We start from the raw sequence: 50115 nt of genomic DNA, 5'->3' as shown, positions 1-50115 counted from the left end.
GCCCTTAGAGGAACAGGGGCTGTGTTATCAGGCGTGGTTGGTGGCACGGCGATGGCAGGAGCCAGTGTTGTAGCAGGCTTGGGATTAGCTGGGACAGAATTGGCGGCCTTTGGTGGTGATGTACTCCTTAGAGGAGGGCAAAGTGGAGGAGCAATACTGGGAACACTTCCTCTTGCTGGCACTTATCTTACCGCTAAAGGTATGACAGGACTTACAGAAGTATTGGGGCATGGAGTTTTGGGGTTAGGGCACGCTGGTAGAGCTCTTACTTATCCTGTTGGTTTAGCTGTTGGAAGTTCATACTCACATATCAAAGGCCAAATGAACTTTACCAATATGTTTTTATTGGCTGATGAAATGGCACAAGCAGGTAATGAACGGGCTGTGATTGAATCAAATCGAAATGTTCATCAACAATCTAGTTTTGATCTGAGTAGCAGTGATTTCGCAACAGCATAACGGAGCAAAAGGAGCAGCATGATTTGAGTGATCAAGTTAAAGCTGCTCATTATCTGTTACATGAAAAAGAACCTTAATTATCATTTTTAGAGAATTATTATGAATCGAGATGAGATAAAAAAACTGGAAGCTCAAAAAGAGGTTTCTCTTCGTAAGTTGATTGAAGTGTTATTGTCTTGTACCAATGATATTCAATTGTCCGATACTGAAAAAGCGCAGCACGCGTTTGATGTATTACAAAGGCTAAATGCTGCTTGCATTGCTGAAGTTGCCGTGAGTTTGGATAATACCTCGCAAATATCAGATGAAGTTGCGCAAAAAATGAAAAGCTTAGCGTTAATGATTTTTGATGAGAAGAAAAAGTTAGCGGACAGCACAAATAAGAATAGTGCTGATACTTCAAGTAACAGTACTGCAAGTTTATCTAGGCCTAAAAGTTCGCAACAGTTGTCTTCAGTGATGAATAATTCAAGGCGATCTAGTTTTAGTCGCACATAAGTATATTTCTTAGTAGTTATAACTGATTTATATTAAAAGGTTTTATTGGAGTGAATTAATGAGTAACGTTGAAAAAAATTCTCAGGATACTGAGCTAAAAGATAAGGATAATGAGCTAATTGAAACTATTATGCAGTTGCTTATTTCTGCGGAAAAAAAAGAAGATGCTCCTTTAATTGATCGTATTCGTAAAAGTTTTCAAGTTTTAGAGATGGTTTCCGCTATTTGTATTGCTGAGGCTGCAGAGGATACAGAAAATTTAGCTGAAATAAGCACCCAATTACATGAAGGGGTGACCAGATTGGCAGTAATGATTTTTGAGGAAAATCAAAGAGCCAATCGTGAATTGAATGTCAGTAATGTACCTGATAAAGTCGAACATAAAAATGTCATTAGAGCATAATTTAATGTCAGCGAGTGGTATGCGGTAAGTGTTTGTTATTTTGTGTCATTCCTGTTTTTAACTATTGTACGGAAATGGCACAGAATTACGAACACTACCTACCTGCCACAACATTACTTACAGGCTCTTATATTGTTGTCTTCCATAAGCTAATTGTAATATTTGCCGACTATCTCGCTTTTGAGTGATTTCTTTAAACCAACCAAAATAATTTGATAAATACTTAATCGCAACATCTTTCATCTTTCCATTTATTTTTCATTTATCCAAGCCTTGAAATTTGCTATTTCATCATTAACGGTTTGAATAGGGAAGATGCTATCTATGACTCTCTGTTTATTACTGAGCAGCCGCTGATGCTCCTGTCTTTTTAGCTGTCTTGTTACTTGTTTTTTGTCTCGTTATTTTTGTATTATCTACCATAAAGGTTATTTTATGACGGAATTTTTACCGATCATGCTGTTTAATTGTCTTTAATGTGTATTAATACGTGTTTTTTATGTCAAAAAAAGGTAATTTGTCACCACATTAAATCAGCGGTATCTAATACAGTCACAGGTTAAGTTTTTTAAGTGGTTCATTTTGGTACTTCAAGATAATAACAATAGAGAATAATGGTGACATAACATTTCACTTCCGGCTTATTTTACCTAAAACACGCATATCCATGCATCAATGCTTTTTTAAAAAATAGAAGGTATTTAAGTGAGTAGGTTAAAAGAGGAAGACGGTTATCACCAAAGGCAGGAGTCGTTTATGAAAAATCGTTGGGCAGTGGCTATCTCAGCAGGATTGTTAGCGGTTGTTTGGGCCGGGGTGGCTGATATGTTCAACTGGGTAACTTGGCTTGGCTTCATGGGATGCAGTACCTTCTTTGCTCAGCCTTTATCTGGTCTTAAAGGTATGTTTATGGCTTGGGCGACCAATGTATCCGGTGTGCTCTGGGGCTGGCTGATTATTAGTGTCAGTGGTTTTTTTATCTCTCCTATTATTGGCTATGCAATGACGGGGCTAGTAACCGCGGCAATGTGTCTGCAAGCCAGTTACAGTCGTTTGGCGTTTATTCCGGGAACATTTATTGGTTGCTGTGTGTGTTTTGCTTTAGCAGGTGAATTAGCAGTGATTATTCCTCCTTTAATGATTGGAGGCGCTTTAGGGCTGTGTATGAGTATCTTGACGGGGCAATTGGTGAGTTTAAGTTCTAAAAGGTTAAATACGCAAATCACAGATTGATTGGATGTCAGTTTGAGTGATGTATAAATAACAATGCACTTTTGCGTTGATGACGTGAAAGTGCATTTTTTTGAATAAGACCTTAGTTAAAACTGCTCCAGATAGGCGCATGATCAGAGGGCTTTTCAATGCCCCTGAGGTTATAGTCCACATCACTTTCAGTCAATTTATCTGCAAGTGAGGTGGTGGCCAGTACCACGTCGATACGCAGCCCTCTATTATCAACAAAGCCTTTACTGCGATAATCGAACCATGAGTACCGCTCTGTTCTATTTGGGTGAAGCTGACGGAAAGTATCGATTAAGCCCCAGTCTAGTAAATTGGCTAACCATTCACGTTCTTCCGGTTGAAAACTGCATTTCCCTGTTTTTAACCAACGTTTAGCGTTAACGTCTCCAATTCCGATATCAAGATCGGTTGGTGAAATATTAATATCACCAATAATAGCAATGTCTTCTTCCGGATTATGGTACTCATTTAAATAGTGCATTAAATCTTGATAAAACCGGCGCTTAGCGGGATATTTTGTCTCATGATTAATGTTATCTCCCTGAGGGAAATAGCCATTCAATACCGTTAAAGGCCTGCCATCGTCTTGCATGAAGGTACCCATTATCATGCGCCTTTGAGCATCATCAAGATCGGTTGGAAAGCCTTTTTGGATTTTTTCTGGTGCTTGTTTAGAGAGCATTGCCACGCCGTAATGGGCTTTTCCTCCATGGAAGTGCACATGGTAGCCCATGGCTTCTACATCTGCTAACGGGAAGGCTTCATCATGAACTTTGGTTTCTTGCAGCCCAATGATATCGGGTTGATGGGTATCGATTAATGCTTGAAGTTGGTGCAATCTTGCTCTTAATCCATTGATATTAAATGAAACAATTTTCAAAACATGATTCCTTTGAATTAGGGGAGTACGCGTTTAAAAGGTTTAACGATAACACTGTGATAGACACCCGCGGCAAAATAAGGGTCTTGATTTGCCCACTCTTTGGCTTGTTCAAGGGAATCAAAGTCGGCCACCACTAATGAGCCGGTAAAACCCGCATCACCTGGTGTGTCGCTATCAATAGCCGGATGAGGTCCTGCGAGGAGTAGTCGACCTTCATTTGTTAGGTGCTGCAATCTTGCAAGGTGTGCTTCGCGAGCGGACTTTCTTTTTTCTAAACTATTGTCATTATCTTGAGATGAAATCATGTACCACATTATTTTAATTCCTTACGCTGCTCTTCAGACATGTTTTTATAAAGGTAAACAATGGTAACAACCGTATTGATTAGGGTCAGGGCGGTTAAGCCAAAGACTTTAAAATTAACCCAAGTCTCTTGAGGTAGGCTAAAAGCGACATAAATATTGAGTAGACCGCAGGCGATGAAAAAGAGCACCCAATACCAAGTAACATGGGTCCATATTTTGTCGGCCACTATCAGTTCTTTTCCAAGCATACTCTTAAGGACGGGCTTATTAATCAATTGACTGATGATTAACCCTATTGCGAATAACGCGTAAACAATGGTGACTTTCCATTTAATGAAGGCATCATCATGAAAAAACAACGTCATTGAGCCGAATACCGCGACCATAGCGAATGTGATGACATGCATTTTTTCAAGCTTTTTATACAGCATATAAGTGACGATTAATTGCAGGGCTGTGGCAACAATCAGTGCACCACTGGCCACATAAATATCGTAAATCTTGTAAAAAGCAAAGAAAATAACTAAGGGTAAAAAATCGAGCAACTGTTTCATAAAGTGATATCAATCAAAATAAGTAAAAGTAACCACGAGTGTAGCATGATGGCGAATGAGGAAAAAGCATAGGGAGTACAAGAGACGGCTAAGGACTGAGTTGAAGTATGCTTGTGCTGAGTTTATTCTGTGGATTATCTTGTGTGATTGATAGGTAAGTGTCTTGGCTAGTATTGGTCGAGATAGGTAGAGTATACTGACTATTTTCATGGTAAACATAGTTTGTGAAAGTGACGTTTCGAAGGTTTTTTTGTATGCTGTTTTTAAATGCGTATGAAGCAATCAACCTATCTGTTTCAATAGTATAACCTACACCTTTATATTCATAAGAGGTGGTTTGATTAGGCTCAAGAATACGCACTTGGCAATGTCTGTATGGATTTTCTGACATGGGATGGCTGTACCATGAATGGGCTGGGTGTCGTGGATGATTGTGTGATATTGAGCTGTTTTTCGTTATTGCAATTGTGATATCGGTGCAACCATCGGCTAAAAAGCTGATTAACATATCTTGTTCTGTATTATTTAATATGGTGACTTTGACATTTTGACTAAAGTCGGTTTCAAACTTTGCACCGACTTTAAAGGGAATAATCAATAAGGCAAAATAAAGCAATATACTAAAAACTATTAACCGACACATTTTGCCTCCTGAAATTTTACTACCTTTCTCATTAACCCTAGAAGTGCTTAGGTTTAAACGCAAAAACATTATTGTTACATAATATATGTTAATGGGTTATTTTTGTTTATTTATTTGCTTTAATGTTAGTCGCAACCGCAATCTGTTTCACTACGCCAGCAGCCACCTGGGCAAAAACAGTCTTTACTTCCGTCTCTGGATGAACAGCTGACTCCAACGGAACTGATGCCGATTTCTGTCATGCTATTAGTAATATTTTGCCGCGCTGATATTTCTGAAATCCATTCTCCTTGTAAAATGAGATCGGTAAAAACATGTTGTAATTCGTTCCAGTTTACTTCTGATCCTTGCTGTGTTGTTACAGTCTCTTGATTGGGGTTTGAATAGGCAAAACTGGCGACTAAGAGTAAGATAATCGTGAGGCTTCGAATGAGTATAGACATATTTATTCCTTATTTAAGTAAACAAAATAAATGACTTAATTGTTGATTGATCCGTTAATCACCAATGTTTCACTGGCGACAAGTATTGATTGTAGAAGGTGTTGAACATAGTGCTGCAATAATTATCCGATCGATTGAAATGTCGCTATTAAGGGTAGTTATTAAGATGTATGTTGGTAAACTCAGTGAAGTATCACAAGTATCGAATGATAAAAGGTAAGTGAAACGATGATAAAGTCGGTGAGTATTGTGGGATGTGGGTGGTTTGGTCTGCCTTTAGCCAAGGCGCTTGTGAAGGCAGGTTTTGACGTCAGGGGTTCGAAACGGACAGAAGAACAAGCATTGCTACTGCAACAAGAGGGGATCTCGGGTTTTTGTGTCGATTTAGATGATAGTGAGACACTTAGTGCTGGTTTGCCTCAGCTAGACAGCGATTGTTTAGTGGTTAATGTGCCTCCAGGGTTTAGGCGAGATCCTGATGCTTATTTAAGGCGGTTAATACGATTAAAGCAAAGGGTAGTGGACTGTCAATATCAACGTATTATTTTTATTAGCAGTACAGGGGTTTATCCTTCACAGAATCAAATAGCAACTGAAGCAGATGCAGAAATACACTCAATAGCAAGTCAATATTTACTCGAAGCTGAGCAAGTGTTTTCAGATATGGCGCCAACTTGTGTTCTTCGCTTTGCTGGACTGGTGGGGCCTAAACGTCATCCGGGACGCTTTTTATCTGGAAAGCAAAATATTTCCGGTGGAAGGACGCCGGTGAATTTAGTGCATTTGACAGATTGTGTGCAAGCGGTTCTGAAAGTTATTTCTGCTAAAAAAGTGCAGCCTGTTTATAATCTTTGTGCCTTAGAGCATCCGAGTCGTGCCAGTTTTTATCAAGCGGCATCGACTCATTTGAATGTGGCTATGCCGGTATTTAATAATGAGGATGTGGCGGGAAAAACAGTCGATGGTCGTTTAATTACTCAAGATCTCGGTTTTGAATACCAGTTTAATGCCCCCATTAATATGCTAGATTATTGTTAATTTTTATCAAGTTAATATGGTGTTATATATGAGAAAAACAGTGAAGATAAGAGCATTATTGTTTATTTTTTTGATGTGTTTCATGAGTGCAATGAGCTATGCAAATCAGACTCGTTATATTGAAGGGAAAGATTATACTCGTATTGCTGGGATCCCAGAAAAGCAACAGCCTGTAGTGCGAGAGTTTTTTTCTTATAACTGCCCACATTGTTATCGCCAAGATGCGACATTTGATGAAATGGCACGTTTATTAGGAAAAAATATCACTTTTGTCAGAACCCCTGTTGGGGCCGGTAGAGAACCTTGGATTTTGAGCCAAAAAGCGTATTTTTTGGCTCAAAAGTTTAAGGTCGTTCGTCAAGTACATAGCGCTATTTTTAAACGTATTCATATGCAGGAAGGTGACTTTAAAAATGAGCAAGATGTAGTCAATTTTTTTGTTAAACAAGGATTACAAGTCAATGAGGTTAAGGCTGCGTTAGCATCGGCTGATGCTAGTTTAGCCCTTTCAAATTATGATCTTCAAACTCAACTATCTGGTATTCGTGGCGTGCCTTCGTTATTAGTTAATGGTCAGTATCTTGTGAACTCGACTTCACAAACACCAGAGCAACTCAGTCAATTGATCCAGTATCTCAGTCAGTTGCCGCTTAAAAAGGACAAATAATAGGTGAGCCCATTGTCAGAATATATCGATTGTGGCAATGGGCGCTTATTAGGAATTATTTCCTGCTGCTGACATTGTGAGAAATGTATTCCTGTGGGGTTAAAATATACAAATCATCGGAGACAAATTCATGGCTCTTTGCTTGACTCCACCAATGATGCCATGGACCTAGATCATGAGTATCTTGAAGTAGCGCTTTAGAGGTTAAATGAGTCACTAAACTGCCGAGGGAAATCGCGAGTCCTGTTGGCGTGCGTTTTTTAATCATCTGAGGCATGAGCTTACTTGGATCGTCCAGCCCCATTGCTCCCACTAACTCATAGAAACTGTGTAAGGTGTTATTGTGAAAATGCATAACACGTTCACTTTTTAAATTGATATCGATTGCTTTACTGCGAACAGGATCTTGTGTAGCCACACCTGTTGGACATCGATTGGTGTTACAGTGTCTTGATTGGACACAACCGATGGCAAGCATCATGGTTCTTGCGGCATTGACTGTGTCTGCTCCTAAGGCTATTTTTGTCAGTAAATCGAAGCTGGAAGCGGTTTTCCCTGAGCCAATAATGCGAATTTTGTTGCGAAGGTCGACTCCTATGAGCGCATTATGAACAAAGTAAATACCTTCAAGACACGTCATGCCTAAATGATTACTAAATTCTAAAGGAGCGGCGCCTGTCCCACCTTCTGCGCCATCAACAGTGATAAAATCGGGCAGAATATTGGTTTCTAACATGGCTTTACAGATACATAAAAATTCTGCAGGATTCCCAACACAAAGCTTAAAACCAATGGGCTTGCCGCCACTTAATTGACGTAATTTTTGAATGAAGGTTAATAACGCGAGCGGGGTAGTACATTCAGGGTTAACAGCAGGAGAAACACAGTCTTGTCCTTTTACAATATGCCTTATTGAGGCGATTTCATCAGTGATTTTGGCGGCGGGTAAAACACCACCATGTCCCGGTTTTGCGCCTTGGGAAAGTTTTATTTCAATCATTTTTATTTGAGGTTTACAAGCCATAGCTTTAAACATCTCTTCATCGAATTGACCTTCTTCGTCTCGACAACCAAATAAACCTGAACCGACTTGCCACACCAGATCGCCATCATGCTTTAAGTGATAAGGACTCACGCCTCCTTCTCCGGTATTGTGAAAACAATGTGCTTTTTTTGCCCCTAAATTAAGGGCTTCAATGGCGTTGCGGCTTAGTGCTCCAAAGCTCATTGCTGAAATATTGAGGTAAGAGGCTCGATATGGTTGTGTGCAATCATCGCCGCCAAAGGAGATATGTTTGGCTTCAGATTTAACTGTTTTAGGACTGAGAGAGTGCCATGCACTCAAATAATTCTCTTCGATTAAATTTCGCTGAGTACCAAAAGCGATGGTATCTCTGACATTCTTGGCTCTTTGATACACTAAAGAGCGTTGCTCTCTATTGAAGGGCTTTTCTTCTTCATCATTGGCGATAAAGTACTGTTGTATTTCAACACGAAATGATTCTAAAAAGTAACGAATATAGGCCACACTAGGATAAAGCCTATTTAAATTATGTTTACTGAATTTTAAATCATAAAATCCCACTATCGTATAGAGTAATGTAAAGCAAAAGATGAGTGCGGAAGAAAGATCATTGATATGTAGCCAGAGAGTCAAAGCCAGTATATTCCCAAGGCTAGCAATAAACCAAAAAACTTTTTGCATAGGTGTCATCGGAGGATCCTTTATCAACATGCAAAGAATGTGATTGTTGTAACTATAGCAAGAGTGGCGTCAGTCTCATTGTCTTTTTTATTAAACCAGCTGAGTTTAGCGAATTAAATGATATCGCCTATAGTTAAAGGGTAGAAAGTTTGGGAGTATAGCATGGTTGTTACAGAGACAGATCGGTTGTATCTTCGCCGATTTACCCCTGATGATGCTAAAGCGGTTTTTTTACTTAATAGCATGCCTAAAATTTTAAGTCATTTGCCCGGCTCACCATTAAAGTCGGTCGAAGAGGCGAGGCAGGTTATTATCAATGTCGCTTTACCCACTTATGCTGAGTTTGATTATGGTCGTTGGGCCGTTATACACAAGCAAGATGAGCGTATTATTGGTTTTTGTGGTCCTAAATACCTTCGTTGTTATAATGAGGTTGAACTGGCTTTTCGTTATTTACCTGAGTATTGGGGGCAAGGTTTTGCGACAGAAGCGGCTAATGCTGCCATGGATGTCTGTAAAGACTACCATTTAGCTGGATTGATGGCTTTGGTATTGCCGGGTAATAAAGAGTATGAACAAGTGCTTAAAAAAATTAAGATGCATGAAACTAAACGTGATTATTATTTAGGTTATCATGTCAAAATTTTCCATCGCCTTTTTAACCATTAATTTATTATTCAAAATAGGGGATGATCTTTCTATAAAAAAACCAGCAATTAGCTGGTTTTCATTTTTTGATTATTTTGCTTCGTGGTTACACTGACCATCGGCACAAACACCGTATAAATATAAACTGTGGTTAGTCAGTTTTATGTTGTATTTTGCAGCAATTTCATCTTGGCGTTGTTCGATGATGTCATCGGCAAATTCGATCACTTTACCACAAGATAAGCAAACAAGGTGATCATGATGATGTTGGGTCGCAAGTTCAAATACGGCTTTACCGCTTTCAAAATGATGACGCGTAACAATGCCCGCATCGTCAAATTGGTTTAATACGCGATATACTGTAGCAAGGCCAATTTCTTCACCTAAATCCAATAGTCTTTTATAAAGATCTTCAGCACTGATGTGTTGGTTTTCGGGCTCTTGCATGAGCTCTAAGATCTTTATTCGAGGAAGGGTTACTTTTAACCCTGCTTTTTTTAGCGCTTGATTTCCATCAGTCATGATGCATCTCTTATTTGAAGAACGATTAGCATAAATGTTAATGGTTCATTTGTGGCCGTTGAAACCATTATATGTGTACCAGTAAAAAACTGAAACCTTTGATTTATCTATATCCCCTCAATTGAATAATAATTATAGGATATTTTTTTTTATATGAGATAAAACAATCAATTTAAGCTTACATTCCGTAATGTTATTGTGTTTATTGAGGAAATAATTGAAAGTGCGGAAAGTCATAGAGGCAATAAAAAACCCCATAAAGTAATTTATGGGGTTGATACAAATTAAAGAATGGCGCTAAATATTACTTCTTAGCGTTTCTTTCTTTAACTTCAGCAATCACTTTTTCTGCAACGCTGTTAGGACATGGTGCGTAGTGAGCAAATTCCATAGAGAATTGACCACGGCCAGATGTCATTGTACGTAGTGAACCGATGTAACCAAACATTTCTGATAATGGCACGTCAGCTTTGATACGAACGCCTGTTACGCCAGCCATTTGATCTTTGATCATGCCGCGACGACGGTTAAGATCGCCAATGACATCACCGACGTTGTCTTCTGGGCTGAATACATCAACGTTCATGATAGGCTCAAGAAGTTGTGCGCCAGCTTTAGGCATAGATTGACGGAAAGCACCTTTAGCGGCGATTTCGAATGCGATAGCCGATGAATCGACTGCGTGGAACGCACCATCAGTAAGCTCTAGTTCAACGTCAAGTACTGGGAAGCCAGCAACGGTACCGGTTTCCATCATTGAAGCGAAACCTTTTTCAACCGCAGGCCAGAATTCTTTTGGTACGTTACCACCAACAACTGAAGAGCTGAATGTGAAGCCTGAATTTTGCTCACCAGGACGGATAACATAATCAATTTTACCAAATTGACCTGAACCACCTGATTGCTTCTTATGGGTGTAGCTATCTTCAATGGTTTTTGTAATGGTTTCGCGGTAGGCCACTTGTGGCTCACCAACAATCAGGTCTACACCGTAAGTACGCTTAAGGATGTCGACTTTAATGTCTAAGTGAAGCTCACCCATACCTTTAAGGATGGTTTCACCTGAATCTTCATCAGTTTCAACGCGGAATGAAGGATCTTCTGCAATCATTTTACCGATAGCGATACCCATTTTCTCACTGCCACCTTTATCTTTTGGTGCAACAGCGATTGAAATAACAGGATCAGGGAAGACCATGGCTTCTAGTGTACAAGGATGTTTAACATCACATAAAGTGTGACCTGTTTGAACATTCTTCATACCTACGATAGCGATAATGTCACCCGCTTGCGCTGAGTCTAGTTCGTTACGCTCATCGGCTTGCATTTCAACCATACGGCCAACACGTTCAGTTTTACCCGTGAACGAGTTAAGAATGGTGTCACCTTTATTGATTTTACCTGAGTAAATACGAACGAAGGTCAGTGCACCAAAACGGTCATCCATGATTTTGAATGCCAATGCTTTAAGAGGCTCATCAATAGAGACTAATGCATGCTCGCCAGTTTCGTTACCTTCTTCATCGGTAAGTGGCTGAGGATCAACTTCAGTTGGTGATGGTAAGTAATCAACAACCGCGTCAAGAAGTAGTTGCATACCTTTGTTTTTGAAAGCACTACCACAGTACGTTGGGAAAAAGTCCATGGTACGTGTACCTTTACGGATACAACGCTTAATGTCTTCCATAGAGGGCTCTTCGCCTTCCATGTAAGCTTCCATTAGATCATCGTCTTGCTCAACGGCAGTTTCGATTAGCATTTCACGGTATTCTTCAACAAGATCAACCATGTCAGCTGGGACATCTTCAATTTTGTAGTTTTCAGCTTGTCCAGTTTCGTCCCATACCCATGCTTTACGAGTTAATAGGTCTACCACACCTTTAAATTCATCTTCGATACCGATAGGCAGTACCATAACTAATGGGTTAGCAGCTAGTACGTCTTTAGTTTGCTTAACAACGCGTAGGAAGTCAGCACCCATACGGTCTAACTTGTTTACGAAGATGATACGAGCAACTTCTGATTCGTTCGCATAACGCCAGTTAGTTTCTGATTGTGGCTCTACACCGCCGCTACCACAGAATACACCGACACCACCATCTAAGACTTTAAGAGAACGATAAACTTCAACAGTGAAGTCAACGTGACCAGGGGTGTCAATAACGTTAAAACGGTGATCGTTCCAAAAACAACTTACAGCAGCAGACTGAATGGTAATACCACGCTCAGCTTCCTGTTCCATGAAGTCAGTTGTAGATTCACCGTCATGAACTTCACCGATTTTATGGATTTTACCGGTTAGCTTAAGGATACGCTCGGTTGTAGTGGTCTTACCCGCGTCAACGTGAGCGAAGATACCAATGTTTCTGTACTTTGATAAATCAGTCATTTTTTTACTCTATTGGAGTTACGTTCTAAAATTCCGCGCAAGTATAGCAATACTTTTCGAATTTTTTTATCGATTTTTATCAATTTGCGTTAAATAACCCCAATAAAAATTAAAAAAGCCCTTAAAACCGTAGGATTATGGGCTGAATTATTTATGTAAAACTTGATAGTCTGCAGGGTTAAAGCAGCTTAATTGGCTTTTGCTGATTTAGCAAGAGGTTAGATATTTATTAATCATGTCGAATAGTTTGGCTTTTTGAATGGGTTTTGAGAGGTAATCATTCATGCCGACTTCAGCGCACATTTTAATATCTTGATCTAAAATACTGGCAGTCAGGGCCACAATAGGAATGGGTGGTATATGGTTTTCTTGTTCGTATTGACGGATTTCTTTAGTGGCAGTAAACCCATCCATTTCTGGCATCATGCAATCCATGAGGATTAAATTAAAAGGAAGGCCTTGTTTGACTTTTTCCAGGGCTTCCAACCCATTATTGGCTATCTCATAGCGGTAATTTTCTTTGGACAAAAATAGAGACACCACTTTTTGATTGACTAAGTTATCTTCCACAATGAGCACGTAATCTTGTTTATTTTCTGCGGATAAAGGATGTGTATTCGTTTCAGTGGCAGTGTCTATTGACGTATTTTCTGTTTTATTTTCACGCAAGTGACAATATTTGATGCCGCTGGCTAAGGTGTTGATGAGTCGAGTTCCCAGTAATGGGTATTTGATAATGCCATCGATTTGATCTTTAAAGTCAATACTGGGTGTAAGAATGTGCTGACAGACAATAAAAGGTATTGATGGATGTTTATCTTGAAAGGTATTTAATTCTAAGAAAAAATCATTGCTACTTTCGCCTTGGTAATGGTAGATGACTATATTATTTTGTGGGTAGGTGTGGGGATCACGAATATTGGCTAAACATTGATTGATTGTCACGCCATAGTAGCGAAGCTTATTGCTTAATGCTTGATTAATTTCATTGTCATCGCTAATAATAGTGATAGAGGCGTCGTTGAGAACTTGAGCAATAAGAGGTGGCTGCTCATCGATAAGCTCGGCATCAATGGTGAAAAAGAAAGTGCTGCCTTGGCCTTTTTTTGAATCAACCTCCAATTTCCCCCCCATTAACTCCACTAACTGTGAGCTAATACTGAGTCCTAATCCTGTACCGCCAAATTGACGGGTGATAGAGTTATCCTCTTGAGTAAAAGGAGAAAATATACAGTCTTGTTTGTCTTTTTCAATACCTGTTCCTGTATCGGTCACGGCAAAATAGAGTCGTAATTGATTTTGCTGCTTGTCGCTCAAACTAGTATGAATGGTAATTGTACCAGAATGGGTAAATTTGATCGCATTAGACATCAGGTTCATCAATATTTGACGTAATCGATGTTCATCAAGTCGAACATTAAAGGCGACATTATCATCAATGTTGACCTCTAAATTAATGGATTTTTCGATAGCTTTTGAGACGATGATGGCGAGTGTATCATAGGCGACTTCACGGACATTGGTTTCACTGCTGGTGATTTCTAAATTACCGGATTCAATCTTTGATAAATCCAAAACATCGTTAATCAGCATTAACAGCGTTTGTGAAGAGGTCTCTATGGTGTTGAGATATTCTTGCTGGGTAGGAGTGAGTCTGGTTTCTGCTAAAATGCCAGACATGCCGATGATACCATTTAAAGGAGTTCGAATTTCATGAGACATATTGGCTAGGAAAGCGCTTTTTGCTTTATTGGATGTTTGCGCTCGTATATTTAGTTGTCGTAAATCGTTTTCAACTTTAGTCAATGAACGGGTTAAATAAAATAAAACGGAGATCAGTGAAATAAAGAGTAAGAGGATGAGTAAACGGTTAAGGTTTTCTAAGTTGTCGAGCTTATCTGTGAGGGCCAATGGAATTTCTATGTTGAGAATATTGAGCTCATTTTCGACGGCATGAATGCTATGCCTAAGTGATCCTTTTAAGCCTGAATGTTCATCAATACCTGCAACATGTTTAAGTTCTGCTAATTGCAATAGAAGGGTGGTGAAGGTTTGAAGCTTATTGGTTAATACTTTACGATTGGGATGGGTGGAGAATAGCGATGTTAATTGAGCGATGTCACGAGTAAAGTTTTGTTGATATTGGGCTTCATGTAAAATAAAAAAATGATAAATATCGTCTTGTACCCGCCAAAAAGTGAGTTGAATATGACTATCTTGTGTGTCGATAATGTCTTTTTCCAGTGCCATAAGGGCGAGTTGAAATTGATGTTTTAATCCATCATTGTTGAGTCCGTTGATATTGAATAAGACAACAGCTAATTCATTAACTGCATTGAGATAAGCATCGATACTGGTAATGATATTGCCACTGTTATAATTAAGTACGATATTATTGGCCTTGAGTAAATTATCGATCTGTTTGACACCTTGTTTTAACTGTGCTCCCTGTTGTTGTAATAATAGCGTATATTGCTCATCCATCCTTGCCATAAAATCTTTTTCATGTCGCCTCATCATTAATAAACGATTTGAAGAATCGGATACATTCACTTCCAGAGACAATAAGTTGTTTTCAGTTTCGATAATTTGATGGTTAAAGTAAGTGTAAATGATCAGTAATATGATAATAGCGCTGGTGGCGAGTTGGAGTTGGAGTTTAATTGAATGGGTTATTTTATTGGGCATGATTAAATCGCTTTTATGTACATAGATTAAGTGAGAGCAACTTCCATGCTGTTGAGTATAGTTAAGTTCTTTTATTTTTGATGTGTTCTTTAATGCGTAATGAAAAATTGGGGTACATTTCTTTTAGGAGCAGAGAGTGCCCATTGATAAGTTTAGGGATAACACTCTAAGATGTCGGAATAGATGTGAGGCAAAGTGATGTCTCTTTTTATTTTTAGTCTGCGGGGGGAATGTTGGCGTTTTGGCGGAATAAATTCATTGGGTCGTATTTTTTCTTTATTTTTCTAAGCTTATTGTAGTTTTTTCCAAATACAGAAGGTAGCTGACCAATATGATCTTCTTCAACGCCGGAATGATTGATATAAATACGATGTTCATTTGAATAAGCGGCGAGTCTATCCCACAGTGCTCGTCCCCAGGCAATGTTAGCGTCATCAAAGTGTGCATCAATCCAAGCTAAATTGGACTCTAACATAAAGTGGGGCTCTCTAGAGCCAAATGCGGTGTCTTCTTCTGGCACGTCTCTAAAGGCACCTCTTAGGCATTGAATGACAAATGATACATTTCCTTTACAGGTGGAAAGCGGCCTTAATCGAAAGCCATTGATAAATTCTTTTAAAATTGGTTTATCTAATTGATTTGTATATATTGATTTGAAGTAAAAGCGTTGTGGCTGGACGTCATCATTATTCCAATTTTCAAACCATTGCTGCACTTGTTCAAAAGGCATGACTGAGGTGGCATCATGAAGTAGACCGTCAAAAGAGCAAAGATTTTGTATGTGTTTTTTTGCTTCTTTTTGTTTTCCTATATGGACGCCTGCGAGCATGACGACATCTTGATTATGTAAGTGTTCAGGAAAATGAGTACTGACGGGGACACGATAAATAAAGGCGACGGAGGTTAAATCTTGACTTGCTTTTGTCATAAAATCTCGCCATTGCACTAATACTGTTTCAGCTTTCTCAAGCGCATACAAAGGACTGCAAAAGAGTACATCAGGGCCGACAGGATGGGCTTGAAATAAAAAGGAAGTGATAATGCCAAAATTACCACTTCCCCCTCTGATAGCCCAAAATAAATCGACATGATTGTTTTTTGAAATGTCGCGTATTTCACCATCGCTGGTGATGAGTTGTGCTGAGATGAGGTTATCAATGGCTAAACCATATTTACCCGTTAGCCAGCCAAAGCCGCCTCCCAAAGTTAAACCCGCGACACCTGTTACTGATACTACACCGACAGGTACAGCTAACCCAACAGATTGAGTTTCATGATCTAATTTGTGTAGTAAGGCTCCGGCTTCTACTCGAACCTGTTGAGTGTTGGTATCGACATGAATACTTTGCATTAAGGATAAATCAATAAGAATACCGCCTTCACAGCTGGCATGACCCGCGACATTATGCCCCCCACTTTTTATGGCGATGAGTAATTGATGTTTTGCGGCAAATTTGACTGTGGTTTGAATATCTGCGGCCCCAGAAGGTTTGATTATGAAGGCAGGTTTACGATTGAAAATATGGTTGAAAATTTGTCTGGACTGTTCATATTCTGCACATCCTTCAAATAATAATCTTGAATCGAGCTTGGATGTAAAGTGTTGAAACTCAGCAGGTGAGATGTCGACATTGTCACCTTGTAAATTTTTAATGCTTATCATATTGCTGTGGCACCGTTTAACTGGTCATTTTCTATTTCAATATATTAGTTGATGATTGCAGCTTTTTACATTTTCATTATTTTTTTGAACTGAAGCTGAATGGTAATGAGCCGTTTTTCAATAAATAGGGCGGAGTTGTGAAGAGCTCACTTCATTAAAAGGGGTCAGAAAAGGGGAGTTGCAATCTCCTTAACTAACTTTATCTCAAAAAGAGATAAGAACGAAGAAGTCGATCCTTGAGCCTCTGTCATTTAAAATGAAAGCTTTTGTTATAAAAGAAAATGTGTTGGAGTCGAGATGTATCGCTGACTCCACTACTGGCTTGTAAGGATTATCGAAGAAGATTAATCCTTACTCATGGAAATGGACTTAATCGATCGACTGATATAAATAGGCAGCAGCGCCAATGAGTCCTGGTTGGGGCTCAGTGATGAGATATAAAGGTGCCTGACTGACATAGTCTCTAAATCGACCTTTATGAGCATAACATTGATTAAATTTTTCAACATTCACGTGTTTGATAATACGAGGCATGATGCCTCCTGCAATATATACTCCGCCAAATGCGCCATTCATCAGCACAAGATCACCTAGAAATTGTGCGAGAATATCTAAGAAAAGTTCAGTGCTTTCAATACATAAAGGATCGCTTTTTTGTATAAATCCTTCAGTGATGTCTTTTGCATTGTAATTTTGAGCCGGTTGTTTTGCTTGAGCTGCTAGGGCCTGATAAATATTGACGATTCCCTGACCGGATAATAATCTTTCGATTGATACGCGCTCATGTTGGCTGAATAGATAGTTAAGGACTTGTATTTGCCGCTCAGTGGTAGGAGCGAAAGCAATATGGCCTCCTTCTCCGCTGATACAATGATAGTGATCTTTGATCGGAACAAGCTGAGCAATACCTAATCCCGTGCCTGGGCCGCAAACCATTTTAGGGGCATTATCTTGGCCTTTTGCCCCACTCATTTTGATGAGCTGCGAAGGCGTTAAATAGGGTAAAGACATGGCGATGGCATGATAATCATTAATGAGGTGGACGGTATTGATGTTGCAATGCTGTTCAATAGAGTGAGCTGAAAAACGCCAGTCCAAATTGGTCATTTTGACGTCTTCATTATCGTTTACAGCCCCTGCAATACAGATGCAAGCTTTATCGATAATCAGCTTATTCTCTTTAATATAATGATTAATGGCCGCTTCTAAAGAGGGAAACTCGGCACATTCAAAGGTTTGAATGTGCTTAATCTCACTTTGGTTAGCAAGAGCGATACGAATATTGGTGCCCCCAACATCGGCGACTAAATGATTTCGTTGCATAATTCTCTCTTTATTTCACATTTCAGCATTTAGGGTATTGGATTTAAGGTCTCGGATTTCATGAAGGATGGTGAATATGTTCATAGTCTGGTCACTATCTTCTGTCTGGAAACTTTTGTCATAACATATAGGTTATAAATTTAATAAAAATAACGTAAATTAATGATCATAGAATTGCTTAATAAAATCGCTTTTTTTAATAATCTAATTGATTTTTATTATAAAAAAATACTATCTAGCAATGAAATCTAATAACCTAATTGTTGTTTTTTTATCATGCCTATCTCGCTAATGCAATATTGAGTATTGTATTCAGATTGAACATTAATACTCTAGGTGCGTGGTTGACATTGAGTTTATGGGGGATGGAAAAATCCAGTGAGCGATGAATTTTGAGGTGTCTAGACTTAACCTCTTTAGCACTTGAGGTTATACTGACGGCGAATTATTATCTGTTGCGGTTACCCATAAATGACACAAGACGTTCAAAAAGAAGCATCATCAACGATATTAGCACTTGATACTTGTACTGAGTCTTGCTCTGTGGCGCTCATGACTGATGGTAGAGTCTACCAACAGCAAGTGGATGCACCTCGAGAGCACAGCCAGCGATTATTGCCTATGGTTGAGAGTGTATTAAATCAAGCTCAACTGAAAGTCAATAATATCGATTATATTGCCTATGGCCGAGGACCGGGGAGTTTTACGGGGATTCGTATTTGCACTAGCATGACTCAAGGTTTAGCGTTAGGCCTTGATGTGCCTGTTATTGGTATTTCAACCCTTGCCGCAATGGCACAAATAGCCATTGAAAAGGAAGCGGCTAAGCAAGTGTTTTGTGCTATTGATGCTCGAATGGGAGAAGTCTATTGGGGGCAGTTTATTGACGTTAATGGCATTGCGACTTTAGTGGGGGCAGAGCGAGTGAGTCGCCCTGAAGAAGTGGAGATACAATTGGATATCTCGGCCAGTATTGACTGCGCTGGAACGGGTTTTGATGCCTATCCTGAGTTGTTAAGGTTAAGTGATAACATGACGCTATGCGAGCAAGCTAAATTTCCTCAGGCGAGTGCCATGCTAGCGTTAGCAGAGTTTGGAATGAGAAAGGGCGATGCGACAAGTGTTGATGAATTAGCACCTGTTTATTTACGCGACACTGTGACATGGAAGAAACTACCAGGAAGAGAATAAGCATTTAATCCGACCTTAATTGACTTTGGAACACTTGACTTTAAAGCGCTCATGGGGGTTTTAAAGTCCAATGAATATTCATCCTAAACGTTATGCTTTTTATTGCTGCATAATCAAGGGCTCGATATCATTGATAAAATAAAGAGTCATTCTCATTAAATAGGAAATATAATGCGTCAATCTAAAATTCCAACAAAGGGGCGTTTTTTTATCGAGTTGTTTGTTGCCGTTATCGTGACACGTTTACCCTTTATCCAAATTCCGTTTAAATGGCTCGAGAGTTATTTTCATGAATTATCCCATGGTCTAGCAACGTTAATGACCGGCGGCTCCGTGAGCCATATTCAACTGTTTCCTAATGGCGCCGGTTTATGTTTTAGTCAAGGTGGTTGGCCGGTGATCATTGGTTTTAGTGGTTATTTTGGTGCCGCTCTTTGGGGATTTTTATTATTTATTTTAGCCACTTCTTCACGAGGGATCAGGGCCAGTTATGCGCTGTTAGGAGCGGGGGTATTACTCACTATCGCATTGTGGGGACGGGACCTTCTCACCATTATTATTTTGTTAGTGCTTGCGGCCTTGTTTTTATTGCCATTGAAATTAAATGGTAAAGCTTATTTTAATACTGGGCTTAGGATCATGGCCTTGATGATAATGCTCAACGCCCTTGCAAGTCCAACTTATTTATTAGGAATTGGTGGGCGTGGTGATGCGGCGATGTTAGCGTCACAAACCTGGATCCCTGCCTGGATTTGGGTGGCGATTTGGTTGCTATTTAGTGGTTGGATGCTGTTTTTAAGTTGGTGTCGAGTCCGTGATGTTAAGCGACTTTAATAGATAAGTGTGAAAGACTTGGCTTTTTATTGAGTGACTGTTATTTTGATGGTTTATTGAACGTCATGGAAGAAAGCATATGTTTTTAAATACCGTTTTGAATACCCAAGTGTTTCATTTGACACTGACCAATATGAAGAGGGCATTGAAGGTTCAGCGCTTGTCGCAGGCTTCGCTGTTAAGTGCGGGCTTACTCGTTGCTGGCATGAGCTTTTCTGCTATGAGTAGCAGCGAGTCAGACAATGTCAATGATCAACTATTAGCTGCAGTGAAGAGTGACTTTAGAACGCCCAGTAATATGGCTCGCGATGTTTATCGGCACCCTTTTGAAACTTTGATGTTTTTTGGCGTGAAACCCACAGATACTGTTATTGAACTGTGGCCGGGTGGTGGCTGGTATGCAGAAATATTGGCGCCATATTTAAATAAAAAAGGGCAATATGTTGGGGCTATTTTTGACAGTAACCCAAGCGATGAAACAAAGAAAAACGGTTATCGTGCGACATCGGCAAAAAAATTCAAAATATGGCTAGAAGACAGTAAAACTCAGACTTCTCAAGCTGAAGTGGTCACCTTTGATCCGCCAACGCATTATTCACTTGGATCAGACGATAGTGTAGATGTCGTACTCACTTTTAGAAATTTACATAATTGGGCCATGAAAGATTATTTATTACCTGTGTTTCAATCGGCTTTTAACGTATTAAAACCCGGGGGGACTTTTGGGGTCGTTGAGCACAGAGGTAAAGAGGGCATGTTAGCCAGTAGTGGTTATATGGAGCAAGATGAAGTGGTCGCCTTAGCGAAGAAAGTGGGCTTTACCTTAGTGGCCAGCTCTGAGGTGAATGCCAACTTAGCTGATATGAAAGATTACCCTCATGGTGTTTGGAGTCTGCCGCCGACATTAAAAGGGGGGGATACGAATAAACAACAATATTTGGATATTGGTGAGAGTGATAGAATGACGTTAAAGTTCATCAAGCCGAATCGTTAGGTTAATATTATTTTACTGGTCGTTAATGGGGATACGTTTTAGTCTTGCTTTAATCATGTTTTAATGCCGAAAATGTGTAGACATTAAAGATTGAATAAAGAGTATGATTTATACCCGTGATACTTGAAGATGCAGGATTCAGCTGGAATTAAAAGCCTTTTAGACAAGGCTTTGAACGGCGTACCTAGTGATTCTAAGCTGGTGTTCAGTAACGCAGAATAAAAGGCTTTGCTCTTACATATAAAGAGGCCAGCCCCTTGGGAGTCTGTAAAATCACCTACTTCTGCGTTGCATCACCTTAAAAGGCAATAAGCATTCCTGTAATAATACGCCTTGAATTAGGCACTTTTACAGGCTCTGAAAACATGCGCCTTCAAGTATCACGGGTATCGCCATGGTTTATGGCGATGTTGTGCTCTTTGTTTTTGTCTAAAACTAAAGATTAAGTAAGGGGTGATATGAGTGTTGATTTGAACGTTGAGCATGAGGAGGTTCAAATTAAATTGCCTCATTTGTGCTTGTCTGGAAGGTTATGGGGGCGAGCAGATAAACCTTTGCTGTTGGCTTTGCATGGTTGGTTAGATAATGCGAATAGTTTTGAGCCTCTTGCGACTCATTTGAACGATTTTCAAGTGTTAGCTATCGATTGGCCAGGCCATGGATATTCCGATCATCATCCTGGGTATTACCCTTTGCATTGGGTTGACTATATTTTTGATTTACAGGTACTGCTTTCATATCTTGAACACAGAACAATACCTGTCGCTATTGTGGGGCATTCATTAGGAGGAATAGTCGCTTCCGCTTTTACTGCTGCTTTTCCAGATAAAGTCAATAAGCTTATTTTAATCGAAGCCTTGGCGCCTATTTTTGAATCGGCGAAGAAAAATAAAGCCAGATTAAACAAAAGCTTTAAAGCTTATCAAACTTACCTTGCCAACAAAGAGAAAGCAGCCAGTGTTTATGATAATGTAGAGATAGCAGTGGATGCGAGACATAAATTAACGGGGTTAGATAGGTCTTGGTGTGCCTTATTGACTCAACGCAATATGGTTCAAAATGACAATGGAGTGAGTTGGCGTAGCGATCCACGGTTGAGGTTAGATTCTCCCACTCGTTTGAGTTTTGAACAAGTTGATGCCTTGATGCAAAATCACAGCAGCCAAACGTTATTGATCACTGGGCAGGACGGGTATTCAGCATTACAAACCGCGTTGCCTCAGGCTAAGAAATGGTTTAATCAGTTATCGACAGTACATTTGAGGGGGGATCACCATCTTCATATGGGAAATGCGGCTGAAGTAGCTAAAGCTATTACGGATTTCATTAACAAAAGATAGAAAACGATATCTCTTGCACTGTGCAGATTTTATGAATGGATATTTTTCTTTAATGTCTTTCGTATGTAAATTTTGACTAGGTTTTTTGTTTCATTTATGTGATGATGTTCAAAAAATTAAACGCTTGTATGATTTTTATCACTGGCAATATAAATGCAATCATTAAGCCTGTTTATAAACGTGTGTAATACGTTTGATGACTAGGCTTTTGTTGTACTGCTTTCATCATATTGAAGGCATGAGGAGAAAGTTTTGGATCAGCCTTGGATTAATAATTTACCTGATGATGTACCTGCCGAAATAAACGTTAATGATTACGCGTCACTGGTTGACTTATTTGAAAGCTCAGCGACTAAATATGCGGACCAAGCAGCTTTTGTCAATATGGGGGCAAGTTTAACCTATCGTAAATTAGAAGAACGTAGCCGTGCGTTTGCTGCCTATTTGCAAAACGAATTAACATTAAGCAAAGGTGACAGAGTGGCGATTATGATGCCAAATTTATTGCAATATCCCATTGCTTTATTTGGTATTTTAAGGGCTGGAATGGTTGTCGTGAATGTCAATCCTTTGTATACGCCGCGAGAATTACAGCATCAGTTAAATGATTCAGGTGCGAAAGCCATTGTTGTTGTGTCTAATTTTGCACACACTTTAGATAAGGTCGTGAAAAAGACCCAAGTAGAAAGTGTTGTATTAACGGGTTTAGGGGATTTACTGAGTGCGCCAAAGCGGACATTAGTGAACTTTGTGGTTAAATACGTGAAAAAAATGGTGCCTAAATACCATTTACCCCATGCTATTTCGATGCGCCAATCTTTATCGAAAGGCCGCAGAATGCAGTATGTGAAACCGCATATTGATGCGTCCGATCTTGCTTTTTTACAATATACGGGTGGCACGACTGGGGTGTCTAAAGGAGCCATGCTGACTCATGGCAATGTTGTTAGTAATGTTTTACAAGCCGATGCGGCTTACTCTCCTTTATTGAATAACGGTGAAGAGTTTGTGGTGACGGCCTTACCGCTCTATCATATTTTTGCTCTGACAGTAAATTGTTTGTTATTTATACATAAAGGGGCGAATAATTTATTGATCACGAATCCGAGGGATCTGCCGGCTTTTATTAGTGAATTGAAAAAATACCCGATCACAGCGCTAACAGGCGTAAACACCTTATTTAATGCGCTAGTGAACTCAAAGGATTTTTCTGACTTAGACTTTTCGACCTTAAAGCTCTCTATAGGGGGCGGGATGGCGGTACAGCGTGCTGTGGCCGAGAAGTGGCAGAATATCACTCATACACGTCTGCTTGAAGGTTATGGATTAACGGAAGCGTCGCCGTTAGTGACTTGTTGTCCTTATAATTTAGAGGGTTACAATAGTTCTATTGGTTTTCCTGTGGCCATGACTGATGTGCAGGTTCGCAGCGATGAAGGCAGTATATTGTCTCAAGGCGAAGTGGGTGAAATATTTGCCAAAGGGCCGCAAGTGATGAAAGGCTATTGGCAACGTCCAGAAGAGACTCAAAAGGTGATAGATGAAACGGGTTATTTAGCCACTGGCGATATTGGTTACATGGATGAAAAAGGCTTTTTCTATATTGTTGATCGTAAAAAAGACATGATTTTAGTCTCTGGTTTTAATGTTTTCCCCAATGAAATTGAAGATGTCGTGGCCATGCATGCCAGTGTGATTGAAGTCGCTGCAGTCGGCGTTCCCCATGAGGTTTCTGGTGAAGCGGTCAAAGTGTTTGTGGTGAAAAATGATGAAGCCCTAACATCTGAAGATGTTATTGAGCATTGCCGAAGTCATTTAACGGGCTATAAAGTGCCTAAATGGGTGGAGTTTAGAAAGGAGCTGCCTAAGTCTAATGTGGGCAAAATATTGCGCCGAGAGTTAAGAGACGAGCAAAAAAACTGAATCTGTTCTTTCTTGTGTTAAGATAACACAAGCATGAAATAAGCTGGCATAGGTCGGCTTTTTTATTTGAAGCAGATTTTGGAGAAGATATTGTTAGCGTTTGAGTATATAGATAATAATGTGAGCCTTGAAGCGTTGGTCAAGCAGTATGAGCAAGCAGATTTATTGGTATTGGACACAGAATTTGTGCGTACTCGCACTTATTATGCAAAATTAGGGCTTATTCAAGCTTATGATGGTAAAACATTAGCGCTTATCGATCCTTTGGCTGTGACGAATTTATCTGTTTTCTGGGCGTTACTCACTCAGTCTAATTTGATTAAAGTGCTGCACTCTTGCAGTGAAGACTTGGATGTGTTTGCGCACTATGCTCAATGTCAGCCCGCTCCCCTTTTTGACAGCCAAATTGGTGCCAGTTTGGCGGGGTTTGGGCATAGTTTAGGCTATGCCAAATTAGTCGAGCAACTCTTATCGGTGAGTTTAGATAAAGGGGAGTCACGCACCGATTGGTTGAAGCGACCTCTGTCGCAAGCTCAATTAGACTATGCTGCGAACGATGTGTATTACTTATATGAGCTTTATCCTCAGTTAATTGAAAAACTGCGAAGCATGTCTCGTTTAGATTGGGTTATGGCTGAAAGTGAGCGAATAACGCAAAATCGATTAACGCCTGTTGAGCCTGCTGAAGCCTATTTAAAAGTGAAGAATGCTTTTCAGTTGTTGCCTAAACAATTAGCCTGTTTACGGGATTTGGCTAAATGGCGTTTGGATCTGGCATTAAAGAGAGATATGGCTGTAGGGTTTGTGATAAAAGATCATGCGTTGATCACGCTATCTAAAAAGCAACCTCAAAATATGGCTCAACTCGCTAAATTGACTGATTTAACAGAACAAGAAAAGCGCGTTCATGGCAGAAAAATCCTTGAGATCATTAGTCAGGTGAGCTTTGATTCTGTGCCAGAACCAATCGATGTCATTGCGCTTAAAACAGGCTATAAATCGGCCTTTAAAACCATTAAACAAGTCTTAGTCACTCAGGCTGAGTCGGCTCAAGTTCCCATAGAACTCCTTGGGTCAAAGCGTCATATTCATGAATATTTACGTTGGTTATGGGACGGAAAAAAAGGGGATTTGCCGTTAATATTGACAGGGTGGAGAGCAGATATTGTTGGTGAACACCTTAATGAGATCGGTGTTTAATCTATTGCTTTTACTTCTTATTCTCATATGGACACATATGAGAATAAGAACATGATGTACTAGCTTTGTGGCTCGGGTAAGGTTACATTTAACTCAAGCACTGAGAGTTTTTCATCATTTTGATCCAGTTGTACCGATATTTGATCCGGGCCAACGTTTACGTACTTTCTGATCACTTCTATAATTTCTTTTTTCATTTCAGGAAAATAGTCTGGAGCGTCCCTTTCTCCACGTTGATGTGCAACGATGATCTGGAGACGCTCTTTGGCGGTTGCTGCTGTATTCACTTTTTTGTCACTTTTAAAATAATCGAGTAAAGACATAGTTAATTACCAAGAAGTTAGTATCCAAAGTTAGTTACCAAAAATGCGCTTTAAAAAGCCTTTTTTCTCTTCGGTAATAAATCGTAATGCCACTTCTTCACCGAGAAGGCGAGCGACGCTATCACTGTAAGCGATACCGGCATCGCTCTCTTCATCCAAAATCACAGGGATCCCTGAATTGGATGCTTTTAACACAGATTGAGACTCAGGAATGACACCTAATAGGGGGATTGCTAAGATTTCTTCGACATCGGCAACGCTCAACATTTCCCCACTGTTGACTCTGTCTGGCGCGTAGCGTGTGAGGAGCAATAGCTCTTTCACCGGTTCTAAACCTTGTTCTGCACGTCTGGATTTACTTTGTAACATGCCTAAAATCCGATCGGAATCGCGTACTGAACTGACTTCGGGGTTGGTGGTGACAATGGCAAGATCGGCATAATATAAGGCCATCATTGCCCCATTTTCTATTCCCGCAGGGGAATCGCAAATGACATATTCAAATTGCTCTGTGAGCAAGTCTAAGACTTTCCCAACCCCTTCTTTTGTTAGTGCATTTTTATCTCGCGTTTGTGACGCAGGAAGAATGTACAGGTTTGCACAGCGTTTATCTTTGATCAATGCTTGATTGAGATTGGCTTCTTCATTGATGACATTAACAAAGTCGTAAACGACGCGTCGTTCACAACCCATAATGAGATCAAGGTTTCTTAATCCAATATCAAAATCAATCACGACAGTCCTATGTCCTTTTAGGGCTAATCCTGTTGCAATGGCAGCACTTGAGGTGGTTTTACCCACACCGCCTTTGCCTGAGGTGACAACAATAATTTGTGTCATGTGTTTACTATCCTTTTAATCTGTCGGTTGTTAAAGTGATAAATTATCGGCAGTTAAGGTATTCCCTTGTAAGCGAATACATGCACTTTGCGAAGTGATATTGTGCTGAAGGTTTTCCGTTAACCAATATTGACCGGCAATGGAGACTAATTCAGCTTCAATTTTTTTCGCAATGATAACGGCATGTTTGTCACCAGCGGCACCCGCCATGGCTTTGCCTCTTAATGTACCATAGACGTGTATGCTACCATCTGCAATGACCTCAGCACCATTGCCAACGGCGCCTATGATGATTAAATCACCACCTTTTGTGTAAATTTGTTGTCCTGAGCGAATATTTCGCTGAATAACCTTGGTGGTTTTAGGTAATTGAGGTTGATTGAGACTTTGTTTGCCTGATTTGACAATGGCTAACCCAAGCGTTTTGGCCTGTTCAATCAGCTCTGGAATGGCGGCGGTGATGCCGACAATGATTAATTGCCGTTGAGTGAGGATGTGTTTGAGTTTGGCAAGATCAAATAAGGGATCGGTAATGAGCTCGATATTTATCACTAAAGGCGCACCGATAAAAAATTGTGGCGCAATAGCAAGTTTATTATCAAGTTCAGCCGTGAGTCTGCTCATATCTTGATGCTTAATATGAAGGACTGACAGCGTAAAGGATGCGCCCTTTAATTCTAGGCTTGGTGTATACATTCCTGCTTTACTCTTTACAAATGATCAACTTTACGTCGATAAGCATTAAATTCCGATCAGTCCATGTTATAGTGTCAGTAATTAGCTGGCAAGTTGAATTGTTTGGAAATTGAGCCTGATATGATCTGTGCAGTATATAAAAGTAGTCGTAAGCAAGAAACTTACTTATTTATTGAAAAACGTGATGATTTTACAAAAGTTCCCGATGCCTTAATGGCTATGTTTGGTACGCCGATTTTAGTGATGATGTTGCCTTTAAGCAAACGCGATCATTTAGGATTTGCTGATATTGAAAAGGTGAAAAGTGAGTTAGTGGATAAAGGGTTTTATTTGCAGCTGCCTCCTCCTGTTGAAAATTTGCTCGAAGCCCATAAAACAGACATTGGCTATAATCCCGATTAATCGCATTTTGCCTTAGACCATAGACCATAGACCATAGAGCAATATCGTTATGCTATACCCGTGATACTTCAAGCTGCAGGATTCAGCTGGAATGAAAAGCCTTTTAGACAAGGCATTGAACATCGAGCCTAGTCATTCTAAGCCGATGTTTAATAACACAGTATAAAAGGCCTTGCTTTTACATATAAAGAGGCCAGCCCTTTGGGAGTGTGTAAAAGCACCGACTTCTGCGTTGTATCATCTTAAAAGGCAATAAGCATTTCGGCAATAATACGCCTTGAATTAGGCACTTTTACGCGCTCTGAAAACATGTATCTTGAAGTATCACGGGTATAACGATATTGCCTCAAGTTTTCTCCCCCTCTTTTCTTCTTCATTTAAGCAATGCGTTTAATCGTCCCTGATGTTGAGATTGTTGTCAATTATGATGCTGTAGTGGCTGCAATTTGAAAGTTTTTTACTAACACGTTAGCGATGTTGTAGCCCAAGTATAAGTAGTTTTGTAGATCTGGATGGACGTTATTATTGTACCCCAACACTGGGATAATGGATCCTGCGATGCTGATATGGCTTTTTGGATCATTGATGAGCACATCATGGGTTAAGCTGGGTGCTGAGGGGCTAACATTCTTATTTTGAATATAGCGATTATAGGTTAGATCGGCGCAACCATCTTTGGTGAACATTTTACAGGCACCACTGTTTGTAACAGGTGTGATAGGCGATACAATATGAAAGAGTGTATTGGTGCTGTTAGGATTTAAGTTTGCAGGCAAGGTGCGGGTAATAAAATGAAGTAGATCGCTTTTAAGTTCATTAAACGTATCGAATCCAAGCATAATGTCATTAGTGCCCGCTAAAGTGATCGCAAAAATATTAGCTTTATCAGGCAATGGTGTTTTCGCTTGTTGAAAAAGTGATGCAATGGGGAATGGGCAATTGTGCGTGCTATTACACAAGGTATAACCTTGATTGGCAAAATAAGGGGCTTTGACAGTGATGGTTTTACCATTGCTATCTGTTGCCTGAGTGTCGGTGAAGTAATCGATTCCTGGGGCCGCTTGGTTATTAGGATTGGTTCCAAATGGGTTTGGAGTTGTGTTGCCTAAGAATTTAATAGCATGTAATTGATTATTTCTGTCGATATAGTGGATCTTTTTAGACCTTGCATCGCATTGAAAATGACTGGCAATCGAGGTGGAGGGATCATTATTGACCGTTTGCGCAGGTGCCGTGGGATCAGTGGTAAAAGTGATGGATAAATAGGGATCGCACATCAGTTGTACCAGTGCTTCTCTATACCCTCCTGGAGCAAAAGTGGTGTTACTGACAAAAAGACTTTGATAAGTTTGTTTTGCTTTTAGCTTTCCTTGAATGATGGCATTTGAATAAGTGTAATTATCAAGGCTCTGTTGATTATTACCGTCGACACCCGCTGTGATAGAGTCGCCAATGGAAGCGATATAATAGGGGCTTGTACTTGCAAGGGCCGTTAAGTGAGTCAATGAACCAATCAATAGAAGCCAATAGGCAATCATTTTTTTGATGGGTGATACCCTGAATGAAAGTGTCATGTTCTTCCTTATTATTATTTGATGTTTGCTGATTTTATTATTATAGATTTATTGTTAATTTATATTGAGTTACAGCGTAATTGACAATCAAGTTTGCGATTATCCTTGTTGCTGAGGGTAAGTAAAAATATCGTACTTTGTCTATTCTTTTCAGGTTAATTTAATTTCATTTCAAACAGCCTAAAATAAGTTTATTTCATTTTAAATGAGTGAGTTATTCATTTACTGTTTTCTGTTGAATGGGATGCGATGTAAACCTTTCTCAAACTTAAATGATTAAATTTAAACGTTTTTTTGAATGAGCTTTATATTGTGGAATATGTTGACACTTAGTGAGGCATAATCGATATCATTTTAGTCGTTTGTTGCTTGTGTATCAGTAATTTTTACTGACTTTGTGTAAAACACCCTGCTAAAAATCAAATTTTCAACAATACTAATATTACTCACATTTCTATAGCCACTCATCAGAGTGTTTATGTTGTGAAATGTCAACTCCCACTCATTTGTAAAGAGTTGCCATGATGAAGATGACAAAGAAAGATTTGGTTTGGATTATTTCATTGCTTTTGCTAACGGGTTGCAGTCTAGGTGTGCTTGATTCCAAGGGGCAGGTGGGGAAAGATGAGGGAGCATTAATTATTACTGCGACCTTGTTGATGCTCATTGTTGTTATTCCTGTGATTGTTATGACCTTTGTATTTGCATGGAAATATCGTGAGCATAATGAAAAGTCAACCTATGCACCTGATTGGGCCCATTCAACTAAAATAGAGGCCTTCGTTTGGGGGATCCCTTTTCTTATTATCTTGGTTTTAGCCATTATTACTTGGCGAACAACCCATGAACTTGACCCGTATAAGCCGTTGAACAGCGATGCTGAGCCGATTGTCATTGAAGTTATTGCGCTCGATTGGAAGTGGTTGTTTATCTATCCTAAATTTGGCATTGCAACGGTTAATCATATCGAAATCCCCATTGATGTGCCGATTGCTTTTAAGATCACCTCAGATGCGCCGATGAATTCATTTTTTATTCCCAAACTGGGTGGACAAATTTATGCCATGTCAGGTATGCAAACCCAGTTACATTTAATTGCCAATGAAACAGGCACGTTTAGAGGTATGTCTGCCAATATTAGTGGTGAAGGCTTCTCTGATATGACATTTACCACCACCTCAACCTCTGGAAAAGGCTTTAAAGATTGGGTGAACAGCGTTAGGCAATCGCAGCTAAAACTTAATAAAGCACAATATAATAAATTAAGTAATAAGAGTGAAAATCATCCGATACAGTATTTTTCATATGTTGAGCCGCGATTATTTGAAGCTGTGATTGAAAAATACATGTTGCCAGGTAAACAGAATGCGGATCGCAAATTTATTTTAAGGCAGGATTAACTATGCTAGGGAAATTAACTTGGGACGCTGTCCCCTGGGATAACGGCATTGTGATGGGCGCCGTTTCATTTATGGCTGCTGTGGTCATTGTATTGGCATTAATTGTGACGCGATACGGTAAGTGGCGCTACCTTTGGAGTGAATGGTTTACGACTATCGATCATAAAAAAATAGGCATCATGTACATTCTTGTGGGATTCGTCATGATGTTAAGGGGTTTTAGCGATGCGATTATGATGCGTTCGCAACTCGCTTTAGCGGCCAGTGACCCAGGTTACTTACCTCCTGAACATTACGATCAAATCTTTACTGCTCATGGCGTGATCATGATTTTCTTTGTGGCAATGCCTTTGGTGATTGGGTTTATTAATATTGTGGTACCGCAGCAAATTGGTGCGAGAGATGTGGCATTTCCTTTCATGAATTCGTTGAGTTTCTGGCTGTTTTTTGTGGGCATGGCGTTAGTGAATATGTCTTTAGGGATAGGGGACTTTGCGCGAACAGGTTGGTTGGCGTATCCGCCATTATCAGGCATTGCCAATAGTCCGGGCGTGGGAGTGGATTATTATATTTGGAGTTTGCAAATTGCCGGTATTGGTACTTTGATGACTGGGATTAACTTCTTTGTCACGATTATGAAAATGCGCTGCCCAGGCATGACTTTGATGCGAATGCCCATTTTTACTTGGACTGCCTTATGCACTAATATTCTGATTATTGCTGCCTTTCCTGTATTAACGGTGACGTTAGCACTATTGACTCTAGATAGGTATTTAGGTTTTCATTTTTTTACCGCGACGGCGGGTGGCGATCAAATGATGTATGTTAATTTGATTTGGATTTGGGGTCATCCTGAAGTCTATATTCTCATTCTGCCAGCTTTTGGTGTCTTCTCTGAAGTGGTACCAACTTTCACCCATAAAAAGTTATTTGGTTATACCTCTATGGTGTATGCCACGGCGGTGATCACGGTTCTTTCCTTTAGTGTTTGGTTACATCATTTTTTTACTATGGGCTCAGGGGCGAATGTGAATGCCTTTTTTGGTATTGCGACGATGATCATTGCCATTCCAACTGGGGTTAAAATATTTAATTGGCTATTTACGATCTACCGTGGGCGATTACAAATGAATTTGCCTATTATGTGGACCTTAGCGTTTTTATCAACATTTACTATAGGGGGAATGACAGGCGTATTACTGTCAGTACCTGGTGCTGATTTCCTGTTGCATAACAGCTTATTTCTTATTGCGCATTTTCATAATGTCATTATTGGTGGGGTCGTGTTTGGCATGTTTGCCGGATACAGCTATTGGTTTCCTAAGTCATTTGGTTTTACGCTTGATGAAAAGTGGGGTAAGCGCGGGTTTTGGTTATGGGTGATAGGGTTCTATTTGGCTTTTATTCCTTTATATGCACTTGGATTTATGGGCATGACCAGACGTCTTAATCACTATGATATTGATACAGGGTGGCAGCCTTTACTTTTAGTGGCGATGGCGGGTGCCGTATCCATTCTACTAGGGATTATATGTCAAGCTATTCAATTGTATGTGAGCATTCGCGATCGCGAGCTAAACCGTGATACAACAGGGGATCCTTGGAATGCAAGAACATTAGAGTGGTCAACCAGTTCTCCGCCAGCCTTGTATAATTTTCCTTTTACTCCAGTGGTTGATGATATCGATGCTTTTTGGAAAGAAAAGCAAGAAAATTCTGTGAGGCCGAAGGAGACACGCCCTTATGTGGATATTCATATGCCACGAAATACGGGAGCCGGATTCATTATGTCAGCCTTTGCGCTTGTTTTTGGTTTTGCCATGATTTGGCATATTTGGTGGCTGGCTTGCGTAGGAATAATGGGTATTTTTGTGGCCTTCATTCATCGGTGCTTTGAAAAGGATGTGGATTACTATATACCTGCGGCTGAAGTTGAAGCCATTGAAAAGCTAAGGAGTCATAATGTCTAGTACTGTAATGGAGCCCCATGTTGAAGAGCTGGACGAGCATTCGATAACCGTTTTTGGTTTTTGGATTTACATCATGAGTGATTGTATTTTATTTGCGACCTTGTTCGCCACTCATGCTGTTTTGATGCCTAATTTTTTTGGGGGGCCGACTCCCAAAGAACTTTTTTCAATGCCATTTGTATTGGTGGAAACTTTTCTGTTATTAACCAGCAGTTTTACATATGGCTTGGCGATGTTGGCGATGCATCGAAATAAATCGACTCAAGTTATTCAATGCTTGGTGATTACTTTTTTGTTGGGGGTGGGCTTTATTTCGATGGAACTCTATGAGTTTCATGGACTCATCACAGAAGGTAATGGATGGCATAGAAGTGCTTCTATTTCTAGCTTTTTTGGCTTGGTGGCGACTCATGGCTTTCATGTGACAATGGGATTAATTTGGATGTTAGTGCTCATGTGGAGTGTTTGGCATGCCAATTTGACTAAGCAAGTGAAAACACGACTGACTTGTCTAGGTTTATTCTGGCATTTTCTCGATATTATTTGGATTTGTGTGTTTACCGTGGTTTATTTGATGGGAGCAATAGCAAAATGAATCAATCAAAGGTTACCAGTAGTGGGGCTGATCATGGGACTTATGCTTCTTATATTACTGGATTTATTTTATCCATTCTGTTGACCATTATTCCTTACTATATTGTTGTTTATTTGGACATTTCTACAGGGGTTAAAACTATCTCCATAGTATTACTTGCATTAGCGCAGTTGTTTGTGCAATTGGTTTTCTTTTTACATTTGAATACGCGATCTGAAAAAGGATGGAATTTTCTGTCATTTATTTTCACTATGTTAGTGGTCATTATACTCATTGGAGGCTCTCTTTGGATCATGTATCATCTTCGTGTCAACATGATGCTATGAAACTGAAATCATTCGTATCGATAACAAAACCAGGCATTATTTTAGGCAATTTAATTACCGTTCTTGGCAGTTTTTTTTTAGCTCAACATGCTGTGTTCAATTTTGGGGTATTAATATTACTCTTAGTGGGAATAAGCTTTGTCATTGCGTCGGGGTGTGTATTTAACAATATCATCGATAGTGATATTGATGCGTTGATGGCAAGAACGGCTGATCGCGTCTTAGTGAAAGGGTTAATATCAGAGCGAGCGGCGTTTCGTTTCGGACTGACTCTAGGGGGGATGGGTTTTTTATGCCTGCTTAGCATTAATTTATTGAGTTTTTTATTTGGTGTTATCGGTTGGTTTTTCTATGTCGTCATTTATAGCTTGTGGGCTAAGAGACAATCTGTGTATGGCACGTTTATTGGCAGTGTTTCTGGGGCAATGCCAATGGCAGTTGGCTACAGTGCTGGCAGTAATCATATTGATTCTGGATTAATTTTATTAGTGTTGATTAGTATTTCGTGGCAGATACCCCATTCTTATGTAATTGGTTTAGTCAGAAGTGATGATTATATCAAAGCCAACATTCCACTGTTCTCTGTTTTACATCATGATAAAAAAGTAAAACGTCATTGTGTTATGTATATTGTTACTTTTACCATATTGTGTTCGCTATTATATTTTCAAGGTTATACGGGGTTGTTCTACTTGATCATTATGATGTTATTGTGTGTGTATTGGTTATACTTATCGTTAAAGGGGTTTTATACTTCAAATATCAAATCCTGGGCGAAAAGTATGTTTCTTTTTTCCATTGTTATTATCTCATCTTTTAGCGCGCTCATTGGCTTTAATTATTAACTTCATTGTAATATCTGTTTTCTCACCTGACTTTTAATTTTACTTATGTATTTTTTTAGTTGATTAAATTTTATTTTAATTAATGTTTGTTGTTTATATTGCTGTGTTGATTAATTAAATAAACGTGTTTTTTATAAAATGGGTTTGTTCAAACATTAAAAATTGTTTATATTCTTATTGATTATTAGTATCAATCGATTGGTTTTTCTTTGCTTATATTTTTACTTATATTTTTACTTGGTTTTTTTGATTTTAATTTTGTAACTAACAGTTTAATTTGATGGGCTCGTAAGTTGAATGTGCTCCTGTTATGGTTCTGAGTAGGAGATTTGGCTCTAATTATCATTATGATTTTATTTTTATCATTTTATTATAGGTTATAAATTTTTTATAATATTTTATTGAGAAAATGGGAAGTTAATGTTGTTGATAAGAATTATAATAATATCTTTTTCTTTTATTCCTCTTGAGACATTTTCTTCGGTAGAGAATTCACAATGGTGGGACTATTCTATTGATTCTCTAGGTGTTGGATCTGGTTATAGTTATGCTTTTAACTCTCAAAATGTGGGTTCAGGAAGCCTTAATAATATTAATGAAATAAGTGTTCAAGGTTGGATTGCTAATGTTAATCTTATTTTAAAAAAACAAGATAACTCAATACTTAAACCTTATATGGATTATACTTTTTTATATCATAATGATCGTCAATTTAATGTATTAGGCTTAGGTATTCAGTTTGATTTTCCAGTCGAAAATACTCCCTTCTCATTCTATTTCTCAGGAGGGGGAGGCTATGGTACGTCTTATTGGACTGAGACTCCAATGTCAGGTTACCTCATTAACTCGGCACAATCATCCAGTCTGGTTGCGACGTTTAAAACAGGAATGGCTTACCAGCTTACCCCACGTTTATCTTTAGGGTTAGGGTTACGTTACGATCTTTATGATTTGGATGCTAAGGTGGTCGACAGTAATTTTGGCAGTGAAGATAACATTACGGTCATAAAAGATCATGGTTCAGTCAGTGCGTTATTTGAAATCAAATATTTCTTTTCTGATCGTTCTAGGAAATCGATTGCTTCATCATCTTTTTATACTCATAGCGAAACAAAATCGCGTATTGTCATCTCCAAAAAATACCTTGTTTATTTTGATACTCGGTATTCAACCTTTAGTCAAAATCGAGATAAGTTGCTTTTAAAACTAAAAAGTTTCATAGCATCGCATCAAAATTATCAAATACTCATTCAAGGGCATGCGGATGCTCAAGGCCCTAAAGCATATAATCAAATGCTTTCGCAGCAGCGTGCGCTGTCAGTCAAGAATTTCTTCGTTGCTCATGAGATCCCTATTAATCGAATTGATATATCAGCCCAAGGCGAAACCACTCCTATTGCGGACAATCGCACGATTTTGGGACGGCAGAAAAACCGTCGAGTATCTGTAACTTTTATTTCAAATTAAGGTGTTCGTTCTGATGACTTTAGTAAAACATTACTGTGTATTGATGATAGTTGCTCTCTTTTCAATGTCGCTAGTGGGTTGTGGTGAGAGTGAATATGCAACTTTTGAAAGTCCGTCTGTCGTGGGTTTACAAGTGGAGCCGACAAATGCAGTGATCCCTGCAGGTACCACTCAGGCTTACACGGCAACGGCTATTTATAATGATAATACAACCGTAGATGTGACTGCTCAGACGAGTTGGAGTGTAAGCAACCCTAATGATGCTTCTATTTCTACTTCTGGAATTGCAACAGGTATTAACAGTGATGATGAAATTGAAAAGATATCCGCTGTATTTCAGGATCAAATGGCCAATGTTGAGTTAATGGTGAGCCCTGCTGTGCCAACGGAGCTAGTGATAACACCGACCTCTTTGAATTTACCACAAGGCAGTACGACCCAATTAGTGGCGACGGTGACTTACAGTGATGGGACGACTTTTGATGCGACTCAAAGTGATACTATTCAATGGGATGTAGGTAATAATAATTTGTTGGCAGTTGATCAAAAAGGAGGGGTGACAGCAAATGTCACAATGAATGGTTCAACGTCAGTGTCGGCTATTTTCCAGAGCAATGGAGTGGTGGTCAGTGGTCAAAGCCAATTGACGGTCACAGATGCCATTCCGACTGAATTAGTGATCACGCCTGTCACAAGCAGTATTCCTCAGGGAACTGAGCAAAGCATGGTAGCGATGGTGACTTACAGTGATGGCACGCAAATTAATGTGAGTCAAAGTCAAGGTATGTCATGGCAAAGTAGTAATGCTGATATCGCTGCTGTGGATAGCAAGGGCCTTGTCATGGCGAGTAATGACAATAATGGTGATGTGAACATTAAAGGTGTGTTTAGCAGTGGCGGCGTATCCTTTCTGGCAAGTGCGCAGCTTAGTGTGATTGATGCCATCCCTGTCTCACTTGTTGTGACGCCGACATCAACGAGCTTGGCTCAAGGGATGACGCAGAAGTTCATTGCGCTGGCGACTTATAGCAATGGTCGAGTGGTGGATGTCACTCAAAATAGTCAGACCTCTTGGGTGAGCAGTAATGTGGATTTGGCGACTGTGAATTCGTTGACAGGCATTGCAACGGCAAACAGTTATCAAGGAGTGGGCGATGTGACGGTGACTGCGACGTTTGTTTTTAATAATAATAGTCAACCTGTCATTGTGAGTAATACCGCAGTATTATCAATTACTCAAGCTATACCAGTAGAACTGGTTATATTATCAGCAAATAATAATATTGCTCAAGGGCAATCGACTCAGCTTAGTGCCAAAATTACCTATAGCGACAATACGAGTAAAACGCTAAGTGAAAGCCCAAATCTTTCTTGGAGCAGCGATTCGAGCTCAATTGCCAGTGTGAATAATGTGGGTCTAGTGGTAGCAAATAGCCAGCAAATAACGGGTAATGTGACAATCACTGCTAATTATACTGATGTGAGTCAGCAGATCAGTGGCAATAAATTATTAACGGTAAGTGAAGCGATACCCGTAGAATTGGTTGTCAGTGCACTCAAAAGTCAGGTGGCTCAAGGACAGAGCACTCAGTTAACGGCGATGGTGACTTACAGTGATAATACGACAGCCAATGTGAGTGATGCCAGTCAAGGTGGCATTTCTTGGGTAAGCAGTGACAATACGCTGGCTACAGTCAGTGATACAGGCTTGCTCATGGCGAATAAACAAAAAAATACTGGTGATGTGACTGTCACTGCGACTTTTATGGATGTATCGACGAAAGTGGTGGGTTCAGTGTTGGTATCCATTACCGATGCTGTACCTATTGAACTTGTGATAGACAGTGATAATACTCAAATCGCTCAGGGACAATCGAGCCAATTGAATGCGATTGTCACATACAGTGATAATACCACTGCAACAGTGACTGATGGTACGTCAAATGCCATTTCTTGGCAGAGCAGTTCAGATGAACTCATGATCGTGGATCAAAAAGGGATCGTCACGGCAAACAGTAATGGTAAAGAGGGACAAGGGGTTGTGAGTGCTGTTTTTACCGATGCAGGGGAGCAAGTTGAAGGCAAATTGTCGATGACTGTATCTCAAGCTGTGCCAGTAAAATTAGTGATGAGCAGTGAAAAATCGACTCTTGCTCAGGGACAGACTCTTCAATTAACCGCCACAGTGATTTATAGCGATAATACTACTGAAGATGTCAGTGATGGTGGTAGCCTAGGGACTTCTTGGGTGAGTGACAACAATGAATTAGCACTTGTTACAAATGATGGATTATTAACGGCCAATAGTCAGCAACAAACTGGGGATGTCAATATTACTGCGACATTTGTGGATCTTGGGGTTACTGTTGCGAGTAGTATGACGGTTTCGATTACTCAAGCGATCCCTGTCAATATGGTACTTAGCGCGCTTAAGAAGAGTATCGCTCAAGGACAAAGCACCCAGATAACGGCCAAAGTGACTTACAGTGATGCAAGTGTTGTTAATGTCACTAATGGTGAGCTTTATGATACATCTTGGGTGAGTGGGGACGCCTCTATTGCGACAATCGATAATCAAGGTTTACTCACGGCAAACAGTAACGAGATTAATGGTGATGTTTCGGTCAGTGCGGTTTATCAAGATGGTGTTAATCGTGTTCAAGGGGAAATGATGCTAGCAGTGACGAAAGCAATTCCAATTGAATTAGTCCTTTCATCTGATAAAAGCAGTATTGCTCAAGGACAAAGTATGCCGCTAAAAGCGGTGGTTATTTATAGTGATAATACCACTGCGGATGTCAGTCAAGATAACGGTATTTCTTGGGTGAGTGACAATACAGTGTTGGCAAAAGTGAATGAAGACGGAATACTCACCGCCAATAGCACTCAACAAACGGGTGATGTTACCGTACTGGCAACGTATATTGATACAGGGATCAGTGTCAATGCCAGTATGAAAATTGCAGTGACGGAAGCTATCCCTAAGGCGTTAGTCATAACGCCAACTTCTGTTAATCTTGCTCAAGGCACTTATCAGCAGTTTAAAGCGATAGTGACTTACAGTGATAATACCAGTAATGATGTGACAACCCTTGTCTCTTGGATAAATAATACTGAGAGTCTGGTTGCTATTACTGGTACGGGGTTAGTGACAGCCAATAGTCAACAACAGCTAGGCGATGCTGAAATTAAAGCGACTTATACTGATATCAATGTATCAGTCGACGCGACGGCCGTTATCACAGTGACAGCAGCGACGCCTCAACGTTTAGTGATATCACCGATTGTCGTGAGTCTTGCCCAAGGTCGAACACAACAATACACAGCAACAGTTATTTACAGTGATGATACTACTGCCGATTTTACACAAAATAAGGCCTTGTCATGGTCAACTCAACCCAGTGAATTAGCGAGCATTAATGAGCAAGGAGTCGTCACGGCAAACAGTCAACAAAAAGTGGGTGAGGTGACGGTTTCTGCACAGTTTTTTGACAATGGTGTGTCGGTCACTAATAGTACAAGTTTAGATGTTACACCTGCTGTCCCAGTGAGCTTGGCACTTTCCCCTGATATAGCTTCAATTCCTATGGGTTATACCAAACAATTCTATGCTGTGATGACCTACAGTGATAGCAGTGTTTTGGATGTGAGTGATGGAAGGGTTTATGATATTTCATGGTCGAGCAGTAATAATTATCTTGCCTCAGTGAATAATCAAGGATTGGCTTCAACGCTATTTTCAGAAGGCACTGGCGATGTGAATATTACGGCTAAATTGATTGATAATAATATGCCGTTTGAGGCCACTGGAGTGTTAACAGTGGCAGATCCTATTCCAACTGAACTTGAAGTCACGCCCTCTGTAGCAAGCATTGCGCAAGGAACAACACAGCAATTTCAAGCATGGATGACATACAGTGATGGTGTGACACGGGACGTGACCACGAATATTGATTGGAGTAGTGATAATACGGCCATTGCGACAGTCGGGACTACAGGTTTTGAAGGACTCGTCACTGCAAATAAGAGTGTTAACGGCACGGCTAATATTGTTGCAACGGATACTAATAGTGATTTTAGTGCCAGCGCTTCACTTTCGGTGACTTCTGCTGTGCCAGAATCATTAAGCGTAACGCCGGTTAATGGCAGTAGTTATCAAGGACAAACAAAGCAATACACTGCAACGGTGACTTACAGTAATAACACCACTTATAATGCGAGCAGTGATAGTAAAATTTCATGGGTTAGCAGTAATCCTGCAATTGCAACGATTGATAAAAATGGAATAACAACAGCTTATTTAACGAAAGGCAGTATTGATATTACTGCTACCTATGTTGACAGTGTCAGCTTGAGTGATACAACGGGGTTAACCATTAAATCAAAAACATCATACCCTTTAAATTGTTATGCAGAATTGAATGACAGCAAAACATTAATTACTGGGTGGGCCAATACGAGTGGAGATGGGCCGACATTGAGCCGTAAAAAGAATAAGTATGCGTTCTGTTTACGCCCAGATTTAGCGGGGTTAGATGTGACCTTAAAAGCCCATTCGGGATGTGGCTGTCAGGTGTCTGTGCAAAAGCAGTCTGGTTGGAAGACAGTTAATGGCGAACAATTCAAAGTCACTAAAATTATAGCTAATTCATGTCCTGGTTCTTGTCCTTTATACAATGGCTATTAAGAGGGGGCTTTTATTGAAATTTAATCTTGATTTTATAATGTTTTTGACTGTTTTATATAAGGATAAGAACAGCGTTTTTGTGTCTTTTTATTGCGTTATCGCTTATTGATTTATCACCCCATGGATGGGGAAGAGAGAAGATGTCTGGCACCTAAATTAATCAAATTTGATGGCAAAACAACCAAACGCATTTATAGTGGCATTTTTTTGTTTACAGCAAGTCAGCGCAGAGGTATTATCCCTCCCGCTTGGAGAGATGGCAGAGTGGTCGAATGCACCGGTCTTGAAAACCGGCATGGGTTTGTAGCCCATCTAGGGTTCAAATCCCTATCTCTCCGCCATTTTAAAAATAAAAAAACCTATCTTTTTAGATAGGTTTTTTTGCATTTGGCTCTAACGAGCGACTAATTTATTTCAGTAACCCCAGGATAGTGGCTATCGATAGGCTTATCTGTGGGAACAGTTTGAGTGACGACGGCACTGTTTGATAATGTATAAGCAAATAATTTATCATTATGGCCACTGCCATCTGAGACGATTCCGACAATATCGCCGTTTGAATCTTCTGTTAAAAAACCGACGACACTGGTCACCCCAAAATCAGCGACTTGTAACGTACTGTCATTAGTCGAGTCGAAGCGCATTAACTTGCCACCTTGAGTGCCGTAGTAAAAATACCCATCGGAAGCTGACAGTAACGCAGTAGAAGGTAAGTCTGTTAAGCCCGTAATGGCATCACTAATGGTGGGGGCTGTACAGCTATTACTCAAGCGTTGGATGGTACCTTGCCCCGACATTGCATTGTCGCGAGTGGCAAAAAAGCCTTCTCCACCGGCGCTTTTAAAGGCAATCGCTCTAACGGGATCATTTGCACCTGCGGTGGTAAAATCATATGAGTATTGTTGATGGGTTAGTGTGTCATAGCAATAAAGCCGCGTATCATTAAAGAACCAAAGATGATCATTATCCATAATTACTTCATATTCGGGTACCACATCGACAGTCGAATCGAGATCTTTTAGTGATTGAGAGGCAAGCGTTGCGCCATCGAGTGAAAATAGTTGGTAATGTTTATAGGATAAATTAATCCCTAATCCGTAGAGTGTTCCCTGAGCGGATTCAGCGAGATTAATCCCTGGGCGGACTCGATCAGGCGTTGAAATTGAGTTCAACGTACCCAATGCAGAATCATAACGGAGTATTGAACCGGAGAATCGGCTGGTTCGCGCTGAAATAACGGAAAAAAGATAATCGCCAGTGGATGTTTTTACTGCGCGACCAAATGGAAAGCCCCCCGATTCAAAACCTAATGAAGCCATGCTTACCGATGAATTCCCCCTATCGTAGGTCAATACGGCACCGTGCCCATAACCACCGCCATCATAGCTCAATACCGACACATAGCGGTCGTTGATATTATCGGTAGGATCATTGATTATCGCTGGGTCACCAATAAAGTAGCTTCCTCGATCGCCCCCGCCGGTAATAACGGGGCGATCACTGTAATTGGGTTGCGTTACCTCACTGAGAAAAGGGGCTTTTATGGTGAATGATGAGGGTAACGAGCCTGCGGGGATATCGGCAAAGAGGCTGGCATTTTCGTCAGTAACAGTAATATACATTCTCGCACCGACCTCTGAGGCCACTAAGCCGTTAATAGCAATGTCAGTCCAATTAGAAAACCCACGTTCTAAGCTCGGTCTTGCTGCCCCTATATTGGTTTTATATAAAGCAGCGGCATTAATACTGTTACCTGTACAAATAATGAACACATCAGGGGCAAGCCAAAAAAATGCCCCAATAGGGTTAGAGCAATCACGGAGGTTATAACCGCTCCCTCCGCTGCGCGTCACGCCTTCGACTATTGGAGGATCAATGGATGTTACGTTGACAAAACTGTCATTATCAACAGCAATATGGCGTCCTCGGCTCCAAGCTCTATCGACAAAACTTGATATTTGCCAAGGCTGTGTCAAGTCGTTAGCATTTGACGCCGTAAATTCGAGAACGGGACGCGAGGGTTGTAAACGAGAGAACCCGAAAACCAGTAACAGCTTGTTGGTGCCATTCCACATTAAGTTACTGATCCCAGATGATGCCGAACCGACAAAACTGCCAATACTCGCCCCTATTTCACCTATCACGGAAACATCTCTATAGTTTGCATCTGTAGCGTCGGTATTAATATGAAGTAATAAGCCTGCATTGTTGATTCCGCCGTACCTTGAGTAAGCATAAAGAGACTTGCCATCGGGATGAAATAGCAATTTAGATTCAGCAAAGCGAATGCGATGTCCGTTGATGTCAAAAGGTGGAATACTGGTGAATAACTTAAGCGTTTGTGTTTTAGGATCTAAAGTAAAAATGGATCCACTACCATGGACGCCAGTCTCTGATTGTAAACTATACAACTCCATTGTATTGGGGTGCGCAACGAGACTTTGGCTGATTCTTTTTTCAAAGAACCCTGGCACGCCGTGAAAGCTGATAATTTCAGTGCTCTGCGATAAATCACTTTCTCGTAATGAAATTAACGCCCCTGTGCGGCTCTCTCCGCCTGTAGCACTCAGCATCATTATGTTATGGCCGTTTGGCAAGGGGATGGCTGAGCCTTTTGCAGGATCATTAACCGTGATTAACTTTGAGGTAGGTGATGACGTTAACTGTCCATCATTAACCCGTAATGTTATTAAGTAGTCACCTGCTAGATCAGGAGTGAAGTGTGGTATCGCCAAGGTGATATCATCTAATCTTGCACTACTCCCCGCGGGTTGACTGAGTAGTGCCCAGTGATAACTCAGTGTATCGCCATTGGGATCGGAACTGTGGCTACCATCGAGTGAAACGGTGGTTAATGTCACGCCCATCGATGTGGCACTAATATGCGCATTTGGTTGTAAGTTCTTTTTTGTATCATGAATGATAATCGTATCTGGAAAACTGGTACTTTTTGCATCACTTACGACTAACTGAATAATAAAATCACCATCGACATCGGGGGTGATTTTCGGGTTTCTAGTCGTATCATTGACTAATTGAGCGGTGCTGCCAGCAGGGCGGCTGACCATTGACCACGCATAATGAAGCGGATCCCCATCGGCATCAAATGAGCCTGAACCATCCAATACAATATTGGCGCCTAAATTGACCTGTAGATCGGTCCCGGCATCGGCGACTGGTATGGTATTGCTCGCCGCATCACGGATGATTAACACGTCAGATTTTTTTTGCCCAGCAGAGTCTTCTACGGTTAACTGCACCACATAATCACCGGCACTATCGGGTATTAATGATGCAATGGCGTTATTACTGTTAATGATGGCAGCCGTACTACCGATGGGACTGGATAATAATACCCAGCGGAAGGTTAAGGGTTGAGACTCTGGATCACTCGACAGGGTACCGTCGAGCGTGGCCATATAACTCGTGGCCACATTTTGATCGGGGCCAGCCTCAGCGATAGGAGGGAGATTGCTATCAGAGATGACGACTGTAGCAGGTAGACTGTTGTGGCTGCCATCAGAAACGATCAGTTGGAACACATAGTGGCCCGAGACATCAGGGGTGAAGCTGGGTGAAACGACTGTAGTACTAGAGAGTAGTGCAGTACTGCCTTTTGGGACAGCAATTTGGGACCAGTAATAGCTCAACGGAGCAGCTTCTGGATCGCTCGATTTTGAACCATCAAGGTTGAATAGTTGACCCGTGACAATGGTTTGATTGGTACCTGCATGGGCTGTTGGTGCTAAGTTATTTGTCGAAATGGTGACAGTATCAGCGATACTGAAATAGTGTCCATCATATACGATTAATTGCACTACATAATCGCCCGCAGAATCTGGGGTAAAGGTGGGCTGTAGAGTATGAATATCAGATAATATCGATGCCGAGTTTTTAGGCTTAGAAACAAAAGACCAACGTACCTCTAAGGGATCACCGTCTGCATCGCTTGAGCCGCTACCATCAAGGTGCACTAGTTGGCCAATTTGACTGTTTAAATCTCGTCCAGCGTTGGCGAGAGGTGGCTGGTTATCACTGTGTAAGGTGACAGAAGTCACGGGACTGCTGGTTTTCCCATCATTAACAACTAGTGAGATAACGTAGTCACCTGAAACGTCTGGTGTAATAGAGGCAATGACTGAGGTACTATTTAGCAGTGTCGCAGTGCTGTTTGTGGGGGCTGAAACGATCCGCCACTGAAATGTTAAGCTATCGCCATCCATATCAAAGGAGCTACTACCATTAAGATTAACAGCTCGTCCGATGACAAAAGTCGTACTTGTACCCGCGTTCGCGACTGGGGTGATATTTTGATCTGTTACGATCACGGTATCGGGCAAACTGGTATTGCTACCATCAGAAACGATCAGTTCAAATTCATAGGATCCTGAAGTGTCCGGTGTAAACATCGCATAAGGGGAAGTTGGCCGGACTAAGGTTGCTGAACTACCTGAAGGACTGGAAACCATAGTCCATTGGTAGTTTAATTGATCGCCATCGCTGTCAAAACTCAAGCTTCCATCTAGAATGATGGTATTGGAACCACTTGCTTTACGATCTGGGCCAGCATGAGCAACAGGTATCGAATCAGAATCGCTGATTAATACCGTCACAGGTATGCTATCTGTTGTTCCATTATTAACCATTAACTGTATTTCGTAGTCGCCAACGGCATCCAAATAAAGACTGGGATAGGTGCTTGTGCTATCGCTGAGCTGACTGGAACTATCTGTGGGTTGAGAGATAATTTGCCAATCTAAGGTTATGGAAGCACCATTAGGATCATAAGATCCGCTACCATCTAATACTGCGGTATCACCGCGTTGCAACATCATGCTATGTCCCGCGTCAGCAATAGGTATCGATAGAGACAGAGGATACTCTCTGTCAGAGTCACCACTGCAAGCGGCCAGTAATATTACGAATATCAATATGAGTGGGCGGCGTATAGTCGTTTCCCCTAATGATGGAGCATTTTATTAGAATATTTTGTTGTGTTCTTTATATTTGTTTCCTTTATGTTAAGAAACATAGTTGACATTAGAATGAGTTTCAAGGTCAGTTACTGAGTATTGTGGTTAGAATCGATTTATTCATTATTTTTATCGACTTGAAAATAAGTGACTTGAAATCGCGTGATCATAATAGACTCCGCTTTATTCTTTTTTATGTTTATATTGTTTGGGTCGTCTTTATATGTTTGTTATTTTTTAGGAGTGAAAAATAAAGTGTGTTTTCTGCTTCTTTGATACGAAAATGAACGTGTAGCTGAGATATTACCTAGGGTGCGCTCTTTTACTTGTTCATTTTTTGAGGAGGGGTTAGAGAAGACCTTGTATGAATTTTCTGCTAAGTGAATCGTTTACACTTTTATTGTATTTCATATGCTTAGCAATTGGTAAATTCTCCTTTCTAATTCATAATAGATGGGATAAATTACTTATAACTTATTTTTCGAGGCGATTGCCTCTACGCGTTTATGTCGGAAGGAAGAGATAATTTGATTTCTGTATATTTAGTCGATGATCATGAACTGGTTAGAACGGGTATCAGACGTATTTTGGAAGATGAACGTGGTATTAGGGTCGTTGGTGAAGCTTGTGATGGCGAAACGGCAGTGCAATGGAGTCGTCAAAATGAAGCCGATGTGATTTTGATGGACATGAATATGCCTGGGATCGGTGGTTTAGAAGCGACACGTAAAATATTGCGTTACCAAGCGCATGCTAAAATTATTGTGTTAACCATCCATACTGAAGAACCCTTTCCAACAAAAGTGATGCAGGCTGGTGCATCAGGTTATTTAACCAAAGGTGCAACGCCACCTGAAGTATTACAAGCCATTAGGCAGGTTGCGCACGGGCAGCGTTATCTCTCCCCTGAGATTGCTCAGCAAATGGCATTGAGCCAATTTAATCCAACTGAAGATAATCCGTTTCAATCATTATCTGAACGGGAATTACAGATCATGATTATGATCACTAATGGTGAAAAGGTGAGTGATATTTCTGAGCAATTGAATTTGAGTCCTAAAACAGTCAACAGTTATCGCTACCGTTTATTTGCTAAATTAGGTATTGGTGGTGATGTTGAACTCACACGTTTAGCGATCCGTTATAAAATGCTTGATACAGGTCAATTTTAGTCAGGTTGTACGTGTAAAAAGCGCTTATTCATAAGCGCTTTTTATTTTAGCCAAAAGTGAAAAGGTGACGATTCGTGTTGTTTTGTCATGTAGAGGGGGATTATACCCGTGATACTTGAAGATACAGGATTCAGCTGGAATTAAAAGCCTTTTAGGCAAGGTCATTAATTGCTCCTGCATAAATGACATTTCCATCATCCTTGATGGTCAGCTTGAACAGCGTGCTTAGTCATTCTAAGCTGATGTTCAATAACGCAGTATAAAAGGCTTTTAAACCAGCCCTTTGGGAGTCTGTAAAATCACCTACTTCTGCATTGTATCATCTTAAAAGGCAATAAGCATTCTTGCAATAATACGCCTTGAATTAGGCACTTTTACAGGCTCTGAAAACATGCATCTTCAAGTATCACGGGTATATTATGGATGAATTTAATCCAACAGATTTTTTAAAAACGGTGAGTTCCGCGCCCGGTGTTTATCGTATGTATGGCGAAAACCAGACCGTCATTTATGTTGGTAAAGCGAAAGATTTAAAAAAACGTTTGTCCTCTTATTTTCGTAAAAATATTCCCAATGTTAAAACTCAAGCCTTGGTGGCACATATTAAACATATTGATGTGACAGTGACACACAGTGAAACTGATGCATTGATTTTAGAAAATGATTATATTAAGCAATACATGCCGAAATATAATGTATTGTTAAGAGATGATAAATCATATCCTTATATTCTATTGAGTCAGCATAAGCACCCCAGATTGGCTTATCATAGAGGTGTTAAACGAGATAAAGGGCAATATTTTGGCCCTTATCCCAATGGGGGAGCGGTGAGAGAAAGCCTGCATTTAATGCAAACCCTTTTTCCTATTAGGCAGTGTGATGATCTGTATTATAAGTCCCGTTCGCGCCCTTGTTTGCAATACCAAATTGGCCGTTGTAGTGCACCTTGTGTTGATAAAATCAGTGAAAGTGATTATCAAGAACAAGTGACGTTAGCCAGTTTGTTTTTGAAAGGGAAAGATAAGCAAGTCATGACGGCTTTAGTGGATAAAATGAACTTGGCTGCAGCTGAGCTGGAATATGAAATGGCTGCACGTTTACGAGATCAAATTACTGCATTAAGGCGAGTCACAGAACAACAGGAAGTGTCTAATGCATCAGGAGATATGGATGTTATTGGGGCATATTATGCTTCAGGTGTGGCGTGTTTTCACTTGCTATTCATTCGTGATGGCAAAATTTTTGGGAGTCGGAGTTATTACCCCAGTGTGCCTGCCAAAACCGATTTATCAGAAGTATTGCATGGGTTTATATTGCAGTTTTACCTTAATACTGAAAGTCAACGCAGCGTACCAAAAGAGATTATATTAAACCCTGACTTTAAAGAAACGGTGTTATTTGAACAAGCGATTCATACTGCACTCGATAAAAAAGTGAACATTAAAACGAATGTAAGGGGCGAGCGATCGCGTTTTTTAAAATTATCTAATACGAATGCGATTCACGCAGTAAATACGCGTTTGTCGCATAAAAATACCATTGAGCAACGCTTTACGTTATTGGAAGAGGCATTAGAAACCACGCAAATCATTCATCGTATGGAATGTTTTGATATTAGCCATACGATGGGAGAAAGCACCGTTGCTTCTTGTGTGGTGTTTAATCGTGAGGGGCCATTAAAAGCAGATTATCGACGATACAATATAACCGATATTACCCCTGGTGATGATTATGCCGCAATGAAGCAGGCGATCAGTCGCCGATTTGATAAGATAAAGCCAGGTGGAAAAGTTCCCACCATTTTATTCATTGATGGGGGTATTGGTCAGCTTCGTATTGCGCAGCAAGTTGTCGATGAAAAGTGTACACATCTCGATAATCCACCTATGCTCATAGGAGTAGCGAAAGGAGAAGGGCGAAAACCGGGCCTTGAAACATTAATTTATGGTACTACGGAGACGTCTTTTAATCTGGCGCATGATTCAGGTGCTTTACACCTGATTCAACATATTAGAGATGAGTCACATCGTTTTGCAATCACAGGGCATCGTAATAAACGTCAAAAAACCCGTAATACATCTACATTGGAATCGATTGTAGGTGTCGGCCCTAAACGGCGTAAAGTGTTACTGCAATATTTAGGTGGGCTGCAAGGGGTGAAAGGCGCGAGCGTGCTAGAATTAGCCAAAGTACCTGGGATAAGTATCGATATGGCTCAACTTATTCATGATTCTTTAAAGGAGTGAAGTGAATGACATGTGTTATGATGACGCTAAGCTTTAAAAGTAAGATTGAAGTCGATAGCGTTTCACTCAGTGGTGAAACATGGTTAGAAATGAGGCAAAGCGTTAATATTCCCCGAGTATGCATTGCGGGTGCCTTGAAATTAAGGCAAGATTGACGCTGCTTTTTAGATAATAGGTTTTATCAATGCCCTTTAATGTACCCATCGCGTTAACCCTGTTCAGGTTATTACTTTTGCCTGTTTTTGTTGTGCTTTTTTATATTCCTGAGACGTGGGCATCATTTGCTGCGGCTTTTGTCTTTTGGTTAGCCGCTTTAACGGATGCACTTGATGGTTACGCGGCTAGGAAATTAAAACAATCGACACGCTTTGGTGCCTTTTTAGATCCTGTTGCAGATAAAATTATGGTGATCACAGCTTTGGTATTACTCGTAGGGCAATACAATAGCATTTGGTTGACGATACCCGCATTGTTTATGATTGGACGTGAAATTGTGATCTCTGCATTGCGAGAATGGATGGCAGAAATTGGCAAAAGGGGTAAAGTGGCGGTTTCTTGGATTGGTAAATATAAAACAGCTGCTCAAATGATAGCCATCATAGGACTCATTTGGCAACCTAATGATTTTATTATTTATACAGCATACACCTTGTTTTATATTGCCAGCATACTGACTTTTTGGTCAATGATTAATTACATTTGTGCTGCGTGGAGTGATTTAACCGCTGAATAGCGTTTGTGTGATGCGATTAAACGAAAAAAGCTCACTTAACGTGGGCTTTTTTCATTCAAGTTGAAGGGAAAAGGGCCTGTTCGTTGATTTTGTGCGCAGTCAGTTGGTTATCCCTGAATTGGCGATTGACTCTCTGTCATAAATCGGTAGAATGCCATCCCGTACTCAAGACGAAGTGAACAAAACAAGTTATGTTCATCACATCTTATGAGTCATAACCACATAAGGTTAAAGGCGACATTAGCTCAGTTGATAAGGTTGAAAGTTGATACCTTCAATTGTGTTAGAGTAGCAAAATAAGCGACATTAGC

The 50115-nt window shown here is 40.2% G+C and carries 42 protein-coding genes, 1 tRNA gene and 1 pseudogene; 26 read left to right on the top strand and 18 right to left on the bottom strand.

Annotated features, from left to right (window positions below; genetic code table 11):
* From Q0779_RS19010 to Q0779_RS19000, 3 genes are all read left to right on the top strand, one after another.
* On the top strand, nucleotides 1–459 hold a 459-nt coding region (locus Q0779_RS19010), incomplete at its 5' end, for a hypothetical protein (RefSeq protein ID WP_298775077.1).
* Between the two features lie 99 nt (nucleotides 460–558).
* Nucleotides 559–957 carry a hypothetical protein gene (locus Q0779_RS19005; protein ID WP_298775075.1) on the top strand — a complete coding sequence of 133 codons (399 nt, stop codon included), beginning with the start codon at nucleotides 559–561 and terminating at the stop codon, nucleotides 955–957.
* 58 nt (nucleotides 958–1015) lie between these two features.
* The gene (locus Q0779_RS19000) at nucleotides 1016–1360 is read left to right on the top strand and encodes a hypothetical protein (protein ID WP_298775073.1); all 345 of its coding nucleotides are present in this window, start codon (nucleotides 1016–1018) and stop codon (nucleotides 1358–1360) included.
* Nucleotides 1361–1477: 117 nt separating this feature from the next.
* Here the strand turns inward: Q0779_RS19000 and Q0779_RS18995 are convergent.
* Nucleotides 1478–1722, bottom strand: a pseudogene (locus tag Q0779_RS18995) (IS1595 family transposase); the annotation flags it as partial.
* Between the two features lie 394 nt (nucleotides 1723–2116).
* Here Q0779_RS18995 and Q0779_RS18990 point away from each other — a divergent pair.
* A complete protein-coding gene (locus Q0779_RS18990; protein ID WP_298775071.1) occupies nucleotides 2117–2593 on the top strand; it encodes a DUF1097 domain-containing protein in 477 nt (158 codons plus the stop codon).
* An 82-nt stretch (nucleotides 2594–2675) separates the two neighbouring features.
* Here the strand turns inward: Q0779_RS18990 and xthA are convergent, their stop codons facing one another.
* The 5 genes from xthA to Q0779_RS18965 form a co-directional block, all read right to left on the bottom strand.
* A complete protein-coding gene (xthA, locus tag Q0779_RS18985; RefSeq protein WP_298775069.1) occupies nucleotides 2676–3482 on the bottom strand; it encodes an exodeoxyribonuclease III in 807 nt (268 codons plus the stop codon).
* 17 nt (nucleotides 3483–3499) lie between these two features.
* Nucleotides 3500–3799 carry a YciI family protein gene (locus Q0779_RS18980; protein ID WP_298775067.1) on the bottom strand — a complete coding sequence of 100 codons (300 nt, stop codon included), beginning with the start codon at nucleotides 3797–3799 and terminating at the stop codon, nucleotides 3500–3502.
* The gene (locus Q0779_RS18975) at nucleotides 3799–4344 is read right to left on the bottom strand and encodes a septation protein A (RefSeq protein WP_298775066.1); all 546 of its coding nucleotides are present in this window, start codon (nucleotides 4342–4344) and stop codon (nucleotides 3799–3801) included. The genes Q0779_RS18980 and Q0779_RS18975 overlap by 1 nt, the downstream gene beginning before the upstream one ends.
* 88 nt (nucleotides 4345–4432) lie before the next feature.
* Nucleotides 4433–4987 carry a hypothetical protein gene (locus Q0779_RS18970; protein ID WP_298775064.1) on the bottom strand — a complete coding sequence of 185 codons (555 nt, stop codon included), beginning with the start codon at nucleotides 4985–4987 and terminating at the stop codon, nucleotides 4433–4435.
* A 125-nt stretch (nucleotides 4988–5112) separates the two neighbouring features.
* Nucleotides 5113–5430 carry a hypothetical protein gene (locus tag Q0779_RS18965; RefSeq protein WP_298775062.1) on the bottom strand — a complete coding sequence of 106 codons (318 nt, stop codon included), beginning with the start codon at nucleotides 5428–5430 and terminating at the stop codon, nucleotides 5113–5115.
* A gap of 228 nt (nucleotides 5431–5658) precedes the next feature.
* Here Q0779_RS18965 and Q0779_RS18960 point away from each other — a divergent pair, with 228 nt between their 5' ends.
* Together Q0779_RS18960 and Q0779_RS18955 are read left to right on the top strand one after the other, a co-directional pair.
* Entirely contained in the window at nucleotides 5659–6468 is an 810-nt protein-coding gene (locus Q0779_RS18960) for an SDR family oxidoreductase (protein ID WP_298775059.1), read from the top strand.
* A 28-nt stretch (nucleotides 6469–6496) separates the two neighbouring features.
* Nucleotides 6497–7135, top strand: a complete 639-nt coding sequence (locus Q0779_RS18955; protein WP_298775057.1) for a thiol:disulfide interchange protein DsbA/DsbL — start codon at nucleotides 6497–6499, stop codon at nucleotides 7133–7135.
* Nucleotides 7136–7190: 55 nt separating this feature from the next.
* Here Q0779_RS18955 and Q0779_RS18950 read toward each other — a convergent pair whose 3' ends face one another.
* On the bottom strand, nucleotides 7191–8849 hold the full coding sequence (locus tag Q0779_RS18950; protein ID WP_298775056.1) for an FMN-binding glutamate synthase family protein: 1659 nt from the start codon (nucleotides 8847–8849) through the stop codon (nucleotides 7191–7193).
* Nucleotides 8850–9002: 153 nt separating this feature from the next.
* Between Q0779_RS18950 and Q0779_RS18945 the strand changes: the two genes are divergently transcribed.
* Complete coding sequence (locus tag Q0779_RS18945) at nucleotides 9003–9509, top strand: GNAT family N-acetyltransferase (protein WP_298775055.1); 507 nt, start codon at nucleotides 9003–9005, stop codon at nucleotides 9507–9509.
* Nucleotides 9510–9578: 69 nt separating this feature from the next.
* Here the strand turns inward: Q0779_RS18945 and fur are convergent, their stop codons facing one another.
* From fur to glk, 5 genes are all read right to left on the bottom strand, one after another.
* The gene (fur, locus tag Q0779_RS18940) at nucleotides 9579–10010 is read right to left on the bottom strand and encodes a ferric iron uptake transcriptional regulator (protein ID WP_298775054.1); all 432 of its coding nucleotides are present in this window, start codon (nucleotides 10008–10010) and stop codon (nucleotides 9579–9581) included.
* A gap of 304 nt (nucleotides 10011–10314) precedes the next feature.
* The gene (fusA, locus tag Q0779_RS18935) at nucleotides 10315–12399 is read right to left on the bottom strand and encodes an elongation factor G (RefSeq protein WP_298775053.1); all 2085 of its coding nucleotides are present in this window, start codon (nucleotides 12397–12399) and stop codon (nucleotides 10315–10317) included.
* A 207-nt stretch (nucleotides 12400–12606) separates the two neighbouring features.
* Complete coding sequence (locus tag Q0779_RS18930) at nucleotides 12607–15087, bottom strand: ATP-binding protein (RefSeq protein ID WP_298775052.1); 2481 nt, start codon at nucleotides 15085–15087, stop codon at nucleotides 12607–12609.
* 214 nt (nucleotides 15088–15301) lie between these two features.
* The gene (locus tag Q0779_RS18925) at nucleotides 15302–16750 is read right to left on the bottom strand and encodes an FAD-binding oxidoreductase (RefSeq protein ID WP_298775051.1); all 1449 of its coding nucleotides are present in this window, start codon (nucleotides 16748–16750) and stop codon (nucleotides 15302–15304) included.
* A gap of 369 nt (nucleotides 16751–17119) precedes the next feature.
* Nucleotides 17120–18073 carry a glucokinase gene (gene glk / locus Q0779_RS18920; protein WP_298775049.1) on the bottom strand — a complete coding sequence of 318 codons (954 nt, stop codon included), beginning with the start codon at nucleotides 18071–18073 and terminating at the stop codon, nucleotides 17120–17122.
* A gap of 471 nt (nucleotides 18074–18544) precedes the next feature.
* On the opposite strand from glk, the gene tsaB reads away from it, so the two are divergent.
* The 6 genes from tsaB (at nucleotide 18545) to rnd (ending at nucleotide 25555) form a co-directional block, all read left to right on the top strand.
* Nucleotides 18545–19264, top strand: a complete 720-nt coding sequence (gene tsaB / locus Q0779_RS18915; protein ID WP_298775047.1) for a tRNA (adenosine(37)-N6)-threonylcarbamoyltransferase complex dimerization subunit type 1 TsaB — start codon at nucleotides 18545–18547, stop codon at nucleotides 19262–19264.
* A gap of 171 nt (nucleotides 19265–19435) precedes the next feature.
* A complete protein-coding gene (locus Q0779_RS18910; RefSeq protein WP_298775044.1) occupies nucleotides 19436–20098 on the top strand; it encodes a M50 family metallopeptidase in 663 nt (220 codons plus the stop codon).
* Nucleotides 20099–20303: 205 nt separating this feature from the next.
* On the top strand, nucleotides 20304–21092 hold the full coding sequence (locus Q0779_RS18905; RefSeq protein ID WP_298775079.1) for a methyltransferase: 789 nt from the start codon (nucleotides 20304–20306) through the stop codon (nucleotides 21090–21092).
* 458 nt (nucleotides 21093–21550) lie between these two features.
* Nucleotides 21551–22432 carry an alpha/beta hydrolase gene (locus Q0779_RS18900; protein WP_298775041.1) on the top strand — a complete coding sequence of 294 codons (882 nt, stop codon included), beginning with the start codon at nucleotides 21551–21553 and terminating at the stop codon, nucleotides 22430–22432.
* A gap of 252 nt (nucleotides 22433–22684) precedes the next feature.
* Nucleotides 22685–24355, top strand: a complete 1671-nt coding sequence (gene fadD / locus Q0779_RS18895; protein WP_298775040.1) for a long-chain-fatty-acid--CoA ligase FadD — start codon at nucleotides 22685–22687, stop codon at nucleotides 24353–24355.
* 90 nt (nucleotides 24356–24445) lie between these two features.
* Nucleotides 24446–25555: a ribonuclease D gene (gene rnd / locus Q0779_RS18890; RefSeq protein ID WP_298775037.1), complete on the top strand. Its 1110-nt coding sequence runs from the start codon at nucleotides 24446–24448 to the stop codon at nucleotides 25553–25555.
* A gap of 59 nt (nucleotides 25556–25614) precedes the next feature.
* Here the strand turns inward: rnd and minE are convergent, their stop codons facing one another.
* From minE to minC, 3 genes are read right to left on the bottom strand one after another with little or no spacing between them, the layout of a single operon-like run.
* Complete coding sequence (minE, locus tag Q0779_RS18885; RefSeq protein WP_298775036.1) at nucleotides 25615–25878, bottom strand: cell division topological specificity factor MinE; 264 nt, start codon at nucleotides 25876–25878, stop codon at nucleotides 25615–25617.
* A gap of 30 nt (nucleotides 25879–25908) precedes the next feature.
* Nucleotides 25909–26718 carry a septum site-determining protein MinD gene (minD, locus tag Q0779_RS18880; protein WP_298775034.1) on the bottom strand — a complete coding sequence of 270 codons (810 nt, stop codon included), beginning with the start codon at nucleotides 26716–26718 and terminating at the stop codon, nucleotides 25909–25911.
* Nucleotides 26719–26748: 30 nt separating this feature from the next.
* Nucleotides 26749–27414: a septum site-determining protein MinC gene (gene minC / locus Q0779_RS18875; RefSeq protein ID WP_298775033.1), complete on the bottom strand. Its 666-nt coding sequence runs from the start codon at nucleotides 27412–27414 to the stop codon at nucleotides 26749–26751.
* Nucleotides 27415–27534: 120 nt separating this feature from the next.
* On the opposite strand from minC, the gene Q0779_RS18870 reads away from it, so the two are divergent.
* The gene (locus tag Q0779_RS18870; RefSeq protein ID WP_298775031.1) at nucleotides 27535–27816 is read left to right on the top strand and encodes a YcgL domain-containing protein; all 282 of its coding nucleotides are present in this window, start codon (nucleotides 27535–27537) and stop codon (nucleotides 27814–27816) included.
* A 242-nt stretch (nucleotides 27817–28058) separates the two neighbouring features.
* Here Q0779_RS18870 and Q0779_RS18865 read toward each other — a convergent pair whose 3' ends face one another.
* Together Q0779_RS18865 and Q0779_RS18860 are read right to left on the bottom strand one after the other, a co-directional pair.
* Entirely contained in the window at nucleotides 28059–28193 is a 135-nt protein-coding gene (locus tag Q0779_RS18865) for a hypothetical protein (RefSeq protein ID WP_298775029.1), read from the bottom strand.
* 45 nt (nucleotides 28194–28238) lie between these two features.
* Complete coding sequence (locus Q0779_RS18860; protein ID WP_298775027.1) at nucleotides 28239–29390, bottom strand: hypothetical protein; 1152 nt, start codon at nucleotides 29388–29390, stop codon at nucleotides 28239–28241.
* Nucleotides 29391–29911: 521 nt separating this feature from the next.
* Between Q0779_RS18860 and cyoA the strand changes: the two genes are divergently transcribed.
* The 8 genes from cyoA to Q0779_RS18820 all read left to right on the top strand — a co-directional run bounded on the left by cyoA (nucleotide 29912) and on the right by Q0779_RS18820 (nucleotide 41021).
* Nucleotides 29912–30790: a ubiquinol oxidase subunit II gene (gene cyoA, locus Q0779_RS18855; protein WP_298775025.1), complete on the top strand. Its 879-nt coding sequence runs from the start codon at nucleotides 29912–29914 to the stop codon at nucleotides 30788–30790.
* 2 nt (nucleotides 30791–30792) lie between these two features.
* A complete protein-coding gene (gene cyoB, locus Q0779_RS18850) occupies nucleotides 30793–32760 on the top strand; it encodes a cytochrome o ubiquinol oxidase subunit I (RefSeq protein ID WP_298775024.1) in 1968 nt (655 codons plus the stop codon).
* The gene (gene cyoC, locus Q0779_RS18845) at nucleotides 32753–33355 is read left to right on the top strand and encodes a cytochrome o ubiquinol oxidase subunit III (protein WP_298775022.1); all 603 of its coding nucleotides are present in this window, start codon (nucleotides 32753–32755) and stop codon (nucleotides 33353–33355) included. The genes cyoB and cyoC overlap by 8 nt, the downstream gene beginning before the upstream one ends.
* Complete coding sequence (cyoD, locus tag Q0779_RS18840; RefSeq protein ID WP_298775020.1) at nucleotides 33352–33681, top strand: cytochrome o ubiquinol oxidase subunit IV; 330 nt, start codon at nucleotides 33352–33354, stop codon at nucleotides 33679–33681. Before cyoC ends, cyoD begins: the two co-directional genes overlap by 4 nt.
* On the top strand, nucleotides 33678–34526 hold the full coding sequence (cyoE, locus tag Q0779_RS18835) for a heme o synthase (RefSeq protein WP_298775018.1): 849 nt from the start codon (nucleotides 33678–33680) through the stop codon (nucleotides 34524–34526). Before cyoD ends, cyoE begins: the two co-directional genes overlap by 4 nt.
* Nucleotides 34527–34946: 420 nt before the next feature.
* A complete protein-coding gene (locus tag Q0779_RS18830; RefSeq protein ID WP_298775016.1) occupies nucleotides 34947–35993 on the top strand; it encodes an OmpA family protein in 1047 nt (348 codons plus the stop codon).
* Nucleotides 35994–36006: 13 nt separating this feature from the next.
* Nucleotides 36007–40680, top strand: a complete 4674-nt coding sequence (locus Q0779_RS18825) for an Ig-like domain-containing protein (RefSeq protein WP_298775013.1) — start codon at nucleotides 36007–36009, stop codon at nucleotides 40678–40680.
* Nucleotides 40681–40930: 250 nt separating this feature from the next.
* A tRNA-Ser gene (locus Q0779_RS18820) sits at nucleotides 40931–41021 on the top strand.
* A 63-nt stretch (nucleotides 41022–41084) separates the two neighbouring features.
* Here the strand turns inward: Q0779_RS18820 and Q0779_RS18815 are convergent.
* Entirely contained in the window at nucleotides 41085–45515 is a 4431-nt protein-coding gene (locus Q0779_RS18815) for a PKD domain-containing protein (protein WP_298775011.1), read from the bottom strand.
* A gap of 665 nt (nucleotides 45516–46180) precedes the next feature.
* Here Q0779_RS18815 and uvrY point away from each other — a divergent pair.
* From uvrY to pgsA, 4 genes are all read left to right on the top strand, one after another.
* Nucleotides 46181–46825 carry a UvrY/SirA/GacA family response regulator transcription factor gene (uvrY, locus tag Q0779_RS18810; protein WP_298775010.1) on the top strand — a complete coding sequence of 215 codons (645 nt, stop codon included), beginning with the start codon at nucleotides 46181–46183 and terminating at the stop codon, nucleotides 46823–46825.
* Nucleotides 46826–47244: 419 nt separating this feature from the next.
* Nucleotides 47245–49071, top strand: a complete 1827-nt coding sequence (gene uvrC / locus Q0779_RS18805; protein ID WP_298775008.1) for an excinuclease ABC subunit UvrC — start codon at nucleotides 47245–47247, stop codon at nucleotides 49069–49071.
* A 5-nt stretch (nucleotides 49072–49076) separates the two neighbouring features.
* Nucleotides 49077–49226 carry a hypothetical protein gene (locus Q0779_RS18800; RefSeq protein ID WP_298775006.1) on the top strand — a complete coding sequence of 50 codons (150 nt, stop codon included), beginning with the start codon at nucleotides 49077–49079 and terminating at the stop codon, nucleotides 49224–49226.
* Nucleotides 49227–49255: 29 nt separating this feature from the next.
* The gene (gene pgsA, locus Q0779_RS18795) at nucleotides 49256–49804 is read left to right on the top strand and encodes a CDP-diacylglycerol--glycerol-3-phosphate 3-phosphatidyltransferase (RefSeq protein ID WP_298775003.1); all 549 of its coding nucleotides are present in this window, start codon (nucleotides 49256–49258) and stop codon (nucleotides 49802–49804) included.
* The last annotated feature ends 311 nt before the right edge of the window (nucleotides 49805–50115 follow it).

The organism is uncultured Shewanella sp. (genome assembly GCF_947491715.1).
Taxonomy (GTDB): domain Bacteria; phylum Pseudomonadota; class Gammaproteobacteria; order Enterobacterales; family Shewanellaceae; genus Shewanella.
This window is presented reverse-complemented; position numbering and strand designations above follow the sequence as displayed.

Coding starts and splice junctions, on each gene's coding strand:
- Q0779_RS19000 (WP_298775073.1), top strand. CDS start 1,016: ATGAGTAACGTTGAAAAAAATTCTCAGGATACTGAGCTAAAAGATAAG.
- Q0779_RS18955 (WP_298775057.1), top strand. CDS start 6,497: ATGAGAAAAACAGTGAAGATAAGAGCATTATTGTTTATTTTTTTGATG.
- cyoA (WP_298775025.1), top strand. CDS start 29,912: ATGATGAAGATGACAAAGAAAGATTTGGTTTGGATTATTTCATTGCTT.
- Q0779_RS18905 (WP_298775079.1), top strand. CDS start 20,304: ATGAGCTTTTCTGCTATGAGTAGCAGCGAGTCAGACAATGTCAATGAT.
- Q0779_RS18990 (WP_298775071.1), top strand. CDS start 2,117: ATGAAAAATCGTTGGGCAGTGGCTATCTCAGCAGGATTGTTAGCGGTT.
- fusA (WP_298775053.1), bottom strand. CDS start 12,399: ATGACTGATTTATCAAAGTACAGAAACATTGGTATCTTCGCTCACGTT.
- Q0779_RS18925 (WP_298775051.1), bottom strand. CDS start 16,750: ATGATAAGCATTAAAAATTTACAAGGTGACAATGTCGACATCTCACCT.
- Q0779_RS18980 (WP_298775067.1), bottom strand. CDS start 3,799: ATGTGGTACATGATTTCATCTCAAGATAATGACAATAGTTTAGAAAAA.
- Q0779_RS18945 (WP_298775055.1), top strand. CDS start 9,003: ATGGTTGTTACAGAGACAGATCGGTTGTATCTTCGCCGATTTACCCCT.
- minE (WP_298775036.1), bottom strand. CDS start 25,878: ATGTCTTTACTCGATTATTTTAAAAGTGACAAAAAAGTGAATACAGCA.
- cyoC (WP_298775022.1), top strand. CDS start 32,753: ATGTCTAGTACTGTAATGGAGCCCCATGTTGAAGAGCTGGACGAGCAT.
- Q0779_RS18960 (WP_298775059.1), top strand. CDS start 5,659: ATGATAAAGTCGGTGAGTATTGTGGGATGTGGGTGGTTTGGTCTGCCT.
- Q0779_RS18975 (WP_298775066.1), bottom strand. CDS start 4,344: ATGAAACAGTTGCTCGATTTTTTACCCTTAGTTATTTTCTTTGCTTTT.
- Q0779_RS18865 (WP_298775029.1), bottom strand. CDS start 28,193: ATGAAGAAGAAAAGAGGGGGAGAAAACTTGAGGCAATATCGTTATACC.
- fur (WP_298775054.1), bottom strand. CDS start 10,010: ATGACTGATGGAAATCAAGCGCTAAAAAAAGCAGGGTTAAAAGTAACC.
- Q0779_RS18930 (WP_298775052.1), bottom strand. CDS start 15,087: ATGCCCAATAAAATAACCCATTCAATTAAACTCCAACTCCAACTCGCC.
- uvrC (WP_298775008.1), top strand. CDS start 47,245: ATGGATGAATTTAATCCAACAGATTTTTTAAAAACGGTGAGTTCCGCG.
- Q0779_RS18965 (WP_298775062.1), bottom strand. CDS start 5,430: ATGTCTATACTCATTCGAAGCCTCACGATTATCTTACTCTTAGTCGCC.
- Q0779_RS19005 (WP_298775075.1), top strand. CDS start 559: ATGAATCGAGATGAGATAAAAAAACTGGAAGCTCAAAAAGAGGTTTCT.
- Q0779_RS18870 (WP_298775031.1), top strand. CDS start 27,535: ATGATCTGTGCAGTATATAAAAGTAGTCGTAAGCAAGAAACTTACTTA.
- Q0779_RS18910 (WP_298775044.1), top strand. CDS start 19,436: ATGCGTCAATCTAAAATTCCAACAAAGGGGCGTTTTTTTATCGAGTTG.
- Q0779_RS18800 (WP_298775006.1), top strand. CDS start 49,077: ATGACATGTGTTATGATGACGCTAAGCTTTAAAAGTAAGATTGAAGTC.
- Q0779_RS18825 (WP_298775013.1), top strand. CDS start 36,007: ATGACTTTAGTAAAACATTACTGTGTATTGATGATAGTTGCTCTCTTT.
- minD (WP_298775034.1), bottom strand. CDS start 26,718: ATGACACAAATTATTGTTGTCACCTCAGGCAAAGGCGGTGTGGGTAAA.
- minC (WP_298775033.1), bottom strand. CDS start 27,414: ATGTATACACCAAGCCTAGAATTAAAGGGCGCATCCTTTACGCTGTCA.
- cyoE (WP_298775018.1), top strand. CDS start 33,678: ATGAAACTGAAATCATTCGTATCGATAACAAAACCAGGCATTATTTTA.
- Q0779_RS18950 (WP_298775056.1), bottom strand. CDS start 8,849: ATGACACCTATGCAAAAAGTTTTTTGGTTTATTGCTAGCCTTGGGAAT.
- glk (WP_298775049.1), bottom strand. CDS start 18,073: ATGCAACGAAATCATTTAGTCGCCGATGTTGGGGGCACCAATATTCGT.
- cyoD (WP_298775020.1), top strand. CDS start 33,352: ATGAATCAATCAAAGGTTACCAGTAGTGGGGCTGATCATGGGACTTAT.
- Q0779_RS18815 (WP_298775011.1), bottom strand. CDS start 45,515: ATGATGTTGCAACGCGGTGATACCGCAGTATTAGATGGTAGCGGATCT.
- cyoB (WP_298775024.1), top strand. CDS start 30,793: ATGCTAGGGAAATTAACTTGGGACGCTGTCCCCTGGGATAACGGCATT.
- tsaB (WP_298775047.1), top strand. CDS start 18,545: ATGACACAAGACGTTCAAAAAGAAGCATCATCAACGATATTAGCACTT.
- pgsA (WP_298775003.1), top strand. CDS start 49,256: ATGCCCTTTAATGTACCCATCGCGTTAACCCTGTTCAGGTTATTACTT.
- Q0779_RS18900 (WP_298775041.1), top strand. CDS start 21,551: ATGAGTGTTGATTTGAACGTTGAGCATGAGGAGGTTCAAATTAAATTG.
- Q0779_RS18830 (WP_298775016.1), top strand. CDS start 34,947: ATGTTGTTGATAAGAATTATAATAATATCTTTTTCTTTTATTCCTCTT.
- Q0779_RS18860 (WP_298775027.1), bottom strand. CDS start 29,390: ATGACACTTTCATTCAGGGTATCACCCATCAAAAAAATGATTGCCTAT.
- Q0779_RS18970 (WP_298775064.1), bottom strand. CDS start 4,987: ATGTGTCGGTTAATAGTTTTTAGTATATTGCTTTATTTTGCCTTATTG.